This window comes from Pseudomonas aphyarum (assembly GCF_028657055.1).
Lineage (GTDB): Bacteria > Pseudomonadota > Gammaproteobacteria > Pseudomonadales > Pseudomonadaceae > Aquipseudomonas > Aquipseudomonas aphyarum.
Genome location: NZ_JAMDGS010000010.1, coordinates 400282 through 447006, shown reverse-complemented (window position 1 = coordinate 447006; position 46725 = coordinate 400282). Strand labels below are relative to the sequence as shown.

The window sequence follows — 46725 nt, the reverse complement described above, 5'->3', positions numbered from 1 at the left end:
ACCAATTTGTCGGGGTCAGTCCACTCCGCGTGGGAACGATCATCTGAGGCTCGTCCTTACCAGCGCATCCGAATGCCGAGGCTGCCAATCAATCCGTTCAGGTCGTTGTCATCCACATCGCTGCTGTAATCGGCGCTGACGTACAGGCTCACCGCCGGCGTCATTCTCGCCACCAGTCCCAGTCCGACTTCCACCGTCGAGGACTTGCGGCTGCTGCTGATCTTGTCCACCTGATCCAGCGTCACCGTGTTGCCGGTATAAACCGTGTGCCACAAGTTTGTGCGCACGTAGGGTTCGACCGGCAGGCCGTTCAGATCGTAGCTACCTTTCAAGCGTGCACCGACCCGGCCGCTCCACGATGAAATGTCGCTGGAAGACGCATTGCCCGAGCCCGCATAGGGCGTGTCCAGGGTAATGCGCTGGTTGATCAATTGCGCCTGCGGTTCAACCACCCAGTTTTCACCCAGACCGATCGGGAATCCGCCTTCCACCGACAGCGTCATCGCGCTGCCTTCGGTGGCCAGGCGTGCGCCTTGCTCGTTACGGCTGAAACCGCTGACCCGGCCGCCACTGGCCGACAGGTCGACGTGCCAGCCCTGCGGGCCGATCAGGCTGTAGTAAGCGCCCAGGCTCTGGCCTTGCAGGTTGAGGGTGTCGGTGTTCGGGTCGGCGAGGGCGCGGCTGGTGATCAGACCGTTGCTGTTGCCCTGAATCTGACTGACCCCGCCGATCAGGCCAACCTGTTGGGTGTGGCCGCTGCTGCTTTTCAGGGTCAGCACGGCGGGGCCCTTGAAGTCGCCGGTGCCGGGCGTGGCAAAACCCGGGCTGAGGACGTCGGTTTGCGCCTGGCGGGACGTCTGTCCGTAGAGTTGATCCCAGGCCGAGGGGGCGAGGTCTTCGGTAATCAGGTTTGTCCCGCGCAGATCCCGCTGTGGGCTCAGCCGTTGCGGGCCCGGGGTCACGACCGTGGCGGGGAGAGTCATGACGGGAATGTCCTGGCGATACCAGGGTGTCGCCTCGTCCGCCACAGGACCCGCCTGCGCCTCCATGGACGAGCACAGCAAGATAGAACTTGAAACAGTGCAGAAGGTGATTTTGATCTCTTGTGAGGTGAGTGAAGTTTTCATGGAGGTCTACCTTGCTAGCGCACGCGGTATCTCGCCTTGGCGTCTCTCCTACCCCGAACGAGGGGCGACCGAATGGAGCGAGGCGAGCCCGTGGCCGCCCGTTTTGACGAGTGACCTGAGGTTCGCCCCGAGTAGTATTTCCGGGGGTAGTAAGGTAGAGCTAAGAAGACCCGAGCCCTTGCGTCAAGAAATTGGACGATGAGCGGTCGAGTCAAAACGGGTGATGCAAGTTTTTGTTTTTGCGCATTTATCTAAGTGCTTGTTTGTAGAGCCAATGGCTGCGAAAACCGCGAGGCAGAGACGTTTCGCAACCGACAGTCGGTCTGCGAAACCGGGCTTGGCGACCGGTTTCGCATCGTTGCGCTGGTAACGACAGCTGTCAGTATCGCGCTACAAATGCACTTCAACCGCCAGCGGCAAATGATCCGAAAGATGCGTCCACGGTTTGTTGCCGAGGATCTGCGGGTCGTGGCTGCTGGCATTGCGCAGGTAGACCCGATCCAGTCGCAGCAACGGGAACCGTGCGGGGTAGGTCTTGGCCGGGCGGCCGTGATGACGTTCGAAGGCTTCGTGCAGGTAGTCGCGGCGGGCGAGGGCGACGTTGCCCTGCAACTGCCAGTCATTGAAGTCGCCGGCGATGATCACCGGCGCATCGTCGGGCAGCGATTCGAGCAACTGGCAGAGCAGCTGCAACTGCAGTTGCCGATGGCTTTCGAGCAGGCTCAGGTGCACGCAGATGGCATGCACTTCGGCATGCCCCGGTACATCCAGTACGCAATGCAACAGGCCGCGGCGTTCCGGGCCGGTGATCGAGACGTCGAGGTTGCGGTATTCGCGGATCGGGTATTTCGACAACAGGGCGTTGCCGTGATGGCCATCGGGATACACCGCATTGCGGCCGTAGGCAAAGTCGCTCCACATGCTGTCGGCGAGGAACTCGTACTGCGAGGTCTGCGGCCATTCGTTGTAGCGGCTGGAATGCCGCTCGTGTTCGCCCACCACTTCCTGCAGAAACACCAGATCGGCCGAGGTGCTGCGCACCGCTTCACGCAGCTCCGGAAGGATGAAACGTCGATTGAGCGCGGTGAAACCCTTGTGCGTATTGACCGTCAGCACCCGCAGGCGATGGATGGCGGACGGGGTCGAGGTCTGTGCGTCGACGGCATGACGCTTGGGATCGCTGGACACGTTCACTCCTCTGAATCATGACTGCCTGTTCATGCGACTGATCCGGGCGCGGGCAGTTCACTTTGAGTGGCTGCCCGCGCCCGACGGATCGTCAATCGACGAAGACGATCTCGTAGGGCAGGCGCATGCGCTCCAGAATCGACTTGGGCAGCAGCGGCGCGATACCGATCGCCGGTTCGCCATTGAGCTGACTGGCGTAGGCGTGGGTGGCGTGGCTCTTGCGCGCGACGGTCCAGGTGTCGAGGCGCAGCTTGCGCGCGCGATGCCACGGAATCTGCGCCTGATCCCGTTCCGGCCAGTGCCAGGCCCAGACCGGCACATCGTGGTAGGTGGCGCCGACTTGTTTTGCCGCTTTGGCGCTGGCCCGGCCGACCACTTCATGATCGGCGGTGCCGTCTTCGCGCCAGGTGCTGAACACCACATCACCGGGGCGCAGGTAGCGGGCGATGAAGTCGGTCAGTTGGGTTTCCTGGTCGAGCAGGGCTTTGTCGGTGAAACCGCCGCGTACCCATTTCAGGCTGTGCATCGGCAAGCCCAGACGGCGCAGCGCCTCGACGCTTTCCTGCGGGCGGAACACGCTCAGGCGTTTCTCCGACCACTGACGCGAGCCCGGATGACTGGCGCTGCCATCGGTGATCGACAGTAGTTGCAAGGGATGTCCGAGGCTGGAAAGCAGTTGCAGCAGGCCACCGCAAGTGACCACTTCATCGCCGGGGTGCGGGGCGATGACCACGGCACGGGCACCGGGTGGCACCAGAGTGTGAGTGTTGATGACGGGGATGTTGTCGAGCTGCGGTGCACTGTTCCAGATCTGCGCCGGCAGGCCGCTCTCGCTGAGGGATAACGGTTTCATGAGTGATACGTCCTTGTTATGTCTCGCCCTCAGTCGCCCAAACGCTGGTGATACCAGGTGTGTGCGACCCGTGAAGGCTGGTGGATAGCCCGGCAGCGCTCCGAACCCTGGATTGCTGCGCAGCAGAGTATTGCTCAAGACGGGCGGTTCGTCGCGTCACAGATCAACCTGATCCGCTTTTTTTTATTCAGTCTGTGCCAACTGTCGCAGATAGTCGCCAAAACCGCCGCGTGCGCGGCTGTCCAGACGGGCGCTGGTGATGACTTGCGGACGATGACTCCAGGCGATGCTGGCCCCTGACCGCTCAAGTTGACGCACCAGCTGCACGTCCTCATCGCAGGACAACGGTTCGAAGCCGCCGGCGCGGACGTAGGCTTGCGCGCTGACGCCCAGATTGGCGCCATGGATGTGCCGGTGGCCTTCGCAGGCCCGGTAATCGCGGTGATAGCGAATCTGCGCCGCTTCATCGAACCCGTCATGCCACCGGTCAACGGTCACCGTGCCGCACACGGCATCGGTGCCCAGCCCCAGTTGCGCCACCAGCCAGTCCTCGGCAACGCGGCTGTCGGCGTCGGAGCAGGAAATCCAGCGCGCACCGCGTTCAAGCAATTGCTGCGCACCGATGGCCCGCGCCTGGCCGACATTGCGCGCTTCGATGCTCAACGCTTGCACCGGATACTGGCTGACGATGTGCGCCGAACGATCGGTGCAACTGTCCAGCACCACCAGGATTTCCACCGGTTCACCCGCCAGCATGGGATGTCCGCCAGCCCGCAAGGCGGCGTGCAGACAGTCATCAAGCCATTCTTCTTCGTTGTGCGCAGGAATCAGGATGCCAATCATCGCAACCCCTCCAGCGCGGCCACCGAGCGGGGTTCGCGGCTCCAGACTTCCAGCAGGAAATCCGCTTCCTGATGCAGTACCAGTCGCGGCAGGTGCAACTGTTCGTGAATCAGGTCGTGAACCTGTCGCGCATTGAGCGGGCAACCTTCGATGGGCGGGCGCCAGTGACAGGCCAGTAATTGTCCGTCCGCGGTCAATGAATCGCTGATGCGACGGATGACCTCTGTCAGATCCTGCCGGTCCAGGTAGTAGCCGATTTCGCTAAAGACGATCAGATCGAATTTTTCCTCGGGCCAGTCGCCCGGCAAGCGACCATGACGCACCTCCGTGTGGTCGAACGGGCTCAGCCGGGTACGTGCCAGATTGGCTGCGGCAGCGCTGGTGTCGCAGCACAACAGCCGGTCGCAGCGTTCGGCCAGCGCCGCACTCAGTTCACCGTTGGCGCACCCGGGCTCGAAGATGGCCCGGTAGTGCGGCCGGGGCAGGGCCGCCAGGGTTACGAGACGTTTGCGTTGTTCGTACCAGCGCTGGCGAAATCCCCACGGGTCGTTATTGCCGGCGAACAGGCCTTCGAAGTAGCGATCCTCGACACTCATAAGAAGATCACCTCGAACGGTTGCAGCAGTCGATCGATGACATAGGGTTTGAGCACCGGAGCCAGGCCCGCGTCGGGATCGCCCTCAAGCTGGCTGGCGAACGCATGCGCCGCATGACGCTTGCGCGCGACCTGCGCCGGGCTGAGCAGGATTTTGCGCGCCCGCTCCCACGGCACGATGGCGTCTTCGGGCGTTGCCCAGTGCCAGGTCCAGACCGGCAGTTCGTGGCAAATCGCGCCTACGCGGCGCGCCGCCTCGACGCTGGCGCGGCCGACGGCTTCGTGGTCGCTGTGGCCGTCTTCGCGCCAGGTGGTGAAGATCACGTCGTCGGGTTGCAGGTAGCGGGTCAGGTATTGGCACAGCATCGATTCGCGCGCGGCGACCTGGGTGTCGGGGAAGCCGCCGCGCAGCCACTGCAACTGGTGCATGGGCAGGCCGAGGCGACGCAGGGCCTCGGCGGACTCCTGCGGGCGCACCACGCTCAGGCGCTCCACCGGCCAGCGATCCGAACCCGGATGACTGGCGCTGCCATCGGTGACCGAGATCAGTTGCAGGGTACGTCCCGCCTCAGCGAGACGTTGCAGCAGTCCGCCGCAACCGAGCACTTCATCGTCCGGGTGCGGCGCGATTATCACGGCACGCGACCCTGGCGGCACCAGATCGAGAACGTCGATGCTGTCTACCGCCGCCAGATGCCGTGAGCCCTGCCATTCATGCAGGGAGGTTCCTTCGCCGACGATCGGATTGCGTTTCACAGGGCCCAGCTCGCGCGCGGTTGCTGCGCGATCAGTTGGCCCAGTGCTGCCAGATCACGTTCGGCGTGGCTCTGGCGCAGATACACCGGCAGGTCGGCCGCCAGACGGGCAAAGTGAGGATCCTTGCAGAACGGCCCGGCGCCGAGGGCCCGACCGGTCTCGCGGATCACCTGCTCGGCGGCATCCTCGACCACGGCGCGTACGCGGCGGGCCAGCAACTCGGCGTTGCTGTGGGGATGGCTGTCGATGTCCAGGGCACTGACGCGCAGCGCTTGAGCTGCGCCGTGCAAGGCGCTGTCGACGGCGCCGAGACTGGCCAGCGCGTGGGGTTCTTCACCTCGCGCACATTGTTGGCGCAAGCGTTCGCCGATCTCCCTCGCAGCGCCGTACCAGCACGCGGCGATGCCGATCCCGCCGTGCCAGAAACCCGGACGTTGCAGGTAGTCGCCGGGGTCGCCAATCGCCTGGGCCTCGACATCATCGAACAGCACCTCGACGCTGCCGGTGGCGGCCATGCCGACCGCTTGCCAGCCTTGATCGGTCACGGTCACGCCCGGTTGATCGAGGGCCACGGCCACCAGTTGCTGACGATCATCTTCATCCCACGCCGTGAGCAGGGCGTGACTGAGCACTGCCGCACCGGAGCACCAGGCCTTGCGCCCGTTCAAGCGCACCAGTTGCCCCGAACGGCTGACCCGAACCCGCGCCTGCGGTGGTTCGGCCGCCCACATGCCCCACGTGCTGCCGGGCGTCGGCGAGCCACCGAGTTGCTCGATGATCGCCAGCGCATCGGTATGGCCTTCGTAAAGTTTGCACAGTCCCAGGTCATGCCCGCCGACCTCGGACAGCCGTTGCCAGCGCTCCAGCGTACGACCACTACCGGGCAATGGCAGACGGTCGAGGCCGGCTTCGACCATTTCCCTCAGACACGTGCCGAGGGCAGCTGTGTCGCAGTAATCCGGCGCGTGCCGTGAGAGATAGCCGGGCAAGTCCATGTCAGTCCTCTTCTTCGCGTTGCAGCTCGAACAGCAGCAGCGAGCGGCCGGTGACCGAGTACTCGTGGCCGAACGTGAAGCGTTCCTGCCCGCGGATCGATGGCTGGTTGGTGTCGATCATGCAGGTCCAGAAACTGCCTTCAGGCACTTCCGGCAAGGTGAAGTTGACGATGTCGTGATGGGCGTTGACCACCAGCAGCAGCGTGGCGTCGGCGCCCTTGCGGCGAATCCCGGTTTCCTGTGCGCGACCGTCGAGCAACATACCCATGCAGCGGTTGTGCGCGTCATGCCAGTGTTCGGTGGTCATCTCGGTGGCGTCCGGCGCGAGCCAGGTGACGTCCTTGACCCCGATGTCCTCGTTGTATTCGCCGACCAGAAAACGCCCGCGCCGCAGGATCGGGTAAGCCAGGCGCAATTTGATCAGGCGTTTGACGAATTTCAGCAGCGCCTTGCCGTCCTCGCTCAGGTCCCAGTTGACCCAGCCGATTTCGCTGTCCTGGCAATAGGCGTTGTTGTTGCCGTCCTGAGTGCGGGCGAATTCGTCACCGGCGACCAGCATCGGCGTGCCTTGGGACAAGAGCAGGGTGGCGAAGAAATTGCGCATCTGCCGGAGGCGCAGCGCATTGATTTCCGGATCGTCGGTGGGGCCTTCGACGCCGTGGTTCCAGGACAGGTTGTTGTTGCTGCCGTCCTGATTGTTTTCGTCGTTGGCCTCGTTGTGCTTGTCGTTGTAGGACACCAGATCGTTGAGGGTGAAACCGTCGTGGGCGGTGACGAAATTCACCGACGAATAAGGCCGCCGGCCGCGCTGGTTGAACATTTCGCCGGAGGCGGTCATGCGGCTGGCGAAGTCGGCGAGCTGGCCGTCGTCGCCTTTCCAGAACGCGCGCACGGTGTCGCGGAACTTGTCGTTCCACTCGACCCAGCCCGGCGGGAAGTTGCCCACCTGATAACCGCCGGGACCACAATCCCAGGGCTCGGCGATCATTTTCACCTGACGCAGTACCGGGTCCTGACGGCAGGCGACGAGGAAACTGTGGCGTTCGTCGAAACCGTCGTGATAGCGGCCAAGGATGGTCGCCAGATCGAAACGGAAGCCGTCGACGTGCATTTCGCTCGCCCAGTAGCGCAACGAGTCGGTGACCATTTGCAGCACGCACGGATGGCTCAAATCGAGGGTGTTACCGGTGCCGGAATCGTTGATGTAGAAGCGCTTGTCGTCCGGCATCAAACGGTAGTACGAGGCGTTGTCGATCCCGCGCATCGACAGGGTCGGGCCTTGCTCGTTGCCTTCGGCGGTGTGGTTGTAGACCACGTCAAGAATTACTTCGAGATTGGCGTCGTGCAGGTGCGCGACCATCTCCTTGAACTCGGCAATCTTGCCGCTGGCCAGGTAGCGCGGGTCCGGGGCGAAGAACGCGATGCTGTTGTAACCCCAGTAATTGGTCATGCCTTTGTGCAGCAGGTGCTGGTCATTGACGAAGGCGTGGATCGGCAACAGCTCGACGGTCGACACGCCGAGTTTGCGGATGTGTTCCAGCACATCGTCGACCATCAGCCCGGCAAACGTCCCGCGCACGTTCTCCGGCACCGAAGGGTGGCGCATGCTGATGCCGCGCACGTGGGTCTCGTAAATGATGGTCTTGTCCCACGGCACGCTGACGCGATGGTCATGGCCCCAGGTGTGCGCCGGGTCGATGACTTTGCACTTGGGGACGAAGGGCGCGCTGTCGCGCTCGTCGAAGCTGAGGTCGGCGTCCGGGTGGCCGATGGTGTAGCCGAACAGCGCTTCGGACCATTTCAACTGGCCGACCAGTTGTTTGGCGTACGGGTCGATCAGCAATTTGTTGTGGTTGAAGCGGTGGCCGTTGGCCGGGTCGTACGGGCCGTAAACCCGGTAGCCGTAGATCAGCCCTGGATGCGCATCGGGCAGGTAACCGTGGTAGATCTCGTCGGTGTATTCCGGCAGCTCGATGCGTTCGAGTTCGACTTCGCCAGCATCGTCGAAAATGCACAGTTCGACTCGGGTGGCGTTGGCGGAAAACAGCGCGAAGTTCACCCCCAGACCATCCCAGGTCGCGCCGAGCGGGAAGGGCAGGCCTTCACGGATGCGCGAGGGTTCGGCGTGCGCGGCGGGCTCGGCTTTCTTTGGACGGGTCATAGGTGCTCCTGCAAAAAATCGGGGGTGGTCATTTTTCGAGGACGAGTGCGCCCTCGGTGGCGGGCTAACCCGCCACACGGTCGTTCAGTTCAACGGTTCGGGACGCGTCAGACCGCTGGCGGCTTGCGCGGCGCGCGGGGCTTTTTCTCGGCGGCTTTTTCGCCCGGGGGAATGACCTTGGCGGCACTGGCTGGTTTGGCCTTGGCCGTCGTGGCCTTGGGCTTGGCGGCGGGCGCCTGGCCATCGACGGCTTTGCCGGTGGCGGTCTTGCCGGCGGTTTTACTGCCGGCAGCCTTGGGCGATTTTTTCGGTGCCAGCGCTTCGGACTCGGCCAGTTTGCGCGCCATCTCCCAGTGGCGCGATTCCTGGCCTTCGGGTTTACCTTCGGATTCCCAGATCTGATAGGCGAATTCGCGGATGCGTTTATCGTCGGTACTCATCGCAATGCTCCTGGACTGAACTCATGCTGCTAGACGTGTTGGATAAGCAGATTGACCGGGAAATCCCCCAGCGCGGCGCTGACGTGCAGCTCCCTGTTTTTTGTGACTGCGCTGCTTGAAAAAAGTCCCTTCAGATTTTCGTCAGAGGCGTCGAACGGTAAAACCACCCGTGTATCGCCCCAGCGCAGCGCATCGACCCTTGGCAGGGCACTGTTTTCCAGCAGTGTTGCGCAACGGATCGGTACGATCACGATGACCCGTTGCCCCCCATGCTCGCGGGCAAACGCGAGCACGTTGTGCGCCTGGCTGCCCAGCACCTCGAGGGCCTGGTACGAACCGCGACGGAACAATTCGCTGTGTTCGGTGCGCAACTGCAGCACCTGGGCGATCAAGGCCTGCTTGATTCGCCCGTCCCGCCAACCCGACAACAGTTCCTCTGCGGGCGTCGCCGTCAGGGTCTGTTCGCGCAGGCCGTAGTCCACCGGCCGGCGATTGTCCGGATCGACCAGACTGAAATCCCAATACTCGTTGCCCTGATACAGATCCGGCACGCCCGGCACGGTCATGCGCAGCAAGGTTTGCGCCAGACCGTTAAGGGCGCCGGCCGCAGCGATGCTGTTGACGGTCTTGGCCAGCGCCCCGCGCAGCAGTTCGCCTTCGGGGGCCAGCAGCAATTGTTCGGTGAACGCTTGAGCGGCGTTTTCGTATGCCTCGTTCGGCGCGCTCCAGCTGCTTTGCAGCTTGGCTTCGCGCAGGGCTTTCTGCTGCCACTGCCAGACACGTTTGGCGTAGTCGGCGAAACCGGCCTGATCGTCGTCGCGCAGGTCCAGCGGCCAGCTGCCGAGCAGCGCCTGATAGAGGATCAATTCGTCCGCCGACGACGGCAGTTGATCGTCATGGCGCAGCGGGCGGGCGAGGGCGCGCCACAACTCGATCTGTTCGGCGTACCAGTGGCTGCGTTCGCTGAGCACGGCCACCCGCGCGCGGGTGTCTTCGCCGCGTTTGTGGTCGTGGGTGGCGGTGGCCAGCAGGTTGTCGGGAAAGCTCGCCAGACGTTGCAGGTTCACCGCGTGAAAGTCGCTGACCGGCGCGCTGAACTGCTCGGTGTTGTAGCCGACGTCATTGCGCGACAGCAGCACCGCCGAGCGATACAGCGCGGTGTCTTCCACCGCTTTGGCGGCGGCCGGCGAGGTGAGTTGCTGAAAACGCACGCAGGCATGCTTCAGGATTTTGCGCGAACGGCCACGGGGTTTGCGCCGCCATGGCTGGCCGCCAAGCCAGCCAGCTACGGAGTCCAGCACTGGCCAATCGGCTTCACTTAATGCCTGCCGCGCCCCGTCCATGGCCTGCTGGAAAAACACTTCGTCCCGCGCCGAGCGGCCCATCGGGGTGATGTAGGTGCGATAGACCGGGAAGTGCACGATCAGCGCCTGCAACACCCGGCGGATCGAACCGAGCGTGAGGTCGCGGGTCATCAGGTCATCGCGCGCCACTTGCAGCAGGGCCTGGGCGACGCTTTCGCAATCGCTGGCCAGCGAGCCGTTGAGGATCTGTTGGCGCGCCAGTTGCGCTTCTTCGATGAACGCGGCGGGGCGTTCGGTGCGGCGTTTCCACAAATCGCCGAGCACATGTTCGCCGTCCGGATCGTGTTGCAGCAGCGACAGCTGGTTCATGAATTCATAACCGGTGCTGCCGTCCACGGACCAGTCGGTGGGCAGGGTTTCGCCATCGCCAAGAATCTTCTCGACGTAGATCGGCAAGTGTCGGCCCGGTGCCAGGTGGTCGAGGCGGCGGCGCAATTTGCGGCAGTAGCTGCGCGGGTCGGCGAGGCCGTCGATGTGGTCGATGCGCAGGCCGTCGATCAGGCCTTCGCCGATCAACTGGAAAATCTTGCCGTGAGTGGCCTCGAACACCGCCGGGCGCTCGACCCGCAAACCGCCGAGTTCGTTGATGTCGAAGAAGCGCCGCCAGTTGATGTCATCCGCCGCCGTGCGCCAGCTCGCCAGGCGATAGCTTTGCCGTTCCAGTAACTGATGCAGGCGCTGAAAACCGTCTTCGGTCTTCGAATCGTAGTGGGTCAGGTTGCGCTGGATAGCCTCGAGGATCTGCGGGTCGCTGGCCAGTTGCTGGAGTTCTTCCTTGAGCGGGATGGCCAGCGAGCGGGCGTCGGTCTGATAACTGAGCGCGCTGAAGCGGTTGGCGAGGGCCTTGAGCGCTTCGTTTGAGGCGTCATCGGATTTGAGCAGTTCGCCGTAATCGCCGGGGCAGATCGGGAAGTGATGTTCGTAATGCTCGACGTGGAAGGTGCCGCTCTCGGCGTTGAACACCAGCGGCAGGGTCGCGTCCTGTAGCGCGACGCCGTAATCGCTGCCGAGAAACGGCAGCAGCAACTGACCTTCCATCAACGGGTCGGGCGAGTGCCACTGAATGTCGAAGAATTCGCCGTAGGGGCTAAGACGGCCCCATTCCAGCAGATCGAGCCACCACGGGTTGTCACCGCCACCGACCGCCATGTGATTGGAGACGATGTCGAGGATCAGCCCCATGCCGTGTTCGCGCAGGCTGGCGACCAGACGGCGCAAGGCCGGCTCGCCACCGAGTTCCGGATTGACCCGGGTCGGGTCGACCACATCGTAACCATGCATCGAGCCTGCGCGGGCGGCGAGCAGCGGCGAGGCATAAATGTGGCTGATACCGAGTCGGGCGAAGTACGGCACCAACGGCACGGCTTGATCCAGGGTAAAACCGCGATGAAATTGCAGGCGAACCGTGGCGCGCAGTGTCTGGATAGGCAGTGCACTCATCGGTCACGCTCGGCTGCCTGAAGACGCGCGCAAGCCAGCAATTCCAGGCGCCTTGCTGCATCCACGCCATCGAGCAGCGCCTCGCTGGTGCCCGGCAAGCGCCGCGCCCAGTTCGGGTGGGTGTCGATGGTGCCGGGCAGGTTGGCCTGTTCGTCGAGCCCCAGCGCATCTTCCAGTGGCAACAGCACCAGCGGCGCGCGGGTGTGGCCAAGGAAACGCACAGCGGCGTCCACCACCTGATCGGCCTCGTGGGATTCCTCGCGAAAATTCTGCGGGTCCTGACTCAGGGCGCCGCGCAGGCCTTCACGCTCGCGTTCGCGGTAACGGCGCCAGTCGATTTCGCCGTTGGCGTCGATCAGCCCGAGCCGCGCATTCCAGTCGATGTCGCGGCCATGCCACCAGCCGTTGAGGGTCGGCAGATCGTGGGTGCTGGTGGTGGCCAGCGCATTGTCTGGCCAGTCGAGGATCGGTTTGAAATGGGTGTTGTCCTGCTCGAACAACAGCACGCGCATCCCAAGCATGGCCCGGGCGATGAGTTTTTCCCGCAGACCGTCGGGCACGGTGCCGAGGTCTTCGCCGAGCACGATCGCTTGATGGCGATGGGATTCGAGGGTCAGCAGACGCAACAGGTCATCGACCGGGTAATACAGGTAGGCGCCGTCCGCCGGGACCGCGCCGTTGGGGATCACCCACAACCGTTGCAGGCCCATGACGTGGTCGATGCGCAGCCCGCCAGCGTGGGCGAAGTTGGCGCGCAGCATGTCAATGAACGCGCGAAAGCCGTTGCGCATCAGACCTTCAGGCGAGAACGCAGAAATGCCCCAGCCCTGACCCGAGCGATTGAGAATGTCCGGTGGCGCGCCGACGGTCAGTGAGGCCAGCAGTTCGTCCTGAAAACTCCAGGCCTGACTGCCGGCACCGTCGGCACCTACCGCCAGGTCGGCGATCAGGCCGATGCCCATGCCGGCGCTGCGGGCGGCGGTCTGGGCGCGTTCCAGGCAGCGGTGGATCAACCATTGGCAGAACGCGAAGTAACTGATGCGCTCGGCGTATTCCTCGGCAAACGCGCCGAGGGCGGCGCCGCGCGGGTCGTGCCAGTGTTCCGGCCATTGGCGCCAGTCGAGGTTTTCGCCACGGGCGGCGCGCATTTCCTGAATGGCTTCGAAGCGGCAGTGGTTTTCCAGCGCTTCGGCGCCGGCATCACGGAAGCTGGAGAAGTCCGCATGCAATGGGTGTTCGCCGCTGATGAAGCCGTCGTACAAGGCTTGCAGCAGTTTCAGTTTGGCTTCGGCGGCTTTCGGCCAGTCGATCAGTTTCAGGTTTTCCAATTGCTCGAACTGATCGGTCAGGCCGGCCGCGTCAATCGCATCGCGCAGGGCACGCTCGCCGAGGATCGCGCCGGGTGCGGCGTACAGCGCATTGAGAAACAGCCGACTGGACGGCGAGTAGGGGCTGTAGCGCCCGGTATCGGCGCTGAACATCGCGTGCAACGGGCTGATCGCCAGGGCATCGGCGCCGCGTTCGCCGGCCACTCGGGCCAGCTCTTCCAACGCCTGGGTGTCGCCAAAACCGCCATCGCCGGGGCGGCGCAAGCCATAAAGCTGCACGCTCAGGCCCCACGCGCGAGGGATCGGGCTGTCCACCGCGTCACCCACGCTGAAGCAGCGTTCCGGTGCCACGGCCAGAGTGAATTGTTGATCGGCGATGTGCACTTGCTGGTAGCCGACCGGAATTTCGCCGGGCAGCACGGCCTCGGCATCCAGCTTGAGGCTCAGGTGCGAGCCGTCTTCAAGGTGAATCTCGCAAGGGGTATCGGGTTCGAAATAACGGGCCAGATCCAGGCCCACGCCGACGTCGGCGGTGAGCAGCGGCGGCAGATGGCGGTTTTCCTGCACCTGTTGCAGTTCGAGCAGGCTGGCGTCGATTTCCTGGGCCGTTCCGGCCGGGTGACCGAGGCCGGTCAGAACATTGCGCAGCACCGCCGGGGCGACTTTTTGCGGGCGACCGTTGGCGTCGATCCAGTCGACGGCAAGGCCGGCTCGGCTGGCGAGAATTTCCAGTTGCGCATCGCTCATAGGCGCTCTCCATCCAGGGGTGGCAAAGGGGTTGCGGCCGTGAGGCTGACGAGCGCGCAATACGGTGGTAACAGGCCTTCGTTCGTGGATTCTGCGGCGGGCGGATGTTGCAAGCGCCACACCGCATCGGCCTGTGGAGGGTTGACCACTGGCTTGTCGCTGAGGTTCAGGTCGATTCGCAGTTCACTGCCATCGCCCAGGCGCCAGCGCGCACTGACGGCGCCACGGTCAAGCAACGTGGCCCCGAGGGCCTGGGTGCCGGACAGGTTCGGAATGATGTATTGATGGCGCAGCTGCAACAGTTGGCGGTACAGCGCCAACGTTGCCTGCTGTTTCGGCGTGCCGCTGCCGATCAATCGCGGTTGCGAGGCATGGAAGGTCTGTTCGGCGTTGGGGTCGGGAATCTGCTCGCGCTTGTGCGGATCGGTGAAGGCGCTGAAAGCTGCGAATTCATTGCGCCGACCTTCGCGCACCAGTTTCGCCAGTTCGTCATGGTGGCTGGTGAAAAACAGAAACGGTTGCTCGGCGGCGTATTCATCGCCCATGAACATCAGCGGAATCATCGGTGACAGCAACAGCAAAACGGTTGCGGCCTCGACGGCACGCGGGTCGGCCAATTGGTGCAAACGCTCGCCAAACGCGCGGTTGCCGATCTGGTCGTGGTTCTGCAGGAACAATACGAAGGCCGTGGACGGTAAGTGCTCGCTGGGCTCGCCCCGAGGTTCGCCGTGACGGGTGATATGACCCTGAAACACGAAGCCCTGACTCAGGCAGCGCGCCAATTGACGAGTGGGTTGCAACGCGTAGTCCGCGTAGTAGGCGTCCGTTTCGCCGGTCAGCAACACGTGCAGGGCGTTGTGGCCGTCGTCGTTCCACTGCGCGTCGTAGTTTTCCTCCAGCAGGCTCGACTGGTTCAGCTCGTTCTCGATGGTCAGCCATACATGGCGGGACGGGTCGATCTGGCTACGTACGCGTTGCGCCAGTTCAGGCAGAAAGTCGGGACTTTCGATTGCGTGCACCGCATCCAGGCGCAGTCCGTCGAAACGGTATTCGAGCAGCCACATCAGCGCGTTTTCGACGAAGAAGTCCCGCACTTCGCGACGGCGAAAGTCGATGGCTGCGCCCCACGGTGTGTGTTTGTCTTCGCGGAAAAAGCCCTTGGCGTAGCGATGCAGGTAATTGCCGTCGGGGCCGAAGTGGTTGTAGACCACGTCGAGAATCACCGCCAGGCCATAACCGTGGGCGCTGTCGATCAAATGTTTGAGTTGTTCCGGCGTGCCGTAACTGGCCTGCGGCGCGTAGTGCAGCACGCCGTCGTAGCCCCAGTTGCGATCACCGGGGAACTGCGCGATCGGCATCAGCTCGATGGCGGTGATGCCCAGCCCGGCCAGACGCGCCAGATGCTGCTCGACTTCGGCAAACCCGCCGAGCGCACCGACATGCAATTCGTAGATCACCGCTTCATTCCACGGCCGACCTTGCCAGGTCGTGTTGCGCCAGGAATAGAGGTGCGGATCGACCACCACGCTGTGGCGGTCGAGGTCACCGTCCTGCGCCCTGGAGGCCGGGTCGGGCACCTCCAGTTCGCCATCGATGTTGAAACGGTAGCGGCTGCCGGCGGGGCAGCGGGTCTTGATGACAAACCAGCCATCGCCTTGGGGCAACATGGGAAGGGACTGGCCGTTGTCCAGCTCGACGCTGACGTAAAACGCATCCGGCGCCCACAACGCGAATTGCGTGTGGTCGGCATCCAGCATGATCGCGCCGTGTGGCCAGCTTTCAGGTGTCCGTGACGGCATCGTTGAAAACCTCCCTGGTTATTTGTGGTGCGTTTTACCCAGCGCCTTGGCCACCAGTTGTTCGTAGAGTTCGGCGTAGGGTTCGACCGCCTTGCACCAGTTGAAAGGTGCGGCCATCGCCCGGCAACGCATGGCGTGCAGCAGGTCCGGGAAAGCAAACACCTTGAACGCGCGGCTCAGGGCTTCGCGGTAGCTGTCCGCGGTCGATTCGTTGAACAGGAAACCGGTGACACCGTTTTCAATGGTGTCGGCCAGCCCGCCGGTGTTGCGCGCCACCGGCAGCGAGCCGAAGCGCTGGGCGTACATCTGGCTCAGACCGCACGGTTCATAACGCGATGGCATCAGCAGGAAATCGCTGCCGGCGAACATGCGTCGGGCGTCGGTTTCATTGAAGCCGATGCGCACGCCGATCTGGCCGGGGAAGCGCAGCGCCAGTTCGCGCATGGCCTGTTCTTCTTCCGGCTCGCCACGGCCGATGATCGCGATCTGGCCACCGTTCTGCACGATGTATTCCGACACCGCTTCGGTCAGGTCCAGGCCTTTCTGATAGACCAGACGCGAGACCACGGCAAACAGCGGGCCTTCGGAGTCTTGCAGCCCGAACAGTTCGCGCACATGGGCGGCGTTGACGGCTTTGCCTTCCCAGTCACCGATGGCAAACGGTGCGAACAGATGCGGGTCGGTGGCCGCGTCCCAGCTTTCATCGATGCCGTTGGGGATGCCGCTGAGCAAACCTTGCTGGGTCTTGGCGGCAAGGAAACCGTCGAGGCCGCAGCCGAAATCCGGGGTGGTGATTTCCTGCGCGTAAGTGGCGCTGACCGTGGTGATGTGGCTCGAATAGGCCATGCCGGCCTTGAGGAACGACATCTTGCCGTAGAACTCCATGCCTTCCTGTTGCAGGGCATGGGCGGGAATCCCGAGTTCCGGGCACGAGCCGAGGCTGGTCACGCCTTGATAAGCGAGGTTGTGAATGGTGAACAGGGTCGGCGTGCGTTGCCCGCGCCAGTGCATATAGGCGGGCGCCAGCCCGGCCGGCCAGTCGTGGGCGTGCACCAGATCCGGGCACCAGTGGATTTGTGCGAGGTTGGCGGCGATATCGGCAGCGGCCAGGCCCAGTCGGGCGAAGCGGATGTGGTTGTCCGGCCAGTCGCGGCCGTTGTTGGCGCCGTACGGGCCGCCGTCGCGGGTGTAGAGTTCAGGGCAGATCAACACATAAATCACCAGACCGTCGGGCATGTCCATGCGCCCGATCTTGCAGGGCGGCAGCGCGGCGTGGCCACCCAGTTCGCCGATGATGTGGATCGGATTCTCGCTGTTCATCACTTGCGGGTAACCGGGGATCAACACCCGGACGTCATGCAGGTGCGCCATGGCGCGGGGCAGGGCGGCAGAAACGTCTCCCAGACCGCCGGTCTTCACCAGATCGGCGATTTCCGAGGTCACGAACAACACTTTCTTCTTGTTGGGGTTCTGACTGGCCACCGGGGTCAGCGTCTTGGTGCCCGGGACGTTGATCGACCGGCTGCCGGGAACGCTCACGGTGCTCGACTCGCCGACCGGCTGGTGAGCACGCTCTCCCTGAATATCCAATGCCGCACTGATCATATGAATCTCCCGTTTTGTTGATCTGATTCTTGTCTGGAACAAGCGATGTCCATGGCCGGATCCTGTGGCCGGGCGCAAACGCGCCACGCATCGGTGAGCAAACGCTACCCAACACGCGCAAGCAGAATGGGTGAGGGGACCATTGCAAGACTTGAACCAGTCGCTTTGGCCCTGCCTATCAGATGACACGTCGCGATCAGCAAAAGTTTCGACAAAATTTCCGCTTTGTGACCGGTCAGTTTTACCCCGCGAAAACCAGTCTAGGCCAGATCCTAGAGCGGGCCAGGCCAATCGGATGAATTGTTCGACAATCTGTTGCAGGCTCACGAAATCCGTGGCTTCGGGAGGGGGTACGCCCCGACGAAGTGCATGTTTGGCGGGGTCGATGATGCAAAATGGTGACTGGCCGGTCACGATTTCGGGCGCCGGGAAAGTGCGGGCGCACTGTTGCGGTGCGGACAGTTGTGTTGGCGGGCGAACAGCGGGTGCTGCTTCGCGGGCAGGGATTGCCCGCGAAGGCGAGGGGGTTCAGTTGAGCAGGCGGACGGGTTCCCCGGCTGACCAGGCTTGAATGTCTTCGATCATCTGCGAAAAGAACAACTCATAGTTCCGGCGGCTGACGTAACCGACATGCGGCGTGGCCAGCACGTTGTCGAGGGTGCGAAACGGGTGCAGGGCCGGCAGCGGTTCCTGATCGAACACGTCGAGGGCCGCACCGCCGAGGCGCTGTTTCTGCAAGGCTTTGATCAGCGCGGTTTCGTCGACAATCGGTCCGCGCGCGGTGTTGACCAGCAGCGCGGACGGCTTCATCCAGTCCAGCGCCTGGGCATCCACCAGGCCCCGGCTGCGGTCGCTGAGCACCAGGTGCACCGACAGCACGTCAGCCTGTTCGAACAACTGCTGCTTGCTGACATAAGTGACGCCGGCCTGTTCGGCGCGCTCGGCGGTGAGGTTTTCGCTCCAGGCGATGACGCGCATGCCGAACACCTGACCGAACTGCGCCACCCGCTGACCGATGCTGCCGAGCCCGAGAATGCCGAGGGTCTTGCCGTGCAGGTCGCCGCCCAGCCCTTGCTGCCATTGACCGGCGCGCAGGGCGTTGGCCTCGTTCACCAGATTGCGGGTGGCGGCCATGATCAGCGCCCAGGTCAGTTCCGGCGCCGCGTGTTTGTAGCTATCGGTGCCGCAGACCTTGATCCCGAGGCGAGCAGCGGCCGGCATGTCCAGCGCGGCGTTGCGCATGCCGCCGGTGACCAGCAGCTTAAGGTTCGGCAGGCGTTTGAGCAGGTCTTCATCGAAGCGCGTGCGTTCGCGCATCACGCAAATCACCTCGAACCGGCCCAGACGTTCGGCCAGCGCGGCGTTGTCCGCCGGGTACTCGTGGACGAAGGTGACTTCGCCGAGACTGTCGAGCACCGACCAGTCGACCACGTCCCGCGCGACGTCCTGCCAGTCATCGATCACCGCAATCTGCACCGCCATCAGCGTTACCTCTTCAACGAACGGGATTGGTTTTGTCCAGCCAGCCCAGCAGTGCCTCGTGGAATTTTGCCGGCTCTTCCATCTGCGGCGCGTGGCCCATGCCAGGGAATTCCACCAGCGTGGACTGAGGAATCAGTTTCGCGACCTGCTTGCCCAGCACGTCGTAGTGACCGATTTTCGCCTTCACTTCCGGCGGCGCGATGTCCTTGCCGATGGCGGTGGTGTCTGAGGTGCCGATCAGCAGCAGGGTCGGCATCTTCAAGTCCTTGAACTCGTAGTACACCGGCTGGGTGAAGATCATGTCGTAGATCAGTGCGGAGTTCCATGCGACCTGAGTCTTGCCCGGGCCGTTGCTCAGGCCCGCGAGCATGTCCACCCAGCGGTCGAATTCAGGTTTCCAGCGGCCGTCGTAATAGGTCGTGCGTTCATAGTCGCGAATGCCTTGGGCGGTGACTTTAAGTTCGCGCTGATACCACTGATCGACGCTGCGATACGGCACGCCGAGGGCTTTCCAGTCCTCCAGGCCGATCGGGTTGACCAGCGCCAGTTGCTCGACCTGATCCGGGTATTGCAGCGCGTAACGGGTGGCGAGCATGCCGCCGGTGGAGTGGCCGAGCAGGGTGGCCTTCTGAATACCCAGCGTCTTGAGCAGTTGCTGGGTGTTGGCCGCCAGTTGCTGGAAGGTGTACTGATAGTGATCGGGTTTGCTGGAGGTGCAGAAACCGATCTGATCCGGGGCGACCACCCGGTAGCCGGCTTCGCTCAGGGCCTTGATCGAACTGTCCCAGGTCGCGCCGCAAAAATTCTTGCCGTGCATCAGCACCACGGTGCGCCCGTTGGCCTTGCCGTGAGCGGCGACATCCATGTAACCCATCTGCAGCGACTTGCCCTGGGACTGAAAGGCAAAGTGCTTGAGGGTGTAGGGATAATCGAAACCTTGCAGCTCCGGGCCGTATTGCGGGCCTTCGGCGTGAGCAAGCAGGGGCAGGGCGGCGGTCAGCAACAGGCCGGGCAGCCAGCGGGGCAGCGACACAGACATAGGACAACTCCACAAGAAATCGGCCGATGCTGGAACGGCCGGATTAGGGTGACGTTAAACACAGGCAATCCCCGGGCCCGATCGTTCAACCGAACCAGCCAAGGGTGAGCATCGCCAGCACCCCGTAGCGGGCGCCTTTGGCGAGAGTGACGATGAGCAGAAAGCGCCCAAGAGGTTCGCGCATGACCCCGGCGATCAGCGTCAGCGGATCGCCAATGACCGGCAACCAGCTGAGCAGCAGCGACCAGTGACCATAACGCTGATAGTGAACGCGGGCGCGCTCCATATGCCTGGGGCTGACCGGAAACCAGCGCCGGCCCTGAAACCGTTCCAGCCCGCGCCCCAGCCACCAGTTCACCAGTGAACCGAGGACATTGCCCAGCGTCGCCACGGCCAGCAGTCCCCACAGCCAGTAACGATCGCTGACCAGCAGCCCGACCAGCACGGCTTCCGATTGCAGCGGCAACAGGGTCGCCGCACCGAATGCGGCCAGGAACAGCCCGAGATAACCCGCCGTCATCAATGGGCCGGGTAATCCGCCACCACCACATCGGCACCGTCTTTCTTCAGGCCGATCACTTGATACGCATCGCTCATGCCGTCCATTTCCATGCCCGGCGAGCCCATCGGCATGCCCGGTGCGGCAACGCCCAGCAGGTCGTCACGCTTGCTCAGGGCCAGCACCTGTTCCGCCGGAACGTGGCCTTCGACGAATTTGCCGTTGATGATCGCGGTGTGGCAGGACGCCAGACGTGGCGGTACGCCGTGTTGCTGCTTGAAGCTGCTCATGTCGGATTCGACGTGGTCTTCGACCTTGAAGCCATTGGCTTCCAGGTGGCTGATCCACTTTTTGCAGCAGCCGCAGTTTGCGTCGCGGTGGACTTCGATCGGGATAAGGTCGGCGGCTTGCGCCAGAGAGGAGATGAACAGGGCGCTCAGGGCGGCCAGACGCAGGTGGTTTCGCATGGAGGGCTCTCGGCTCGAAGGAGGAACGGTCAAAAAAGGAAGGCATTTTGACCGGTTTTTCCTGCCGGGCATCAACGGAGTGTTTCCAAGTGATACGAGGCAGGCCTGCCAACATGATCGTAGATCAAAGCTGACAGGCCACTGAGCGCGAGATGACAAAACGGTCAGCGAACCTTGAAGCGCCCCATGATCGCGCTCACCCGGCTGTTGGCTTCCAGCAACTGGCGGGTGTTGAGTTCGCTGGCCTGACCGCTTTGCACCAGTTCATCGACCATGTGGCGAATCTGCACCATGCTGCGGTTGATCTCTTCGGTGACCGCGCTTTGCTGTTCGGCAGCGGTGGCGATTTGGGTGCTGAGGCTGTTGATGTGGCTGACCGAACCGGCCATCTCGTCGAGGCCGCTGTTGACTCGCGCAGTGGCATCGGCGGCCGACTGGCAACTGGCCTGGGTGTTTTCCATGGCGCTGACCGACGAGCTGACGCCCTGGGTCAGGCGGGTCAACATCTCGTTGATTTCCGAGGTGCTGGCCTGGGTGCGGGCGGCGAGGGCACGCACTTCGTCCGCCACCACCGCAAAACCACGGCCCTGCTCACCGGCCCGCGCTGCTTCGATGGCGGCGTTGAGCGCCAGCAGGTTGGTCTGGCCGGCAATGGCGCCGATCACGCCGAGGATTTCGGTGATGCGCTGGGCGTCCTGCTGCATGCTTTCGACCTTGTGGGTGGCGCTGGCCACTTCGTCGATCAACGCCACCACGCTGCTTGACGCTTCGCCAACCACCACGCGCGAACGGTCGGCGTTTTCGTTGGCGCGCTGGGTGAAGGCTGCTGTTTCAGCGGCATTCTGGGCGACGCTTTCAGCGGTCGAACTCATCTCGTTGATGGCGGTGACGGTCTGGTCGGTTTCCGAAGCATGGCGCAGCAGAATCTGGCTGGTGTGCGCCGAGGTGCGCTGCAGGTTATCGAGGCTCGAAGCCATGGCGCCGGTGGCCTGGGTGACTTCACCGATCATGTTCTGCAGGTAGGCGATGAAGGTGTTGACCGAATGCCCGATGGCGCCGAGTTCGTCTTCAGCGCGGATGGTGATACGTCGGGTCAGGTCGGCATCGCCGCTGGACAGCGAATCGATATTGGCTTTCAGCGCTTTCATGCGCGAGACCAGTTGGCGGATCGCGTAGACCTGCAGCAGCACCAGCAGGATCACCAGCGGAATCTGCAACAGGCTCAGGCTGCTGAGCACGTCGTCACGCTGGGCGGTGAGCATTTTGGTCGGCAGCGCGGTGGCAAGGAACCACGGGGTACCTTCGATCGGACGCATGAAGAACGTGCTGGCTTCACCGTTGTTGTCGAATTCGACGCGCTGCGCCTGCTCGCGGTTTTGCAGCCCGGCCTTGACCTGACTGGCGAAGGTCGAGCCGCCGGCCAGTTCGCTGATGTTCTTCAGCACGATCGGCCCGCTGATGCGCGAGCTGTTGCTGATGATCTTGCCGTCGGCTTCGACGATCAGCATTTCGGCGTTGAGGTCTTTTTCCTTGCGCGCCACCAGATCGTTGAAGAAGCCCAGGGTCACGTCGATGGTCGAGACGCCCCAGGCGCTGCCGTTTTTCTGGATGGCCATCGCGCAGTTGGTGCGCGGTTCGGCGCTGGCGTCATCTTTATAGGCAGCGGCCCAGGCGCACTGGCCGCGCGGGGTCTGCATGCCGCCCTTGTACCAGCTCTGGTCGTAATAGTTGGGGGCCGCGTCGCTGTTCCAGAACGTGTTCACCGCCAGTTTGCCGGAGGCATCCCGGTGCCAGAATGTGCTGAACTTGTTGCGTCCGGCCTCACGCTGGCCGGGCAACGGCCAGATGCCGCCACCGAATACTTTCAGTTCGCCGTATTGATCCACCAGCCCCGGCAACACGGTGTCGATGGCCGCGCTGTCGAGCAGCGGAACGGTCTGGGTGATGCTGCGCTGTTGCGCCTGGACCTTGTTCAATTCGCCCTGGATCTGCTCGGCCACTTCAGCGATGCGGTTGAGCACCACTTGTTCTTCGGTATGGCGCAGCTTGGGCGCGACCAATTGGCTGATGCCAACCACCGTCAGCACCGACAACAACAGAATGAACAGAACCAGAAACAGCGTGTAGCGAGCCTGAATGGTGCGGAATGCGGGCATGGAAACCGGTCCTTGAGCAGGGATTCTTATTGTGGGCAGGGAAAAAACAGCGCGGGTTTCCTAACGTATCGTCGGGTCTTCGGGAAGCTTTAGGTACTTTCGTCCTAAAAGAAGTGATCCCGACCAAAGGAACGTATCGGGCCCGATACACAAGAACTAACCGTCCCGAACATTAGAGCAACAAACCCACTTTCATCACCTTGTCATGAACGCTCTGGTCCCGTATTTCCGGGGCTGTTGCCGGTTTGTATCGTGAATGTACAAAAATTGTAAAAAAGTGCAGAAAGGAGTTGGTGCCATTAGTTTGCCGGCCGATACTCCGGGCAACTCAAAAGTGGCTCAACAAGGAATTTTTCATGTTTTCCTCGCAAGGAGCTTGCTCATGACTATCGGATATACCGGTGCCTGGCAACCCAAGGCGGGTTTGCTGGTTCGAGATACAGGAAGCTCGAGCAAACCGGTTTCTCAAAGCGTGAAGGTCAAGCAGATGCTGGCCCTGGTCGGCAAAGACCCCACCGCAATCAGTACGGCGGAGATGGACAAGCAGGGTCTGCACAAGAACATCAAGGGTTTCGATCCTACCAATGTTTCGGCCAAGCAACTGGGCAGTCTGAGTGCAATGTTGCGTGGCCGGGGACTGATTTCCGAGATCACGTCCATGACCCTGCTCAATGCCGGCGACAAGTTTGATCGCTTCGGCGTACAGAAGGATCCGGATGCCAAGTTCAATGCGCTGGAGTATTTCGCAACGCAGCTGGATACCATCCAGAACAACAATCTCAAGGGCAACAAGTACGCCAATACGTTGATCCCCGAGTACAAGAAAGCCATTTATGTACTGCAGAACCTGCAGACTTACGGTCAGGGCGGGGAGCGCAAGCCGCCTACCGATCAAGGCGTAAAAGCCAAGGCATGAAAGAAAGGGCCCACCCCGGTAACGGGGTGGGCCCTTTTGTTTATGGGTGATTGCCGCAAGCGTGGAGTTTCGGGGGCGAGGCGATCTGCCGCTGCATATCGTCATGCAATTGCTGCATTTGCGGGCAATGCAGTGTCAGGGATTTTGGCTGGAACCCGCGATGAAACAACGCCAGCCATCCTGCGCCTCGGTCATCGGGCGCCAGTCCGCTGAACACGAACCCCATCGTCGATAACTGGCGCCAGGCGTTGTCGAAACCCTGCGCCAGCCTGAGCCTGATCGATATCAGCCAATGGTCGGGCAATTGCTGCAATTGCCTGAGCAAGCTGTCGTCCATTTCGCTGAATACCCCGTCATAGCGTCCCCAGCGTTGTTCGAGCTGTGCCGGTGCGCCGATCCAGGGCGACGCGTTCAACCGCGTTCCGAACACGTCGCACATCTGCTGCATGAACTCACGGCATTCATCTGGCCAGGTCAAGGCCGGCAACGGGCGCTGATAACCATCGACCGGGGCGTAACCCAACACGAGTGATTCCGTCACCGCGCCGCCAAAGGGCGATGGTGCGTGATCGGGCAACACGCCAGTGTTGTGAAAACCAAGGCCGGCGGCCATTTTCTGGGTGTAGGGGTGATGGGTCATTTGCTTGATCGTGACCCCTTGATAACCCAAGGCCTGCGCATGGATCAGTAAATGCCGGCCCAGTTGCGTGGCGACTTGTTGCCCACGGATTTGCGGATCCACCACGCTCAGGGCCAGTTCGGCGAGGGATGATCCTTTGTCGAGAATCAGCGCGGAGTGGCCCGCCACTTGACCGTTCGCCACCGCTACCAACGAGTGCCAGCGGCGGTCGGCATGGTTCTGGCTGATCATGCGAGGCAGGTAAACATGCGGCTGGGCGTAATGGTCGCCATAGATCTTTCTGAACAGACGACTGACAGCCGGGGCGTCGCTGGTGCGATAACCTCGCAGGGTGATCGCTTCCATCAGCAACGCTCCTGGCCAGAGCCGTTATAGACGCGCCGATCAAGCACGCGCTGCCGTTTGCCGGAGCGTGGATGGCGTGCCAGTTCCTGAACCGTGCAGCAGCGAATCCGCAGCGTCAGCAGGTGATCGGCGCTCAGTTGCTCGATCAACGGATAGTCTTTGATCAAGGCGCTATGCAGCGTGCAGTCGGCCTCAGCGTTTGCCGGTGTCAGGGCGTCCGGTGCCCAGTGCAGGCTCAGTATATCCATGGCGCCATCCTGCTCGATTACCAGTTGCCAATCGTCGCTGCCAGTGATGCGCCGCACGGTCTCGCCGATTGTCTGCGGCAGCAGGGTCAGAATGCCCACCCGAACCCGCAGGCTGTCGGCGCAGCGGCCCATCAGCGCGAACTTGCGTCTGGACGTGCCGGGCAGCTCTCGCCAGCACGCACGGTCGCCAACCGGATAGCGGATCAACGGCATCAACCGGCGCGTGAGGTTGGTCATGACCAGGCGTCCGATCCGGCCGCACTCTTCGATCACTTCACCGGTCTGCTCGTCGAGAATTTCCAGCACACCGTGGCCTTCCGGAGCCCGGTGTTCGCCAAGGGCGCAGTCACGATGGCTGGCACCGATGAATCCGGCGTCCACGCTGGCGTAGCCGATCGAGGCCACGCGGGCATTGGGGAACACCCGCTCAAGCCGGTGCAACTGTGCGTCAAACAGGCTTTCGCCGGCGTAGAGCAGGGCGGTGACACCCTCGAGGGACCGGTCATTCTGCTCGAGCCACGCGGCAAAGCTCAGCAGATGGGCCGGTATACCCGCGAGCACATTGATCCGGTGCCGGCCGATCGCATCGGCGAGGAGGTTGGAGTCGATATGCCCGGTAAAGGGAAACTCGACGATCTCGGTTTCAACCTGAGCAAGGGCATCGTGGGTAAAGATGAAACTGGCATACAGGTCACCCGCAAAGAACAGGTTGGCGATTCGGTCCCCGGCGCTCAACTGCGCGCCGAGACTGCGACCGAAGTCCGTCACCAGCGTCTGCCATTCTTCGCGCCGGAACAGCGAAAACCTGCCGGCGCTGGTGGTGCCTCCGGTCTTGAAAACCAGCGCGTCATTCAGTGGCGCCGTCAGGACAGGCCACTGGTCGAGGTCATGACTGCCTTTCCAGTATTCCACGGGGTCGATCACCGGCAGTTGTTCCAGTGATGAGATATGCGGGGGAATGTCGGCGAAGTGGCTTGCATAAAAGCCGGAATGCTGTCGCGCAAACGTGACCAGTTCTTGCAGTTCAAATCGTGTATTCATGTTCGGCTCCTTGCCCGTTTGCGCAGGGGCCAATCCCCCGGTTGTCGATCAGCAGCGGCGTCTTGCCGCTGTGCCTGTTGCGGGTGAACCGCTCGCTGCCGCAAACCTCTACTTCCACGGTCAGCAGGCCTGTCTGGATGAGCGTGGCCAGGGTCGGATAGTCCAGCAGGCGACGTTGAATATCATCGGGTTGTCGTGGGCTGCGAAAGCGCATGCGCTCCAGGCCGTCCGGGGCATGTTCGAGGATCAACTGGAATTCGGTCTGCAGATGCTCTGCCAGTTGCGACAGGCAGATGAAGTCCGTGCCGATGCGCATCAATCTGCCGTGACGCTGCAGCAGTTCGAAGCGCGGCGTGGGCAGCCCGCATTCACACACGCCGGGGAGCCAGCGACCGCTGTCGCCGACGTCGTAGCGCTGAACGTCCTGCCCTTCGCGCTCGATGGAGGTGAATACCAGACGCCCGGTTTCACCGTCGATCACCGGTCGATCAGACTCGAATTCGACGATCTCCAGATGCTGGATATCGCTCATCAGATGGAACACGCCATCGTTGGTGGCGGGGCAGGCATGGCCGAGCGGCCCGGCGTCGACACTGCCGTAAACGGCCGAGCGGATCAGCCTGACGCCGCAGTCGCGCATCAGTGCGAGGCTTTGTTCACCGGGGTGCTCGCCACCGAGGAAGACCTTTTCGATCCCGCCATATTCGCGTAGCCGTGCCTGCTCGTTGAGAAACAAGCGGTGCAGGGTGCTGGGCATGCCGACCAGCACGGTGACGCGCTGATCGATGATGATCTGCGCGATCTCGCGGTAGTCGTCATCGGCTGGAGCGCCCATCGGCAGGTGCGTGGCACCCAGCAGCTCCAGCACCTTGGAGAAACTGAAGAAACCACCATACAGCCCGCCGCTGAAGAACAGGTTCATCACCCGGTCGCGGCTCGGGTCGAGTCCCGCCGCGAACAAGCCGTCGGCGCTGGCGCGCATCTGACGATCGAAATCGCGGTAGCTGTAACCGGCCAGCGCCGGGGTACCGCTGCTGCCGCCGGAGCGGAAATACAACCGTGCCGCTGGATGGATCGCAAGGGTGACAAAGGTGTCCTTGCTCATGATCGGCAGATTGGCCACCGAGGGTGGCGTCGGCAGCGGATCGAGCGTGGCACGGGTCGCCAGTACGGTAGTCGGCAGGCTGACCGACACGCGCCGGCTCAAACGCTGCAAGGCATACACGCCATCGTGGGGCTCGCCTTCGTAGCCATCGTGAATCGCTTGTACCGGGGTGACCCGCGTGACGCCTGCTGCGATCAGCGTTTGAGCCAGTTCGGCCATTTCCTGTTCGGCACACATCAGCCCGGCGCTTTGCAGCACGTTTCGCCAGGGCAGCAGCGCCTCGGTGATCCGTGCGCGGGGCATCGGTTTGAGCAACAGGCTGCGAAACAGCGGCGAGGGGCCGAGTACCTGATCGTGGGTCCAGAGAATGCGCCAGTCCGGCGACTGCCAGACCTGGCCGCTGGCCCCGCCAAAACTCTGGGACAGTCGCGCCATCGCCGTTCGGGTGGTGATTTCCGAGGCCTCCTGAATCGAAGGCAACAGGGCCGGCCAGTGTCGGGCCCGACGCTCGAACGCCTCGGCCAGTCCCTCGCCGATTGAACGCAAAGTGTTTTCATCGTCACTGTCCACCAGCAGCCATTGGGGGCTGGAGCAGGCCTGCTGATCGAGGCGGCAGACTTCATCGGCCACGGCGTCCAGGGCTTGCGGCGTGACCGCTGCCGGTGTCAGGTAGAGGAAACTGATGCGATGGCCCCAGTCGATCCAGCGACAGCCGGGCGCCAGTTGCTGGCGGATGGCTTGCAGCGCCGACTCACCGCCCCACGCCGAAACGCCGTTGGCCCGTTGGCACAATTGACCGATCTGTGCGGTGCTGGCCGGAACGACCGCAACATGCCCGGCGATCTGGCCGGTGGCATCGCACTGTGCCAATCCGTGCAGCAATTTCGCCGTTACCCCCTGATCGCTGCTGCTGGGGCGCAACCAGTTGACGTTGCCGGCCAGCAGACCTTCGATCACCGCGCAGAACGCCAGTAGCGGTGCATTGCCGGGGGTGATGTGAACCACCAGACCCTGCGGGCTCCAGCGTTCAAAGCGCGGCTGGCGATAGTCGAGGCGGCGCAGACTGCCCGGCTGCTCGCCGAGTTCGCGCTCAAGCTTGCGCTGAAGGGCTGCGGGTTGGCAGAACTCGATGAGTGACTGGCGTTGCTCGGGATCGATGGGCAATGCCGTGTCCGGATCCTCCAGACGTTTGGCAAACGTGGCTGCTGCGCCCAGCACGGTCGCTGTGTCGAGCGGCCTGGCCAAACGTTGCGGCAAATCCGGATAAAGCTGTTCCAGTGCGAGTTCCAGGGTGCAGTTGTCGTGAAGCTGTCCGTTGATCAGGTACATATCAGTGTTTCCCCAGCAGTTCAGAGGCGGCCATGGCGCAGCTTCGGCCAGCCGTGGTGGCGGCGCGGCCATGCAGTTCGAACCAGTCGGTGGACAGACCACAGCCACAGCTGGCGCCCGGATGCAGGGTGGCGAGATCGCTCATGACCACTGCGTGCGCCGGGCTCGACGAGATGTAAGGCGAGACAAAACTCAGCAAGCCCTGACGGCCGTAAGGCTGAACCGTAAAGTCGGAGGGATGGCGCACGAAAACCTTCGAATAGACCGGTACATGGAAATGATGGTGAGCACATTCCAGGTAAGGCACCGCATGCTCGACCGCGCCGTAGCCGTCACGGCAACGTGACATCTCGATGCCCAGCTGGCGGTGAATGCGCTCGTACAGTTGCTGACGGGGAATCTCATGTGCCGCCTGGGTCTTCCAGCCGCCGCCAAACAGCGTCAGCGAGCCTTGCGCCAGTTGCAGGTCAGTCACCCCGGTGGCCTGCATGCGTTGCAGGGTCTGCCAGAGAAAGGCCGGGAAGCCGAAGATCCGTACCGGCAAGCCTTCTTCGGCGAACGACTGCAAGGCTGCAATCACACCAAAGCCGTCGAACTCATGACCGCCGCCCGTGCGGCGCAGTGCGTAGGCCACGCGATTGACCGGGGCGAACCGGCACAGAAACTGATCGGTAAAGGATGTGCCCAGGCTGATGGAGCCTTCAGGTTCATAGCTCAGCAGCAGGTAGTTGCACGGGGTGTGCGGGGTGTTCCAGTCGTAGTGCTGGAAGATCCGCTCGACCATGTTCTTGGCCGCCCCCAGACTGCGTTCGTCGTAACACATGCGGCTTTTTTCGCCGCTGGTTCCGGAGGACGTGAGTTCCAGCGCGTCCGCTCCGGTAGGACTGAGCAGAGCCTGGCGTTTGAAATAACTGGCGAACACAGGCGGGAGCCGCGACCAGTCATCAAGCTGGTCCAGGTCGCCCACGGTCAGGCCATTGGCGTTCAACCAGTGTTCGTAGCCGGGGGTGTGCTGGCAGTGGAACCGGCTGATTTCGGCCATGGCCTGGTTAAACAGCCCGTCCGGCACGGAATCCGGGCAATAGGGTTGCGTCAACGCACAGAGTGCGTCGCTGCAGGGGAAGTGGTTCATCAGGCGTCCTTGTCGTTATGTTGAAGAAGCGGTGTCTGCCGGGACGTGTGGCAGAAACCGGTACAGCAGGGGCAGGCTGAGCAGGCCGCCCAGCGCCGCCCAAATGGCGAAAGATTCAAGACGGGCGCCGCCGCCGATCGCTGCGATCAACGAACCACCGACACCCATCACGGCAATCGAAATCATGCCGATCGCGGCAGACACCAGACCTTTGCTGTCATCGCTGGAAAACAGTGCCAGCCGGTAAAGAGCGGCGTTGCTCATGCCCAGCCCGACGGCATACAGCGCAAGGCCGGTCATCAAGCCGGCAAGGGACAGGTTGGTCAGTGCGGTGGCGATCAGGGTCAGCAAACCCAGGCAGAACGGCCAGAGCGCCAGACGAATCAACTGCGGCAGATCCCGCGAGGCCAGCAGTCGGTCAAGGATCAGATTGCCGACGATCACCGCCGAGAACACCGGAATCTGCCACAGCGCATATTCGCGGGTGGTCAGTCCCAGCAACTGGACGAGCAGCAGCGGCGCGAGGCCGATCCAGGCAATCAGCGGCAGGCTCATCAGGCCCAGTGCCAGGCAGATGCCGACGAACCGTTGATTGCGCATCAGCGCCAGGTAACGGGTTCTGATCTGGCGAAAGGAGAAGGGGATCGGCGCTTGTTGACCGCCGTCGTGGCGGACAACGCCGATCGTTTCTGGCATGCAGGCATACAGTCCGATCCAGGTCAGTGTCGCGATCAGGCCCAGGCCGAGGAACAGTTCGCGCCAGCTCAGCCATTCCAGCAGCAGACTGCCGAGCAGCGGGCCGAGCAGGGGCGACAGCAGTGCGACATTGCCCAGTAGCGCCATCAGGCGCACCGCATCGGCTTCGCAGAAGACTTCCTGAAGCGCGGGGTAACTGACCGCCACGACAAACCCCAGGCCCATGCCTTGCAACAGGCGCAGGGCGTTGAACACTTCAATGCCGGGCGTGGCGACAGCCGCGGCGCAGGTCACGCCGAACAGCGCACATCCGGCCAGCAACAGCGGGCGCCGGCCGAACCGGTCGGACAGCGGCCCGATCAGCCATTGCAGGCAGACGCCGCCGATCAGATACAGATTGAACGCGTTGGGGATGTGAGCGACATCGGCTTCGAGATCCCGGGTGACGGTCAGCATGGCCGGCATCACCATGTCGCTGGCCATGTAGGTCAGCCATTCGAACAGCGTGATGGCCAGACAGAAGCCGAGTGCCTGGAGTGGCGGGAGGTTGATGAGAGTTCTTTGCATGCGCTTTCACGATCGTCGAGAGGGAGCGCAAAGGGTAGGGAGGGGAAGTCATTGTTCCTACGTCGTTGGTGTGACGGTCTGTGACTTCGTTATGCATGATGTTGCAGAGGGAGGCATTCCTGCTGGCATAGGCGAAACAGCCTACGGCATTGATCGACGATCGATAAAAAAAGCCCACATTCCTGTGGGCATTTTTCCTGACGCTAAAATCCGTTGTTGCATTTGAACGGACGGACGCTGGCATCCTTTCCGTGAGATGGCTTAGCGATGGTAGTAGTAGCCCGGGCCAGGCCCATAGTGGCGATGATCGCCATGCCAGCCGCCGTGGGGAAAGATGATGCAGCCGCTCAGGGTGAGCAGTGCAAGGACAGGAATCAGCCAGGTGATTCGACGCAGCATTTCAAGGATCCTCATGATTGACGCCGTTTGAAGCCAAAGCTCTTCATCGGCTGTAACATGAGACCCCGTTTACCGCGGCGCATCCCCGTCAAACGGTATGCGCATGGCATCAACGCCGATACAAATCCGATACATTCCAACGGTTCAGGAACCTGTAATGACCCATAAGCAACGCTTGATATATTCGATTCTGATCGCCGTCGCCGTACTGCTGATCATGCTCGGCCTGTCCTGGCTGCAAAACGCCGGCAAGCTCAGCGAACAAACGTTCCAGTACATCGCCATCGGTGTGGCGGTGGTGGTCGTGGTGATCAACGGCGTGATGCGCCGCAAGGTCAAGCCCTGACGGCGTCTGCCGGGTGCTTCAATCGCTGTTGAGCACCGCGGCAGCCTGGGGATGGAGGCTGTAGCTCTTGTCGTCGTTGAACGTGATCACGCCTTCGGCACACAGGCGCTTGAGCACTTCGCGCACGCTGAGGAAGGACAACGGAATGTCCAGATCCAGCAGCTGGCTATGCACCCCGCGTACACCCAGACGACGGTCGTCCTCGGCGGCGACCAGCAGGGTGTCGATGACTTTGAGGCGAATCAGGCTGGTGCGCAGGCCAAAGCTTTTGAGCAGCAAACGGATGCGCTCATTGCCGTGACGCTCGACCCGTTGCCCGAATACGTCGGCGTGCGAACCCATGGGCGCTCCTTGTGAGGTCTGGCTACCTTCCGATGGTAGGGGTGGGTTGTACATGCGATTACTCCTTTCAGAGCCTGATCAGGAAAGGTTTTTTGTGCTCTCTCTAAACAAGACGTTTCAGCTCGACAAATCATGAAGCGAAAAATGTAGAAAATTTGTCGCCGTTTTGTCTTTTCCCCGTGATTACGGTGCGAGAGGGCTGTGTGACCGACTAAATTTTTTTTCCGCGGCTTCGTTTTCTGGACAGGCTCATTGCGCGTGACGCGTGGGTGATTTCAGAGCGAGCCGGGCCCGACCTGTTCACGGTGGCGGGCGGTTCGCCCTTCGGCATTTCGATCAGGAGCGAGCGTGACTATTTCCAGGCAATTCACCGGACTGACCCTTGCCGGCCTGTTTCTCGGGCTGAGTCTGTCGGCGCAGGCGTTCAGCCCGTCCGTTCAGACCGGCGCCGATATCCGTCGCACAGGCTTTGGCGTACCGCACATTCGCGCGGAGAACGAACGCGGTCTCGGATTCGGCATCGGTTATGCCTACGCGCAGGACAACTTGTGCCTGCTGGCCAACGAGATCGTGACGGTCAACGGCGAGCGGTCGCGGTACTTCGGGCCGGAGCAACTGACAGTCGAAGAGCGCGAGAACCGTGTCAGCGATGTGTTCTTCCAGTGGCTCAATACGCCGCAGGCCGTGAATGCCTTCTGGCAGGCGCAGCCGGTCGACGTGCGTGATCTGGTGGAAGGTTACGCCGCCGGCTACAACCGTTACCTGGCCGAGCGTCGCCAGCAGGGACTGCCGCAACAGTGCCAGGGTGAATGGGTGCGCGATATCGCCGCCGAAGACCTGGTGAAGCTGACCCGTCGTCTGCTGGTCGAGGGCGGGGTCGGTCAGTTCGCCGAAGCGCTGGCGGGTGCTACTCCACCGCAGGCCACTGCGCAGATTGAAAACGATGCCCGGGCTTACCAACTGGCGGACACGCGCCAGCAACGCTTCGCCCTGGATCGTGGCAGCAACGCCGTGGCCGTGGGCAGCGAGCGATCGTTCAATGGTCGCGGCATGCTGCTGGCCAACCCGCATTTTCCGTGGGTCGGTGGCATGCGCTTCTATCAGATGCACCTGACCATTCCGGGCAAACTGGATGTGATGGGCGCGGCGCTGCCGGGTCTGCCGATGATCAACATCGGCTTCAACCAGCACCTGGCCTGGACCCACACCGTCGACTCGTCCAAGCATTTCACTCTGTATCGTCTGCAACTCGATCCGAAGGATCCGACCCGTTACCTGCTCGACGGCCAGTCGTTGCCGATGAACAAGCAGACCGTTACGGTGCAGGTCAAACAGGCGGATGGCCAGGTCGTGCCGGTCCAGCGGGATGTCTACAGTTCGCAGTTCGGCCCGATCGTGCAGTGGCCCGGCAAGCTCGACTGGGACAATCAGTTCGCCTATAGCCTGCGCGATGCCAACCTCGACAACGACAGGGTGCTGACTCAGTGGTACGCCATGAACCGCGCCGGCAATCTCAAGGATCTGCAGGATTCTGTGCACACCATTCAGGGCATCCCGTGGGTCAACACCCTGGCCGTGGATGACAAGGGCCAGACGCTGTACATGAACCTGTCGGTGGTGCCGAACGTCAGCGCCGACAAACTGGCCAAGTGCAGCGATCCGCGCATCGGCCTGCAAATGATCGTGCTCGACGGTTCCAACAGCGCCTGCGCCTGGGACATTGATCCGCAAGCCGCGCAAAAGGGTATTTACGCCTCCAATCAATTGCCGCAGCTGCTGCGCAAGGACTTTGTCCAGCACTCAAACGACTCGGCCTGGCTGGCCAACCCGGCGCAACCGCTCACCGGTTTCTCGCCGTTGATCAGTCAGGACGGCCAGCCGCTGGGCCTGCGCTCGCGCTTTGCCCTGGATCGCCTGGCGACCCTGAGCAAAAAAGGCCCGGTGTCGGTGCAGGACCTGCAACATATGGTGATGGACGATCAGGTATTCCTGGCGACTCAGGTGGTGCCGGATCTGTTGAAGTTCTGTGCTTCGCAGCCTGAGGCGGCGCTGAAATCGGTGTGCAGCAGTCTGAAAGCGTGGGACGGCCGGGCGAATCTGGAATCGGGCGTCGGGCTGGTGCATTTCCAGTCCATCATGCAAGCGATGCAGGAATTGCCGCAGGCCTGGCGCGTGGCGTTCGATCCGAAAGATGCGCAGCACACTCCGCGCGGATTGGCCGTTGAAAAGCCCGAAGTGGCCAAAGCACTGCGCGAGGCCATGCTGGCGTCGGCCGAAACTGCCGCCAAAATGGGCCTGACCGAGAAAACCCGTTGGGGTGATGTGCAGGTGGTCAGCAGTGGCGGCCAGCAGACGCCGATTCACGGTGGCCCCGGTACGCTGGGCATCTACAACGCCATTCAGAGCGTGCCGCGCGAAGACGGCAAGCTGGAAGTGGTCAGTGGCACCAGTTACCTGCAAGTCGTGACGTTCGACGACAAGGGGCCGCATGCCCAGGGTTTGCTGGCGTTCTCGCTGTCCAGCGATCCGGCGTCGAAGTATTCCCGCGACCAGACCGAGGCTTTCTCGAAGAAACAGTGGAGTGTGTTGCCGTTCACCGAGCAGCAGATCAAGGCTGATCCGCAGTATCAGGTGCAGACCGTGCGCGATGATCTGGAAAAGGCAGGGAAAGTCGCGGCGCAGTAATCAGCTGTTCAACACGTCGACAAGCGCAAAAGCAGAAGGCCGCTCCCTCACGGGAACGGCCTTCAGTTTTTTACCGGTTGCTGCGGCATCGGATTGATGACCGGGTTGCCGTCCTTGTTGCGGGTCAGGAAGACCGGCAAGACTTTGGGCAGGGAACTGGCGAAGCTGTTCAGTTCCTTGATGTTGTAGATCCCGCCGACCCGGATCGAGCCGGTCGAGTTGTCGGCAAGCATCAAGGGTTTGTCCAGATAACGGTTGATCTGCGGCAACGCTTCGTTCAGCGACAGGTTGTCGAGCACCAGTTTGCCGCTGCGCCAGGCCAGCGTGTTGTCGTTGGCGTAGGTCTGGCTGATTTGCGGCATGTCGTCGCCGTGCTTGTAGCGTGCCTGCATCGAGGGGCCCAGACGCAAACCATCACCGGCCAGTCGGGAATTGCTGGTGACCAGCACGGAGCCCTCGATCAGGTTGACCTTCACCTGGTCCTCATACATCCAGACGTTGAAGCGGGTGCCGGTGACGCGAATCCTGCCTTCGGCGGCCCTGACAATGAACGGGTGGCTCAGGTCGTGGCTGACTTCAAAGAACGCCTCGCCTTTTTTCAGGGTGACGCGGCGTTCGTCCTTGTAATTGCTGTAGGTCAGTTCGGTGTTGAGGTTCAGCTCGACCTGGCTGCCGTCACCCAGGGTGACATGGCGGACATTGTCGGTGGCCGCGAAATGCTGATAGCTGTTGGGCAGCCAGCCGAGGTTCCAGCTGGTCCAGGCCGCCAACGGCAACGCCAGTGCGCAGACAGAGGCCGCTACGGCGTACTGGCGCCATGACCGGGCCGCCGGGCGAATCGGCACAACCGCAGCAGGCGTTGGTTCCGGGCGCGGCAAGTGTTCAGCCACCTCCCAGATTTCCAGCATCGCCTCGTACTCGAACGCGTGAAGCGGGTGCGCATCGCGCCACTGATCGAACGCCTGCCGCTCTTCAGCAGTGCAGTCGACGGCGTGCAGACGCATGCACCAATGCGCGGCGGCATCGGTGATGGCATCGTATTCGGCTTCCGAGAGGGTGTTCTGGGTCATTGACTCGTCCTGATTTCCCGCATTCTAACCTTGAGGAGAAGGTGCCGAGAACAACCGTCATGGCATTTACCCATCAAACGTGGAACTTTTTTTCGCTCGGACGCCCCAAAAACCAGGACATCCCGTGAACACTATCCACAAATGGAGTGAAAAAATGATCAAAAGAACCTTGGCCGCTTTCGTCACAACCGCCAGCCTTCTGAGTGCCGGCGTGGCGCTGGCCGACCGCCCGGGCGCTGGATGGATCACCATCGAGAAGGCCATCGAGATCGTCAAAACCAAGGCCGGGTATGTCGAGGTCTACGAGATCGAAGCTGACAATAATGGTTACTGGAAAGGGGAAGGGCGCAAGGCCGACGGCGTGGTGTACGAATTCCGTATCGACGGCGCGTCGGGCAATGTCTTGCGCGATCAGAAGGACTGAACCCGACAGGGCAATGAAGAATGCGCAGGTGTCGAGCCTGCGCATTTTTTTTGCGGGTCAGTCAGCCGTGACAGCTTCCAGCGTCCGGCCGACTTCGCAGATGAGCAGGGCGATCGAGTCGGCGTTGTGCAAGATGACGCCGACGCGGGCGTCCGATGATTGTTGATCCATGAACGCACTGCGCGCTTCGGTGATGGTGGAGCTGTTCGTTTGCTTGAGGATCTCTGCCGCCGTCGTTTCTTTTTCCGCGATTCTGTCAAAGTCGACCCAGGCCATCCGTTCCGGGTACCACTCTGCAAACAGTTGTGCCCGAGGGGTGGCCAATGACAGCGCCATTCTTCGTTCGTCCTGCAGCTCCTGGAGCAGTTTCACGCCGTCGGGGGTGATGGTCGATATCAGGTCGCAGAAGGGTTCACGACCTCTTACCGTCGCGATGTCCCAGGCATTGCTCAGCTGGTGGGCCAGTTCGTGAATCAGGGTTTCCGCCTGGGCATGGCCGTCAATGTCAAATCCCGGCGCCACGACAGGGATGTAGTCATCCAGATCCTGGTCAAAAAAGTGCTGGGTGAAGTGCACTTTGTTCTTCTGGTCGCCGTCGAGGACAAAGGCGATCACGTCATGGAACCATCGGGTCGAGCCCACGATGAAACGATCGGTGCTGAGCAGGTCGTCAGCCGGGTCAACCAACGCTTTGCAGATCGGTACGATCGCCGCCTGTATCCTGGACAGGATCTGCGTCGTGAGGCGCGGGACATCAAACAATTCCATGAGAAAACGGTTCACCCGTCCTCCGGGAACACTGTTGATGTCCAGAATGGCCAGGTTATGCAGGCAGTTGAACGCATAATCCCGGGCAAGCCCTACGGCATGCCCCAGAACCCGGGCTTTTTCCGGGTAGCGTCGAGCGATTTCTTCCATGCCGTGCGCTTCGATGTTAAGCATCGTGCGGCGCAAGCGTGAGTATTTGTTGCGCTCGACGACTCTTCCAAAGACTTGCCCGTAATGAACAGTCTGCCCCTGAGTGACCTGCACCAGGCGCGAGCCGCTCCTGGTCAGCTTCGGGCCACGCTCTTCATCTTTGGCCAGTTGCCAGTCCGGGCCGTTTTTGACAACCCGGTATACCTTTCCATCCAGCGACGCATAGCGGCGGTTGTTAAATGGCTTTTGGTAGATGCCTTGAGTGGCACTGTAGGTCAGGTCCCTGAGTGCGACATCCGTGACCTCGAAAGGCTGTAGAACCGTACGTTGCGGCGAGGTGGAATCGATCCCGGCCAGGTCCGGACCCAGGGTCGGCGTGGCCTTGGGCGTGTCGGTGCCAGCCATCTGCTCGCCAGCGTCGCCAACTATGGCGCCTTCGGTCGACATTTCAGGCACAAGTGCGATCTGTACCATCTGCTCCGCACCTTCGATGAAGGACTTCAGTGCTTTTTTCCAATGATGGTTCTGCAGGGCTTCGGCCGAGTCCTTGAAGTCGTCGTAGGCTTGCCAGAGAAAACGTCCATAGGCGAGTTTGCCCGGCAGCATCTGCGAAACCTGCTTGATTTCATCACTGAACAGGGTTTTGGCGTTTTCCCAGTCGGCTTGCCCATCGCTGTCTTTCTGCGACCCCAGCATCTGTTTCAACAGGTCGAGATTGCTCCGGAACAGATGCTCCAGCAGGTTGCCTCCGATCGGGCTGTAATCGAGGGTTATTTCGCTGGCCTGGCCGAGGCTGGCGGCGAACAGGCTACTGAACGTGGCTTGCTGGGTGTGCGGCAGGCGACGAAGCACCAGGTTTTGCAGAAAACCCGGGACATTCAGGGCGGCTATCAGGCTCTTTTCGTCGGCGAATTCGTGAAAGCCCTGCTCGGCATAGGGCGTATAGAGCACCAGCGGTCCTTTGTGCCCCGTCCCCGGCGCAAGCACATACAGCCCGCCTGTTTCGACCGCGGCGGCCTTGGCTGTCTTGATCAGCGACAACGGACACACAATGGCATATGTGCCGGCCACAGTGGCGCGGGCGACGGCGTCGGGCATGTCCAGCACCTGGCGGATATAACTGAAAGCAGTCTCGGACAAACGCTGCTGCAGCTTGAGGGCGTGAGCATGCTGCAGCAGTTGCCAGGGCACCTGACGACAGAAAATCTGTTGACGGGCAAGCCCCGCCGCTGATGTGGTCGAAAGTGCATCGCTGACCTTGTCACTGTAGGTCGTCGGTATCGCCAGGGTCAGCAGCAGTTGCCTGACGGCGCTTTGATCCAGCCCCTTCGGCAACGCCTGTGTGGTTTTCGAGGTGACTTTGAAACCGGTGCCCTGGGCAACATTGATGTGATTGAGGGCAAATTCGACCAGGTTCCGGGCAGGACCGGCCAGCGCCAGGTTGGGGGTGATCTGGATGTGAAAGGGATTGAGCCCTTCGTCGGGAAAACGACTGTCGAGCGCCGTTTTCAAGGCCTGTTCGACATGGCTGGCCAGCGTGGGAACACCTGTCAGGTAATCCTTGTCGTCGACGACACTTTGACGCCACTGTTCCAGAAGCTCGACGTGCAGTTTCTGTTCTGCGAACGGCGCCATGCCGAGCCAGGCAGGGTACGTCTGTTGAGCGGCGATCGCCCGGGCATGAGCGGTTGCCAGTTCAAGGTTGGTGGGCAAGGTCGACCCGCGCAGTTTCGTCAGGGCGTTGTTGCGCCTGACGGGATCTTTCACCCGCGAACGCACCTGCTCGCAACGCTCGAGATAATGCTCGATGGCCGACTGCATGCGGTTGTGCATGACGTTGTGTTCAATCAGTTGAAAGGCCCCCAGCGAGTAGCGTTGATGAGGCTGAAACTGCGCAGGCAGGATGTTTTCCAGCAGTGACAGCCGTTGCACGTTGTGCAGCAATCGCTGATCCAGCAGACGCCGGGCAATCGCAACGGTGTCGAAGACTTCCAGCCCGTACGCGGGGGTCCACAGCACGGCCCGCCCGGAGTGCCGGGCGTCGAGGCCGCCGCGTTCGGTCATCAGCAGGCAATGGGCGAGTGGCAGCAAGTATTGCTGGCCGGCTGGCTCCAGGGTGAGCGTGAAGGCGTCGGGGCGAAAGCCCTCCAGCGCAGATCGCGATGCACGAGTCGGCCGGTCAGGGTTGATCACGGTATTGACGATCGCCTGTATCGAGGTCGACAAGGTGCCGGCCAGCGCTCGCAGCCGGGCCTCTGCGGTAATGCCGACGAGCCATGCATGAGCGAGGCTTGATTTCAGATTGGCGAGAAACGACTGTTGATCTTGCTGACTCGCCATCGGCTGCCCCTTGAGCATCCCGAGGAGCGGTTCCCGGACACTGTTGAATGTCTTGACCGCCGCACGCGCCTTGTCCGCGAGTACCAGAGAGGGTTGTTGATTGCCCACCAGCACCGGGTGCGTGCTCCAGCGTCCCGCACTGTCGAGCTCAGGCAATCGCTCATCAATCATCGAGCGGATGTCCAGGCTCTTGTCGAACAGGGCGTGCAGATTCACCGCGCCATCGCTGTGACGAAAAACCTGCAAGGCGTACTCGATATTTTGCCGCTGCTTGGTGATGATCCGTTCAAAGAGAACCTTGAAGACGTCCCCGACAATCCGATCTCCCGACACTTGGGGTTGAGAGAAGTCCAGAAACCGGTTGCGTTCGTCGAGGCTGAGCAGGCCATAAAGTTCGTCCTCGTGCCCCTTGGCCATGAACTTGCTCAGCAGCGTCTGTTTCAGATCCTTGTAATCGGTGAGTACTTGCAGGCCTTGCGCTGGCGTGTAGAGAAAGGCGAAGGTGCCGCTGATCATCAGCGAACCCGCCAGCTCGACGTAGTTGGCTTCGTGCTCCCAGAGGCGGACGGTTTCAGCAAACGGGCGAATGGCACCGTCCGCTGCAGGGCGTAACAGCTGATGCAGAGCGTTGAACTGCGGTGCATCGAGCACGCCGGTTTCGCGCTTGATCATCCACTGCGCACGTGCCTGGTTCTCCAGCACCTCACTGAAGAAGGCCCGACGCGTCGAGCCGTCGATCGAGGGCGCATTCCAATACCGTTCCAGTTGCAGAAACAGCAGCGCCGGCAGCTTGCCGGAGGCTGTTTTGACAGCTGCTTCCCATTGCACCTGATCTTCCTTGGCAACCGGCCTGTCGGGATGGGTGAATTGGCGCAATGCAGCGGTCGGCCATTGCTGATGTCGGTAATACAACAACACCGCATCGCTCAGGCTCATCGATTGCAGCCAGTGCTTTCCAGGCGCGGCAAGCGAGGGAGAACCCTCGCCATCTGCTGAGTAAAAGCCGACGCGGGTACTGCTTTGCGCCAGGTTGCCGAAATGAGGCCTGAGCAATTCGTCGAGGATACAGTTGAGCAAGTGTGCAAGGGTCGGCAGCTTCTCCAGTTCTGTGCGCATCGCCTGCGCATTCAATAGTTGGCCCTGTCTGATGGCGGCCGTGTTCTCGTCGAATACGTCACCTTCGATCAGGCTGAAGGACACCGATATTTTTTCTGCATCGAGCAGCCGTTTGCGTTGTGGCAGCGACAAGAATGCCAACAGGCTGGCCTGGCCTTCGACGCTGTTCAATCGTTTCTCAAGCTGTTGTTTCAAGTCGGCGCGGTCGTGGTATTTCTTGAAGCCTTCAAACGCGGTGTAGAGGATCAAGGCTTTGCTGGCGGGCATTTCGCCGAGCACGAAGGCGTCGGGCAGTGGCAGGGGCACTTCCTTGCCGATGTTCAGCACAATGCGCTCGGCACGCATGGCCGGTGTTTGCTGGCGACGCAAGGTATCGGAAGACAGTTTTGCATGGGCAAGCCATTTGAATTCATGCTCCGACAGGTCATGGGTCTTGCCCAGTTCGGGCCACAGTCCGGGAGAGTCGAAGACTTCTGGGAACAGCAACGGCTGGAGGGGGGTGGACATGGTCGAGTCTCTTGAGGGGGCGCGTGGATACGCGCGGACAGGTCGAGACTCAAGGCTAGGGCGGCTAGCCACCGCTCAGGTGGTAGATAAATATTGCGGGGTTGACAGGTAACCGGCCGGCCATGGTTAATCCTCGGGCGGGTTGTTCGTTCGCTGTTGTTCCCTCCAATAATTACTCTGGAGCTTCAGATGTCTGCGCCACACGATCATGCGGTCTCGTCCACGGTTTCGCTGGACGAGCTGACTCAACTGCTGGAAACGATTTTCACCCGTCACGGCACCTCGGCCGAAGTCGCCAGAACCCTGGCCGCCAACTGCGCCAATGCCGAACGGGATGGCGCGCACAGTCACGGCGTATTCCGGATTCCCGGTTATGTCTCGACGCTCAACAGCGGCTGGGTCAACGGCCAGGCCGTGCCGAAGGTCGAGGATGTGGCTTCAGGGTTCGTCAGTGTCGATGCCGGCAACGGTTTTGCCCAACCTGCGCTGGCGGCGGCGCGTCCACTGTTGGTGGAGAAGGCCCGCAGCGCCGGGATCGCGGTGCTGGCGATCCGTAATTCCCATCACTTCGCCGCGCTGTGGCCGGACGTCGAGCCTTTCGCCGATGAAGGCCTGGTGGCGTTGAGCGTGGTCAACAGCATGACCTGCGTGGTGCCCCACGGTGCCGACCGGCCATTGTTCGGCACCAACCCGATTGCCTTTGCCGCGCCTCGGGCCGACGGTGCGCCTATCGTGTTCGACCTGGCCACCAGCGCCATCGCCCATGGCGACGTGCAGATCGCCGCGCGCAAGGGCGAGAAACTGCCGGCGGGCATGGGGGTCGACAGTCTCGGTCAGCCGACCTGCGACCCAAAAGCGATTCTGGAAGGCGGCGCGTTGCTGCCGTTTGGCGGGCACAAAGGCTCGGCGCTGTCGATGATGGTCGAGCTGCTGGCCGCCGCGCTGACCGGCGGCAATTTCTCGTTCGAGTTCGACTGGAAGAACCATCCGGGGGCCAAGACTCCATGGACTGGCCAACTGCTGATCGTCATCGACCCGAGCAAGACCGCCGGGCAAAGCTTTGCCGAACGCAGTCAGGAACTCGTGCGGCAGATGCACGGGGTGGGGCTCAAACGTTTGCCGGGGGATCGGCGGCATTTGCAGCGGGCCAAGTCATTGGCCAAAGGGATCGAGCTGGATCAACAGACGCTGTCGCAACTGCGTGAGCTGGCCGGTGAATGAGTGTTTGCCGGACATGAAAAAGGCGAGCCCGAGGGCTCGCCTTTTTTTGTTCGCGCTCAGCGGCGACCGAGCAGCAATCCGACCACCAGACCGAACCCGGCGGAAATCGCCACGGTCTGCCACGGGTGTCCGCCGATGTAGCTCTCGGTGGCGTCCACCGCCGGTTTGGTGCGGTCACGCACGCTGGTGACCGAATCCAGCGCCTGCTGCAGTTTCTGGGCGATTTGCCCGCGCAGGGTCTCCGCTTCCTCGCCGACCAGCGAGGCACTGCTCTTGAGCAGTTTTTCCGACTCTTCGATCAGCGCCTGAAGTTCGCTGAAGGCCTGGTCCTTGATTTGGTCTTCGGCGGCTTGAACGGCGGTTTTCCGGGCCATTGGGTGACTCCTTGCAGGTGAATGGACAGTGAACAATGGAGTGTGGCGCGACTTGAAAAGTTGCAGCGATTTTCCATCCGGAGCAAAAACCAGCGTCAGAGGTTTCCGTCCAGCGTGTAAGATGTCGCCATTTCATGCAGCAGGTAATTCCCGATGAGTTTCAATCTGGCCGACAAATCCCTCGCAGAGCGCGCCGCGCTGGAAGATGAAAAATCCCGACTGTTCGAACTCTGGCAGAACAATCTGGGCAAAGCCAAGGGCGAAGCCGCGCGGTTGTTTGGCGAGCGCTCCAAGCGCAAGGGCAAGTGGGCTGAATTCGTGCGCGCCGAACTGGACGGCATGTCGCCGCCGGAATTCGCCAACATGGTGCGCAGTGAAGTCAATCGCCTGATGGCGGCCAACAAGTAATCACTCGGCCCTGAAGCTGGCGCCAATCGCTTCGCGCACAGTCAGCACCACCGGATCGATCTGGGTGCTGGTGCGCCAGCCCAGTTCGATCGGGTAACGCGGCAGCGCCAGCGGGCAGGGCAGCAGCGCCAGCCCGCTCATTGAGGCAATAGCCTGCGCCGCGTGGGTCGGAATGGTCGCCACCGCATCGCTGCCCTTGAGCAGATGCGGCAACGCCGCGAAATGCGTGGTCGAGGCGCAGACCCGGCGACTGCGGCCCAGCGCCGCCAGCCCTTCATCGGTGATCCCGATAAAACCGCCCGACGACACCAGAAGGTGCTCACGGGTGACGAATTCTTCCAGATCGATCTGCTGCTGGCCGGGCGCAAGGCTCGCCGGATCCACCAAACACGCATAACCCCCTTCACCCAGCACCTGACGGCTGAGCAGCCGCTCGGCAAATCCGCCGGCGGTGATCGCCAGATCGATGCTGCGCTCCATCAGCGCGCGGGCGACGATCTGGCTGTGGGTCTGGCGGAAGATCAGCCGCAGTTTCGGCGCGCGGCGGGCGATTTCCTCGATCAGCCGGCGGCCGTAGGCGATCTCGAAGTCATCCGAGAGGCCCACGGTGACCGAGCGTCCTTCGTAGTGATGGGCGGTCGGGTCGACCATGGCCAGGCTTTGCCGGCACTTGTTCAGCGCATCGCTGACCACCGGTTTCAACTGATTGGCTTTGAGCGTCGGCGCCAGCCCCCGACCGGTGCGCACGAACAATTGATCGCCATACACCTCGCGCAACCGGCGCAAAGCCGCGCTGACCGCCGACTGGGTCACGCCCAGACGCAACGCCGCGCGGCTGGCGCTGGACTCTTCATGCAGGGCTTCGAAGACTTTCAGCAGGTTGAGGTCGACGGTCGCGATATTCATTTGGCTCATATCATTCAGCAGTGGATCGGTCTTTATTCATGATCCCGTGGCGCCGGAGAATGAGCAACACCTGAACTTCACGGAGTGACCGCCATGCCCAAATCAATCGTTGCCGCCCTGCAGATCGGCGCCTTGCCCGGTGGCAAGGCTGACACCCTGGAACAGATCCTGAGCTGGGAAACCGCGATCATCGAATCCGGCGCCGCGCTGGTGGTGATGCCCGAAGCGTTGCTCGGCGGTTACCCGAAAGGCGAGGGCTTCGGCACGCAGCTGGGTTACCGCTTGCCGGAAGGGCGCGAGGCCTACGCCCGTTACTTCGCCAACGCCATCGATGTGCCGGGCGCGGAAACCGAAGCGTTGGCCGGGCTGTCGGCGCGCACGGGGGCTAACCTGGTGATCGGCGTGATCGAACGGGCCGGCAGCACCTTGCATTGCACGGCGCTGTATTTTGACCCGCAGGCGGGCCTTGTGGCCAAACACCGCAAACTGATGCCGACCGGTACCGAACGGCTGATCTGGGGTAAAGGCGACGGTTCGACGCTACCGGTACTCGACACCCAGGTCGGCAAGCTCGGCGCGGTGATCTGCTGGGAAAACATGATGCCGCTGCTGCGCACGGCGATGTACGCCAAGGGTATCGAGGTCTGGTGCGCCCCGACCGTGGACGAGCGCGAGATGTGGCAGGTCAGCATGCGCCACATCGCCCATGAAGGGCGCTGCTTTGTGGTCAGCGCCTGTCAGGTGCAGGCCTCGCCGAATGAACTGGGTGTGGAAGTCGCCAACTGGCCGGGGGAGCGACCGTTGATCGCCGGTGGCAGCGTGATCGTCGGGCCGATGGGGGATGTGCTGGCCGGGCCGTTGCGCGGCGAGGCCGGGCTGCTCACCGCCGAGATCGACACCGAAGAACTGGTGCGCGCCCGCTACGACTACGACGTGGTCGGCCACTATGCGCGGCCGGATGTGTTCGAGTTGAGTGTCGACGAGCGGGCCAAACCCGGGGTGCGTTTCACCGCCTGATGACCGTGCTGTTTACCAGGTGGCAGCACTGGCCCTCGGCAGACTCAGCTTGCCGGTGTCGACAAAGCGCATCGTGCCAAACAGCCCGCCCGCCAGTTTGCCGCGCAGCACATAGGGCAGGTTGTCGAGGGTTTGGGTCTGGCTCAGGCCCAAGGTCTGGCGCAGCACCGAGAACGCGGAAATGCTCACCGGGACACTGACGATGGTTTCGGAAAACCGTGGAATCGAGCCGCTCTGATCGCTCACACCCGACGCCAGCGAGTGACCGTTGACCTCCAGATCCAGCGCGATGCCGTTGTAGTCGATGGGCGTTTCGTTGGGGTTCTGCACCCGCAGCTTGATTGCGAAGCGCACTTCCAGATCCTGGCTCGGCAACGGTTCCAGGCCGACCACGTTGATGTTCACCGGGTCGCGGTTGGGGAACAGCGCACAGGCGCTGAGGGAGAGCAGAAGCAGGGACAGGATGACGGCTTGGAGGCGGCGCATTGATGCTCTCTCATTGAAAAAGGGCTGAACCGTTGCCGGTATCAGCCCTTTTTCATGGAGCGGACAGGATCAACGGTTCAACTGTGCGACAGCGGCCGTTGATGCGGGTTCAGCTTTGGCCGGCAGGTCGGGGTTTTCCATGACCTGAAGGATAGAGGCTTCCGGGTCGAAGTCATCTTCTTCCAGTTCGATGAATTCTTCCGGCAGGAAGATATTCAGCACGATGGCACACAGCGCGCCGACGGTGATTGGCGACTCGAAGATATTGCGCAGCGCGTGCGGCAATTCGCGCAGCACTTCAGGCACGGCGGCGATGCCCAGGCCCATGCCGACGGAAATCGCCACGATCAGCATGTTGCGCCGATGCAGGCCGGCCTCGGCGAGGATCTTGATCCCGGCCACGGCCACGGTGCCGAACATCACCAACTCCGCGCCGCCGAGTACCGGTTTTGGCATCAGTTGCAGCACAGCGCCGATCATCGGGAACAGACCGAGCAGCACCAACAGGCCGGCAATGAAGAACGCCACGTAACGGCTGGCCACGCCGGTGAGCTGAATCACCCCGTTGTTCTGGGCGAAAGTCACCATCGGCATGCTGTTGAACACGGCGGCCATGGCCGAGTTGAGGCCATCGGCGAGCAACCCGGACTTGATCCGGCGGATGTACAGCGGGCCTTTGACCGGCTGACGGGAAATCATCGAGTTGGCGGTCAGGTCCCCGGCGGCCTCAAGCGGCGACACCAGGAAAATCACCGCCACCGGCACGAACGCCACCCAGTCGAAGTTGAAACCGTACTTGAACGGCACCGGCACGCTGACCACCGGCACTTCGGGCAGGTTGGCGAAATCCACGGTGCCCATCAGCCACGCCACCACGTAGCCGAGGGTCAGGCCGATGACAATCGCGCCCAACCGCAGGAACGGCACATCAACCCGGTTCAATACCACGATGGTGCCCAGCACCAGCGCTGCCAGGAACACGTGACTGGCCGCGCCCAGATCCGCCGCGCCGAAGCCGCCGGCAATGTCGGTCATCGCCACTTTGATCAGCGACAGGCCCATCAACGTGATGATGGTGCCGGTCACCACCGGGGTGATCAGCATGCGCAATTTGCCGATGAACTGGCTCAGCACCACTTCGATAAACGCGGCAAAGAAACACACGCCGAAGATCGTCGACAGGATTTCATCGGTGCCGCCGCCCCGGGCCTTGACCATGAAACCGGCGCTGAGAATCACGCTGATAAAGGAAAAACTGGTGCC

38 protein-coding genes (1 of these 38 only partly in view) are annotated in these 46725 nt (G+C 62.1%); 7 read left to right on the top strand and 31 right to left on the bottom strand.

Annotation, left to right across the window (positions count from 1 at the left end; genetic code table 11):
* Nucleotides 1-56: 56 nt before the first annotated feature.
* From M5G18_RS16020 to M5G18_RS15935, 18 genes are all read right to left on the bottom strand, one after another.
* On the bottom strand, nucleotides 57-1127 hold the full coding sequence (locus tag M5G18_RS16020; RefSeq protein ID WP_273900179.1) for an autotransporter outer membrane beta-barrel domain-containing protein: 1071 nt from the start codon (nucleotides 1125-1127) through the stop codon (nucleotides 57-59).
* 390 nt (nucleotides 1128-1517) lie between these two features.
* Nucleotides 1518-2315, bottom strand: coding sequence for an endonuclease/exonuclease/phosphatase family protein (locus M5G18_RS16015; protein ID WP_007952102.1), 798 nt, complete (start codon nucleotides 2313-2315; stop codon nucleotides 1518-1520).
* A gap of 91 nt (nucleotides 2316-2406) precedes the next feature.
* Nucleotides 2407-3168, bottom strand: coding sequence for a PIG-L deacetylase family protein (locus M5G18_RS16010; RefSeq protein ID WP_273900180.1), 762 nt, complete (start codon nucleotides 3166-3168; stop codon nucleotides 2407-2409).
* A gap of 183 nt (nucleotides 3169-3351) precedes the next feature.
* Nucleotides 3352-4011, bottom strand: a complete 660-nt coding sequence (locus tag M5G18_RS16005) for a glycosyltransferase family 2 protein (protein ID WP_127798006.1) — start codon at nucleotides 4009-4011, stop codon at nucleotides 3352-3354.
* A complete protein-coding gene (locus tag M5G18_RS16000) occupies nucleotides 4008-4607 on the bottom strand; it encodes an SAM-dependent methyltransferase (RefSeq protein WP_273900181.1) in 600 nt (199 codons plus the stop codon). The genes M5G18_RS16005 and M5G18_RS16000 overlap by 4 nt, the downstream gene beginning before the upstream one ends.
* Entirely contained in the window at nucleotides 4604-5362 is a 759-nt protein-coding gene (locus M5G18_RS15995) for a PIG-L deacetylase family protein (protein WP_273900182.1), read from the bottom strand. The genes M5G18_RS16000 and M5G18_RS15995 overlap by 4 nt, the downstream gene beginning before the upstream one ends.
* On the bottom strand, nucleotides 5359-6357 hold the full coding sequence (locus M5G18_RS15990; protein WP_273900183.1) for an acyl-CoA dehydrogenase family protein: 999 nt from the start codon (nucleotides 6355-6357) through the stop codon (nucleotides 5359-5361). The genes M5G18_RS15995 and M5G18_RS15990 overlap by 4 nt, the downstream gene beginning before the upstream one ends.
* Nucleotide 6358: 1 nt before the next feature.
* A complete protein-coding gene (gene glgX, locus M5G18_RS15985) occupies nucleotides 6359-8518 on the bottom strand; it encodes a glycogen debranching protein GlgX (RefSeq protein ID WP_273900184.1) in 2160 nt (719 codons plus the stop codon).
* Between the two features lie 107 nt (nucleotides 8519-8625).
* Nucleotides 8626-8958, bottom strand: a complete 333-nt coding sequence (locus M5G18_RS15980) for a DUF2934 domain-containing protein (protein ID WP_273900185.1) — start codon at nucleotides 8956-8958, stop codon at nucleotides 8626-8628.
* Nucleotides 8959-8987: 29 nt separating this feature from the next.
* Complete coding sequence (locus tag M5G18_RS15975; RefSeq protein ID WP_273900186.1) at nucleotides 8988-11762, bottom strand: malto-oligosyltrehalose synthase; 2775 nt, start codon at nucleotides 11760-11762, stop codon at nucleotides 8988-8990.
* Nucleotides 11759-13837, bottom strand: a complete 2079-nt coding sequence (malQ, locus tag M5G18_RS15970) for a 4-alpha-glucanotransferase (RefSeq protein ID WP_273900187.1) — start codon at nucleotides 13835-13837, stop codon at nucleotides 11759-11761. The genes M5G18_RS15975 and malQ overlap by 4 nt, the downstream gene beginning before the upstream one ends.
* Nucleotides 13834-15636 carry a malto-oligosyltrehalose trehalohydrolase gene (treZ, locus tag M5G18_RS15965; protein ID WP_273900188.1) on the bottom strand — a complete coding sequence of 601 codons (1803 nt, stop codon included), beginning with the start codon at nucleotides 15634-15636 and terminating at the stop codon, nucleotides 13834-13836. The genes malQ and treZ overlap by 4 nt, the downstream gene beginning before the upstream one ends.
* An 18-nt stretch (nucleotides 15637-15654) precedes the next feature.
* Nucleotides 15655-17241, bottom strand: coding sequence for a glycogen synthase GlgA (gene glgA, locus M5G18_RS15960; RefSeq protein ID WP_273900189.1), 1587 nt, complete (start codon nucleotides 17239-17241; stop codon nucleotides 15655-15657).
* Between the two features lie 528 nt (nucleotides 17242-17769).
* Nucleotides 17770-18723, bottom strand: coding sequence for a D-2-hydroxyacid dehydrogenase family protein (locus M5G18_RS15955; protein WP_273900190.1), 954 nt, complete (start codon nucleotides 18721-18723; stop codon nucleotides 17770-17772).
* A gap of 13 nt (nucleotides 18724-18736) precedes the next feature.
* Complete coding sequence (locus tag M5G18_RS15950; protein WP_273900191.1) at nucleotides 18737-19762, bottom strand: alpha/beta fold hydrolase; 1026 nt, start codon at nucleotides 19760-19762, stop codon at nucleotides 18737-18739.
* 85 nt (nucleotides 19763-19847) lie between these two features.
* A complete protein-coding gene (locus M5G18_RS15945) occupies nucleotides 19848-20282 on the bottom strand; it encodes a YqaA family protein (protein WP_273900192.1) in 435 nt (144 codons plus the stop codon).
* The gene (locus M5G18_RS15940) at nucleotides 20282-20728 is read right to left on the bottom strand and encodes a DUF411 domain-containing protein (RefSeq protein ID WP_007957572.1); all 447 of its coding nucleotides are present in this window, start codon (nucleotides 20726-20728) and stop codon (nucleotides 20282-20284) included. The genes M5G18_RS15945 and M5G18_RS15940 overlap by 1 nt, the downstream gene beginning before the upstream one ends.
* Nucleotides 20729-20892: 164 nt before the next feature.
* On the bottom strand, nucleotides 20893-22884 hold the full coding sequence (locus M5G18_RS15935; protein ID WP_273900193.1) for a methyl-accepting chemotaxis protein: 1992 nt from the start codon (nucleotides 22882-22884) through the stop codon (nucleotides 20893-20895).
* A 382-nt stretch (nucleotides 22885-23266) separates the two neighbouring features.
* Here M5G18_RS15935 and M5G18_RS15930 point away from each other — a divergent pair, with 382 nt between their 5' ends.
* On the top strand, nucleotides 23267-23800 hold the full coding sequence (locus M5G18_RS15930) for a hypothetical protein (protein WP_273900194.1): 534 nt from the start codon (nucleotides 23267-23269) through the stop codon (nucleotides 23798-23800).
* Nucleotides 23801-23840: 40 nt separating this feature from the next.
* On the opposite strand, the gene M5G18_RS15925 is transcribed toward M5G18_RS15930, so the two are convergent.
* From M5G18_RS15925 to M5G18_RS15900, 6 genes are all read right to left on the bottom strand, one after another.
* Complete coding sequence (locus M5G18_RS15925; RefSeq protein WP_273900195.1) at nucleotides 23841-24785, bottom strand: GNAT family N-acetyltransferase; 945 nt, start codon at nucleotides 24783-24785, stop codon at nucleotides 23841-23843.
* Nucleotides 24785-26074, bottom strand: coding sequence for a phenylacetate--CoA ligase family protein (locus M5G18_RS15920; RefSeq protein WP_273900196.1), 1290 nt, complete (start codon nucleotides 26072-26074; stop codon nucleotides 24785-24787). Before M5G18_RS15920 ends, M5G18_RS15925 begins: the two co-directional genes overlap by 1 nt.
* A complete protein-coding gene (locus M5G18_RS15915; protein WP_273900197.1) occupies nucleotides 26058-28508 on the bottom strand; it encodes an aldehyde dehydrogenase family protein in 2451 nt (816 codons plus the stop codon). The genes M5G18_RS15920 and M5G18_RS15915 overlap by 17 nt, the downstream gene beginning before the upstream one ends.
* A 1-nt stretch (nucleotide 28509) precedes the next feature.
* Nucleotides 28510-29640, bottom strand: coding sequence for a LuxE/PaaK family acyltransferase (locus tag M5G18_RS15910; protein ID WP_273900198.1), 1131 nt, complete (start codon nucleotides 29638-29640; stop codon nucleotides 28510-28512).
* Between the two features lie 15 nt (nucleotides 29641-29655).
* The gene (locus tag M5G18_RS15905; protein WP_273900199.1) at nucleotides 29656-30903 is read right to left on the bottom strand and encodes an MFS transporter; all 1248 of its coding nucleotides are present in this window, start codon (nucleotides 30901-30903) and stop codon (nucleotides 29656-29658) included.
* Nucleotides 30904-31164: 261 nt separating this feature from the next.
* Nucleotides 31165-31302 (bottom strand): hypothetical protein, encoded by a 138-nt coding sequence (locus M5G18_RS15900; protein WP_007957554.1) that lies wholly within the window; start codon nucleotides 31300-31302, stop codon nucleotides 31165-31167.
* A gap of 157 nt (nucleotides 31303-31459) precedes the next feature.
* Between M5G18_RS15900 and M5G18_RS15895 the strand changes: the two genes are divergently transcribed.
* Entirely contained in the window at nucleotides 31460-31648 is a 189-nt protein-coding gene (locus M5G18_RS15895) for a hypothetical protein (protein WP_007957552.1), read from the top strand.
* Between the two features lie 18 nt (nucleotides 31649-31666).
* On the opposite strand, the gene M5G18_RS15890 is transcribed toward M5G18_RS15895, so the two are convergent.
* The gene (locus M5G18_RS15890; protein WP_273900201.1) at nucleotides 31667-32044 is read right to left on the bottom strand and encodes a fe2+ zn2+ uptake regulation protein; all 378 of its coding nucleotides are present in this window, start codon (nucleotides 32042-32044) and stop codon (nucleotides 31667-31669) included.
* 294 nt (nucleotides 32045-32338) lie between these two features.
* Here M5G18_RS15890 and pvdQ point away from each other — a divergent pair, with 294 nt between their 5' ends.
* Complete coding sequence (gene pvdQ, locus M5G18_RS15885) at nucleotides 32339-34675, top strand: bifunctional acylase PvdQ (RefSeq protein WP_273900202.1); 2337 nt, start codon at nucleotides 32339-32341, stop codon at nucleotides 34673-34675.
* A 62-nt stretch (nucleotides 34676-34737) separates the two neighbouring features.
* Here the strand turns inward: pvdQ and M5G18_RS15880 are convergent, their stop codons facing one another.
* Nucleotides 34738-35745, bottom strand: coding sequence for a FecR family protein (locus tag M5G18_RS15880; protein ID WP_273900203.1), 1008 nt, complete (start codon nucleotides 35743-35745; stop codon nucleotides 34738-34740).
* Between the two features lie 154 nt (nucleotides 35746-35899).
* Between M5G18_RS15880 and M5G18_RS15875 the strand changes: the two genes are divergently transcribed.
* The gene (locus M5G18_RS15875; protein WP_273900204.1) at nucleotides 35900-36169 is read left to right on the top strand and encodes a PepSY domain-containing protein; all 270 of its coding nucleotides are present in this window, start codon (nucleotides 35900-35902) and stop codon (nucleotides 36167-36169) included.
* A gap of 57 nt (nucleotides 36170-36226) precedes the next feature.
* On the opposite strand, the gene M5G18_RS15870 is transcribed toward M5G18_RS15875, so the two are convergent.
* Complete coding sequence (locus M5G18_RS15870) at nucleotides 36227-41050, bottom strand: dermonecrotic toxin domain-containing protein (protein ID WP_273900205.1); 4824 nt, start codon at nucleotides 41048-41050, stop codon at nucleotides 36227-36229.
* Nucleotides 41051-41239: 189 nt separating this feature from the next.
* On the opposite strand from M5G18_RS15870, the gene M5G18_RS15865 reads away from it, so the two are divergent.
* Nucleotides 41240-42271 (top strand): Ldh family oxidoreductase, encoded by a 1032-nt coding sequence (locus M5G18_RS15865; protein WP_127798027.1) that lies wholly within the window; start codon nucleotides 41240-41242, stop codon nucleotides 42269-42271.
* A gap of 56 nt (nucleotides 42272-42327) precedes the next feature.
* Here M5G18_RS15865 and M5G18_RS15860 read toward each other — a convergent pair whose 3' ends face one another.
* Complete coding sequence (locus M5G18_RS15860; protein WP_007957537.1) at nucleotides 42328-42645, bottom strand: ElaB/YgaM/YqjD family protein; 318 nt, start codon at nucleotides 42643-42645, stop codon at nucleotides 42328-42330.
* 153 nt (nucleotides 42646-42798) lie between these two features.
* On the opposite strand from M5G18_RS15860, the gene M5G18_RS15855 reads away from it, so the two are divergent.
* Nucleotides 42799-43053: a hypothetical protein gene (locus M5G18_RS15855; protein ID WP_007957535.1), complete on the top strand. Its 255-nt coding sequence runs from the start codon at nucleotides 42799-42801 to the stop codon at nucleotides 43051-43053.
* Here the strand turns inward: M5G18_RS15855 and M5G18_RS15850 are convergent, their stop codons facing one another.
* Entirely contained in the window at nucleotides 43054-43968 is a 915-nt protein-coding gene (locus M5G18_RS15850) for a LysR family transcriptional regulator (RefSeq protein ID WP_221535450.1), read from the bottom strand.
* An 84-nt stretch (nucleotides 43969-44052) separates the two neighbouring features.
* On the opposite strand from M5G18_RS15850, the gene M5G18_RS15845 reads away from it, so the two are divergent.
* Complete coding sequence (locus M5G18_RS15845) at nucleotides 44053-44976, top strand: carbon-nitrogen hydrolase family protein (protein ID WP_273900206.1); 924 nt, start codon at nucleotides 44053-44055, stop codon at nucleotides 44974-44976.
* Nucleotides 44977-44988: 12 nt separating this feature from the next.
* On the opposite strand, the gene M5G18_RS15840 is transcribed toward M5G18_RS15845, so the two are convergent.
* Together M5G18_RS15840 and M5G18_RS15835 are read right to left on the bottom strand one after the other, a co-directional pair.
* Nucleotides 44989-45462, bottom strand: coding sequence for an LEA/WHy family protein (locus M5G18_RS15840; RefSeq protein ID WP_007957522.1), 474 nt, complete (start codon nucleotides 45460-45462; stop codon nucleotides 44989-44991).
* A gap of 69 nt (nucleotides 45463-45531) precedes the next feature.
* Nucleotides 45532-46725: the 3' portion of a nucleobase:cation symporter-2 family protein gene (locus tag M5G18_RS15835; protein WP_273900207.1), read on the bottom strand. 273 nt of this gene lie beyond the right edge of the window; 1194 of the gene's 1467 nt are visible here — the last part of the coding sequence; the start codon falls outside the window, past its right edge; its stop codon occupies nucleotides 45532-45534.

What these genes read in the sequence shown, in the direction of transcription:
- M5G18_RS15900 (WP_007957554.1), bottom strand. Translation starts at nt 31,302, where the DNA reads ATGCTGCGTCGAATCACCTGGCTGATTCCTGTCCTTGCACTGCTCACC.
- M5G18_RS15910 (WP_273900198.1), bottom strand. Translation starts at nt 29,640, where the DNA reads ATGAACCACTTCCCCTGCAGCGACGCACTCTGTGCGTTGACGCAACCC.
- M5G18_RS15860 (WP_007957537.1), bottom strand. Translation starts at nt 42,645, where the DNA reads ATGGCCCGGAAAACCGCCGTTCAAGCCGCCGAAGACCAAATCAAGGAC.
- M5G18_RS15945 (WP_273900192.1), bottom strand. Translation starts at nt 20,282, where the DNA reads ATGACGGCGGGTTATCTCGGGCTGTTCCTGGCCGCATTCGGTGCGGCG.
- M5G18_RS15870 (WP_273900205.1), bottom strand. Translation starts at nt 41,050, where the DNA reads ATGTCCACCCCCCTCCAGCCGTTGCTGTTCCCAGAAGTCTTCGACTCT.
- glgA (WP_273900189.1), bottom strand. Translation starts at nt 17,241, where the DNA reads ATGATCAGTGCGGCATTGGATATTCAGGGAGAGCGTGCTCACCAGCCG.
- M5G18_RS15905 (WP_273900199.1), bottom strand. Translation starts at nt 30,903, where the DNA reads ATGCAAAGAACTCTCATCAACCTCCCGCCACTCCAGGCACTCGGCTTC.
- M5G18_RS16020 (WP_273900179.1), bottom strand. Translation starts at nt 1,127, where the DNA reads ATGAAAACTTCACTCACCTCACAAGAGATCAAAATCACCTTCTGCACT.
- M5G18_RS16005 (WP_127798006.1), bottom strand. Translation starts at nt 4,011, where the DNA reads ATGATTGGCATCCTGATTCCTGCGCACAACGAAGAAGAATGGCTTGAT.
- M5G18_RS15845 (WP_273900206.1), top strand. Translation starts at nt 44,053, where the DNA reads ATGCCCAAATCAATCGTTGCCGCCCTGCAGATCGGCGCCTTGCCCGGT.
- M5G18_RS15955 (WP_273900190.1), bottom strand. Translation starts at nt 18,723, where the DNA reads ATGGCGGTGCAGATTGCGGTGATCGATGACTGGCAGGACGTCGCGCGG.
- M5G18_RS15865 (WP_127798027.1), top strand. Translation starts at nt 41,240, where the DNA reads ATGTCTGCGCCACACGATCATGCGGTCTCGTCCACGGTTTCGCTGGAC.
- M5G18_RS15925 (WP_273900195.1), bottom strand. Translation starts at nt 24,785, where the DNA reads ATGGAAGCGATCACCCTGCGAGGTTATCGCACCAGCGACGCCCCGGCT.
- M5G18_RS15880 (WP_273900203.1), bottom strand. Translation starts at nt 35,745, where the DNA reads ATGACCCAGAACACCCTCTCGGAAGCCGAATACGATGCCATCACCGAT.
- M5G18_RS15840 (WP_007957522.1), bottom strand. Translation starts at nt 45,462, where the DNA reads ATGCGCCGCCTCCAAGCCGTCATCCTGTCCCTGCTTCTGCTCTCCCTC.
- M5G18_RS16010 (WP_273900180.1), bottom strand. Translation starts at nt 3,168, where the DNA reads ATGAAACCGTTATCCCTCAGCGAGAGCGGCCTGCCGGCGCAGATCTGG.
- M5G18_RS15980 (WP_273900185.1), bottom strand. Translation starts at nt 8,958, where the DNA reads ATGAGTACCGACGATAAACGCATCCGCGAATTCGCCTATCAGATCTGG.
- treZ (WP_273900188.1), bottom strand. Translation starts at nt 15,636, where the DNA reads ATGCCGTCACGGACACCTGAAAGCTGGCCACACGGCGCGATCATGCTG.
- M5G18_RS15920 (WP_273900196.1), bottom strand. Translation starts at nt 26,074, where the DNA reads ATGAATACACGATTTGAACTGCAAGAACTGGTCACGTTTGCGCGACAG.
- M5G18_RS15935 (WP_273900193.1), bottom strand. Translation starts at nt 22,884, where the DNA reads ATGCCCGCATTCCGCACCATTCAGGCTCGCTACACGCTGTTTCTGGTT.
- M5G18_RS15950 (WP_273900191.1), bottom strand. Translation starts at nt 19,762, where the DNA reads ATGTCTGTGTCGCTGCCCCGCTGGCTGCCCGGCCTGTTGCTGACCGCC.
- malQ (WP_273900187.1), bottom strand. Translation starts at nt 13,837, where the DNA reads ATGAGCGATGCGCAACTGGAAATTCTCGCCAGCCGAGCCGGCCTTGCC.
- M5G18_RS15975 (WP_273900186.1), bottom strand. Translation starts at nt 11,762, where the DNA reads ATGAGTGCACTGCCTATCCAGACACTGCGCGCCACGGTTCGCCTGCAA.
- M5G18_RS16000 (WP_273900181.1), bottom strand. Translation starts at nt 4,607, where the DNA reads ATGAGTGTCGAGGATCGCTACTTCGAAGGCCTGTTCGCCGGCAATAAC.
- M5G18_RS15850 (WP_221535450.1), bottom strand. Translation starts at nt 43,968, where the DNA reads ATGAGCCAAATGAATATCGCGACCGTCGACCTCAACCTGCTGAAAGTC.
- M5G18_RS15940 (WP_007957572.1), bottom strand. Translation starts at nt 20,728, where the DNA reads ATGCGAAACCACCTGCGTCTGGCCGCCCTGAGCGCCCTGTTCATCTCC.
- M5G18_RS15915 (WP_273900197.1), bottom strand. Translation starts at nt 28,508, where the DNA reads ATGTACCTGATCAACGGACAGCTTCACGACAACTGCACCCTGGAACTC.
- M5G18_RS15895 (WP_007957552.1), top strand. Translation starts at nt 31,460, where the DNA reads ATGACCCATAAGCAACGCTTGATATATTCGATTCTGATCGCCGTCGCC.
- M5G18_RS15930 (WP_273900194.1), top strand. Translation starts at nt 23,267, where the DNA reads ATGACTATCGGATATACCGGTGCCTGGCAACCCAAGGCGGGTTTGCTG.
- M5G18_RS15855 (WP_007957535.1), top strand. Translation starts at nt 42,799, where the DNA reads ATGAGTTTCAATCTGGCCGACAAATCCCTCGCAGAGCGCGCCGCGCTG.
- M5G18_RS15875 (WP_273900204.1), top strand. Translation starts at nt 35,900, where the DNA reads ATGATCAAAAGAACCTTGGCCGCTTTCGTCACAACCGCCAGCCTTCTG.
- M5G18_RS15890 (WP_273900201.1), bottom strand. Translation starts at nt 32,044, where the DNA reads ATGTACAACCCACCCCTACCATCGGAAGGTAGCCAGACCTCACAAGGA.
- M5G18_RS15990 (WP_273900183.1), bottom strand. Translation starts at nt 6,357, where the DNA reads ATGGACTTGCCCGGCTATCTCTCACGGCACGCGCCGGATTACTGCGAC.
- glgX (WP_273900184.1), bottom strand. Translation starts at nt 8,518, where the DNA reads ATGACCCGTCCAAAGAAAGCCGAGCCCGCCGCGCACGCCGAACCCTCG.